General features: G+C 37.6%; 68 protein-coding genes and 3 pseudogenes (1 of these 71 cut by a window edge). 46 read left to right on the top strand and 25 right to left on the bottom strand.

What is annotated here, in order from left to right:
* Positions 1–296: 296 nt before the first annotated feature.
* Positions 297–830 carry a hypothetical protein gene (locus tag SOI82_RS08825; RefSeq protein WP_320667053.1) on the bottom strand — a complete coding sequence of 178 codons (534 nt, stop codon included), beginning with the start codon at positions 828–830 and terminating at the stop codon, positions 297–299.
* 434 nt (positions 831–1,264) lie between these two features.
* On the opposite strand from SOI82_RS08825, the gene SOI82_RS08820 reads away from it, so the two are divergent.
* The 3 genes from SOI82_RS08820 to SOI82_RS08810 all read left to right on the top strand — a co-directional run bounded on the left by SOI82_RS08820 (position 1,265) and on the right by SOI82_RS08810 (position 3,170).
* Complete coding sequence (locus tag SOI82_RS08820; protein WP_320667052.1) at positions 1,265–1,882, top strand: hypothetical protein; 618 nt, start codon at positions 1,265–1,267, stop codon at positions 1,880–1,882.
* Between the two features lie 567 nt (positions 1,883–2,449).
* Complete coding sequence (locus SOI82_RS08815; RefSeq protein ID WP_320667051.1) at positions 2,450–2,602, top strand: hypothetical protein; 153 nt, start codon at positions 2,450–2,452, stop codon at positions 2,600–2,602.
* 154 nt (positions 2,603–2,756) lie between these two features.
* Entirely contained in the window at positions 2,757–3,170 is a 414-nt protein-coding gene (locus SOI82_RS08810) for a hypothetical protein (protein WP_320667050.1), read from the top strand.
* 66 nt (positions 3,171–3,236) lie between these two features.
* Here SOI82_RS08810 and SOI82_RS08805 read toward each other — a convergent pair whose 3' ends face one another.
* Positions 3,237–3,758 carry a hypothetical protein gene (locus SOI82_RS08805; RefSeq protein ID WP_320667049.1) on the bottom strand — a complete coding sequence of 174 codons (522 nt, stop codon included), beginning with the start codon at positions 3,756–3,758 and terminating at the stop codon, positions 3,237–3,239.
* A 226-nt stretch (positions 3,759–3,984) separates the two neighbouring features.
* Positions 3,985–4,218, bottom strand: a complete 234-nt coding sequence (locus SOI82_RS08800) for a DUF1651 domain-containing protein (RefSeq protein ID WP_320667048.1) — start codon at positions 4,216–4,218, stop codon at positions 3,985–3,987.
* 452 nt (positions 4,219–4,670) lie between these two features.
* Between SOI82_RS08800 and SOI82_RS08795 the strand changes: the two genes are divergently transcribed.
* Complete coding sequence (locus tag SOI82_RS08795) at positions 4,671–5,273, top strand: hypothetical protein (protein WP_320667047.1); 603 nt, start codon at positions 4,671–4,673, stop codon at positions 5,271–5,273.
* A gap of 122 nt (positions 5,274–5,395) precedes the next feature.
* Here SOI82_RS08795 and SOI82_RS08790 read toward each other — a convergent pair.
* The 3 genes and pseudogenes from SOI82_RS08790 to SOI82_RS08780 form a co-directional block, all read right to left on the bottom strand.
* Positions 5,396–6,139, bottom strand: a pseudogene (locus SOI82_RS08790) (potassium channel family protein); the annotation flags it as partial.
* Between the two features lie 197 nt (positions 6,140–6,336).
* Positions 6,337–6,675 (bottom strand): hypothetical protein, encoded by a 339-nt coding sequence (locus SOI82_RS08785; protein WP_320667046.1) that lies wholly within the window; start codon positions 6,673–6,675, stop codon positions 6,337–6,339.
* 292 nt (positions 6,676–6,967) lie between these two features.
* Positions 6,968–7,336, bottom strand: coding sequence for a hypothetical protein (locus SOI82_RS08780; RefSeq protein WP_320667045.1), 369 nt, complete (start codon positions 7,334–7,336; stop codon positions 6,968–6,970).
* Positions 7,337–8,082: 746 nt separating this feature from the next.
* On the opposite strand from SOI82_RS08780, the gene SOI82_RS08775 reads away from it, so the two are divergent.
* The 5 genes from SOI82_RS08775 (at position 8,083) to SOI82_RS08755 (ending at position 9,996) form a co-directional block, all read left to right on the top strand.
* Entirely contained in the window at positions 8,083–8,379 is a 297-nt protein-coding gene (locus SOI82_RS08775) for a hypothetical protein (RefSeq protein ID WP_320667044.1), read from the top strand.
* A 108-nt stretch (positions 8,380–8,487) separates the two neighbouring features.
* Entirely contained in the window at positions 8,488–8,634 is a 147-nt protein-coding gene (locus SOI82_RS08770; protein ID WP_320667043.1) for a hypothetical protein, read from the top strand.
* Between the two features lie 359 nt (positions 8,635–8,993).
* A complete protein-coding gene (locus SOI82_RS08765) occupies positions 8,994–9,230 on the top strand; it encodes a hypothetical protein (protein ID WP_320667042.1) in 237 nt (78 codons plus the stop codon).
* 129 nt (positions 9,231–9,359) lie between these two features.
* Positions 9,360–9,575: an SOS response-associated peptidase family protein gene (locus SOI82_RS08760; RefSeq protein WP_320667041.1), complete on the top strand. Its 216-nt coding sequence runs from the start codon at positions 9,360–9,362 to the stop codon at positions 9,573–9,575.
* Between the two features lie 31 nt (positions 9,576–9,606).
* Positions 9,607–9,996 carry an SOS response-associated peptidase gene (locus tag SOI82_RS08755; protein ID WP_320667040.1) on the top strand — a complete coding sequence of 130 codons (390 nt, stop codon included), beginning with the start codon at positions 9,607–9,609 and terminating at the stop codon, positions 9,994–9,996.
* A 17-nt stretch (positions 9,997–10,013) separates the two neighbouring features.
* Here SOI82_RS08755 and SOI82_RS08750 read toward each other — a convergent pair whose 3' ends face one another.
* Positions 10,014–10,679: an SDR family oxidoreductase gene (locus tag SOI82_RS08750; protein ID WP_320667039.1), complete on the bottom strand. Its 666-nt coding sequence runs from the start codon at positions 10,677–10,679 to the stop codon at positions 10,014–10,016.
* A 767-nt stretch (positions 10,680–11,446) separates the two neighbouring features.
* On the opposite strand from SOI82_RS08750, the gene SOI82_RS08745 reads away from it, so the two are divergent.
* From SOI82_RS08745 to SOI82_RS08730, 4 genes are all read left to right on the top strand, one after another.
* On the top strand, positions 11,447–11,632 hold the full coding sequence (locus SOI82_RS08745; protein ID WP_320667038.1) for a Signal peptidase I: 186 nt from the start codon (positions 11,447–11,449) through the stop codon (positions 11,630–11,632).
* A 926-nt stretch (positions 11,633–12,558) separates the two neighbouring features.
* Entirely contained in the window at positions 12,559–13,212 is a 654-nt protein-coding gene (locus SOI82_RS08740) for a hypothetical protein (protein WP_320667037.1), read from the top strand.
* A 12-nt stretch (positions 13,213–13,224) separates the two neighbouring features.
* Positions 13,225–13,563 (top strand): hypothetical protein, encoded by a 339-nt coding sequence (locus SOI82_RS08735; protein ID WP_320667036.1) that lies wholly within the window; start codon positions 13,225–13,227, stop codon positions 13,561–13,563.
* 252 nt (positions 13,564–13,815) lie between these two features.
* Positions 13,816–14,022: a hypothetical protein gene (locus tag SOI82_RS08730; RefSeq protein WP_320667035.1), complete on the top strand. Its 207-nt coding sequence runs from the start codon at positions 13,816–13,818 to the stop codon at positions 14,020–14,022.
* A 246-nt stretch (positions 14,023–14,268) separates the two neighbouring features.
* Here the strand turns inward: SOI82_RS08730 and SOI82_RS08725 are convergent, their stop codons facing one another.
* Positions 14,269–14,562 (bottom strand): hypothetical protein, encoded by a 294-nt coding sequence (locus tag SOI82_RS08725; RefSeq protein WP_320667034.1) that lies wholly within the window; start codon positions 14,560–14,562, stop codon positions 14,269–14,271.
* A gap of 471 nt (positions 14,563–15,033) precedes the next feature.
* On the bottom strand, positions 15,034–15,330 hold the full coding sequence (locus tag SOI82_RS08720; protein WP_320667033.1) for a hypothetical protein: 297 nt from the start codon (positions 15,328–15,330) through the stop codon (positions 15,034–15,036).
* Positions 15,331–15,605: 275 nt separating this feature from the next.
* On the opposite strand from SOI82_RS08720, the gene SOI82_RS08715 reads away from it, so the two are divergent.
* The gene (locus SOI82_RS08715; protein WP_320667032.1) at positions 15,606–15,839 is read left to right on the top strand and encodes a hypothetical protein; all 234 of its coding nucleotides are present in this window, start codon (positions 15,606–15,608) and stop codon (positions 15,837–15,839) included.
* A gap of 1,021 nt (positions 15,840–16,860) precedes the next feature.
* Entirely contained in the window at positions 16,861–17,553 is a 693-nt protein-coding gene (locus tag SOI82_RS08710; protein ID WP_320667031.1) for an outer membrane protein, read from the top strand.
* A gap of 550 nt (positions 17,554–18,103) precedes the next feature.
* On the opposite strand, the gene SOI82_RS08705 is transcribed toward SOI82_RS08710, so the two are convergent.
* The 4 genes from SOI82_RS08705 to SOI82_RS10545 form a co-directional block, all read right to left on the bottom strand.
* Complete coding sequence (locus tag SOI82_RS08705) at positions 18,104–18,469, bottom strand: hypothetical protein (protein ID WP_320667030.1); 366 nt, start codon at positions 18,467–18,469, stop codon at positions 18,104–18,106.
* 130 nt (positions 18,470–18,599) lie between these two features.
* Positions 18,600–19,082 carry a hypothetical protein gene (locus SOI82_RS08700; RefSeq protein WP_320667029.1) on the bottom strand — a complete coding sequence of 161 codons (483 nt, stop codon included), beginning with the start codon at positions 19,080–19,082 and terminating at the stop codon, positions 18,600–18,602.
* Between the two features lie 184 nt (positions 19,083–19,266).
* Positions 19,267–19,761: a peroxiredoxin gene (locus SOI82_RS08695; RefSeq protein ID WP_320667028.1), complete on the bottom strand. Its 495-nt coding sequence runs from the start codon at positions 19,759–19,761 to the stop codon at positions 19,267–19,269.
* Positions 19,762–20,252: 491 nt separating this feature from the next.
* Positions 20,253–20,354: a DUF4278 domain-containing protein gene (locus SOI82_RS10545; protein WP_414153509.1), complete on the bottom strand. Its 102-nt coding sequence runs from the start codon at positions 20,352–20,354 to the stop codon at positions 20,253–20,255.
* Positions 20,355–20,700: 346 nt separating this feature from the next.
* Here SOI82_RS10545 and SOI82_RS08690 point away from each other — a divergent pair, with 346 nt between their 5' ends.
* The 3 genes from SOI82_RS08690 to SOI82_RS08680 all read left to right on the top strand — a co-directional run bounded on the left by SOI82_RS08690 (position 20,701) and on the right by SOI82_RS08680 (position 23,597).
* A complete protein-coding gene (locus SOI82_RS08690) occupies positions 20,701–22,458 on the top strand; it encodes an FAD-dependent oxidoreductase (RefSeq protein ID WP_320667027.1) in 1,758 nt (585 codons plus the stop codon).
* A gap of 363 nt (positions 22,459–22,821) precedes the next feature.
* Positions 22,822–23,031, top strand: coding sequence for a hypothetical protein (locus tag SOI82_RS08685; protein ID WP_320667026.1), 210 nt, complete (start codon positions 22,822–22,824; stop codon positions 23,029–23,031).
* Positions 23,032–23,189: 158 nt separating this feature from the next.
* Positions 23,190–23,597 (top strand): pyrimidine dimer DNA glycosylase/endonuclease V, encoded by a 408-nt coding sequence (locus SOI82_RS08680; RefSeq protein WP_320667025.1) that lies wholly within the window; start codon positions 23,190–23,192, stop codon positions 23,595–23,597.
* Between the two features lie 134 nt (positions 23,598–23,731).
* Here the strand turns inward: SOI82_RS08680 and SOI82_RS08675 are convergent, their stop codons facing one another.
* From SOI82_RS08675 to SOI82_RS08665, 3 genes are all read right to left on the bottom strand, one after another.
* Positions 23,732–24,745 carry an aldehyde reductase gene (locus SOI82_RS08675; RefSeq protein WP_320667024.1) on the bottom strand — a complete coding sequence of 338 codons (1,014 nt, stop codon included), beginning with the start codon at positions 24,743–24,745 and terminating at the stop codon, positions 23,732–23,734.
* 689 nt (positions 24,746–25,434) lie between these two features.
* Complete coding sequence (locus SOI82_RS08670; RefSeq protein ID WP_320667023.1) at positions 25,435–25,707, bottom strand: DUF3303 domain-containing protein; 273 nt, start codon at positions 25,705–25,707, stop codon at positions 25,435–25,437.
* Between the two features lie 99 nt (positions 25,708–25,806).
* Positions 25,807–25,956 carry a hypothetical protein gene (locus tag SOI82_RS08665; protein WP_320667022.1) on the bottom strand — a complete coding sequence of 50 codons (150 nt, stop codon included), beginning with the start codon at positions 25,954–25,956 and terminating at the stop codon, positions 25,807–25,809.
* A 168-nt stretch (positions 25,957–26,124) separates the two neighbouring features.
* Between SOI82_RS08665 and SOI82_RS08660 the strand changes: the two genes are divergently transcribed.
* Positions 26,125–26,562, top strand: coding sequence for a hypothetical protein (locus SOI82_RS08660; RefSeq protein ID WP_320667021.1), 438 nt, complete (start codon positions 26,125–26,127; stop codon positions 26,560–26,562).
* 173 nt (positions 26,563–26,735) lie between these two features.
* On the opposite strand, the gene SOI82_RS08655 is transcribed toward SOI82_RS08660, so the two are convergent.
* The 3 genes from SOI82_RS08655 to pstS all read right to left on the bottom strand — a co-directional run bounded on the left by SOI82_RS08655 (position 26,736) and on the right by pstS (position 29,394).
* Positions 26,736–27,572: a hypothetical protein gene (locus SOI82_RS08655; protein WP_320667020.1), complete on the bottom strand. Its 837-nt coding sequence runs from the start codon at positions 27,570–27,572 to the stop codon at positions 26,736–26,738.
* A gap of 484 nt (positions 27,573–28,056) precedes the next feature.
* A complete protein-coding gene (locus SOI82_RS08650; protein ID WP_320667019.1) occupies positions 28,057–28,386 on the bottom strand; it encodes a metalloregulator ArsR/SmtB family transcription factor in 330 nt (109 codons plus the stop codon).
* Positions 28,387–28,404: 18 nt separating this feature from the next.
* A complete protein-coding gene (gene pstS, locus SOI82_RS08645; RefSeq protein WP_320667018.1) occupies positions 28,405–29,394 on the bottom strand; it encodes a phosphate ABC transporter substrate-binding protein PstS in 990 nt (329 codons plus the stop codon).
* 1,096 nt (positions 29,395–30,490) lie between these two features.
* On the opposite strand from pstS, the gene SOI82_RS08640 reads away from it, so the two are divergent.
* From SOI82_RS08640 to SOI82_RS08625, 4 genes and pseudogenes are all read left to right on the top strand, one after another.
* On the top strand, positions 30,491–30,625 hold the full coding sequence (locus SOI82_RS08640; RefSeq protein WP_320667017.1) for a hypothetical protein: 135 nt from the start codon (positions 30,491–30,493) through the stop codon (positions 30,623–30,625).
* Positions 30,622–30,948: a hypothetical protein gene (locus tag SOI82_RS08635; RefSeq protein WP_320668466.1), complete on the top strand. Its 327-nt coding sequence runs from the start codon at positions 30,622–30,624 to the stop codon at positions 30,946–30,948. Before SOI82_RS08640 ends, SOI82_RS08635 begins: the two co-directional genes overlap by 4 nt.
* 59 nt (positions 30,949–31,007) lie before the next feature.
* Positions 31,008–31,868: pseudogene (locus SOI82_RS08630) on the top strand (LOG family protein).
* Between the two features lie 532 nt (positions 31,869–32,400).
* Positions 32,401–32,952, top strand: coding sequence for a hypothetical protein (locus tag SOI82_RS08625; RefSeq protein WP_320667016.1), 552 nt, complete (start codon positions 32,401–32,403; stop codon positions 32,950–32,952).
* Positions 32,953–33,250: 298 nt separating this feature from the next.
* Here SOI82_RS08625 and SOI82_RS08620 read toward each other — a convergent pair whose 3' ends face one another.
* Positions 33,251–33,943: an outer membrane protein gene (locus tag SOI82_RS08620; protein ID WP_320667015.1), complete on the bottom strand. Its 693-nt coding sequence runs from the start codon at positions 33,941–33,943 to the stop codon at positions 33,251–33,253.
* Between the two features lie 268 nt (positions 33,944–34,211).
* On the opposite strand from SOI82_RS08620, the pseudogene SOI82_RS10540 reads away from it, so the two are divergent.
* The 4 genes and pseudogenes from SOI82_RS10540 to SOI82_RS08600 form a co-directional block, all read left to right on the top strand.
* A pseudogene (locus tag SOI82_RS10540) lies at positions 34,212–34,271 on the top strand (hypothetical protein); the annotation flags it as partial.
* 287 nt (positions 34,272–34,558) lie between these two features.
* Entirely contained in the window at positions 34,559–34,699 is a 141-nt protein-coding gene (locus SOI82_RS08610) for a hypothetical protein (RefSeq protein ID WP_320667014.1), read from the top strand.
* A 43-nt stretch (positions 34,700–34,742) separates the two neighbouring features.
* Positions 34,743–35,417, top strand: coding sequence for a hypothetical protein (locus SOI82_RS08605; protein WP_320667013.1), 675 nt, complete (start codon positions 34,743–34,745; stop codon positions 35,415–35,417).
* 234 nt (positions 35,418–35,651) lie between these two features.
* On the top strand, positions 35,652–35,825 hold the full coding sequence (locus SOI82_RS08600) for a hypothetical protein (protein WP_320667012.1): 174 nt from the start codon (positions 35,652–35,654) through the stop codon (positions 35,823–35,825).
* Between the two features lie 1,397 nt (positions 35,826–37,222).
* On the opposite strand, the gene SOI82_RS08595 is transcribed toward SOI82_RS08600, so the two are convergent.
* Entirely contained in the window at positions 37,223–37,330 is a 108-nt protein-coding gene (locus SOI82_RS08595; protein ID WP_320668406.1) for a high light inducible protein, read from the bottom strand.
* 327 nt (positions 37,331–37,657) lie between these two features.
* On the opposite strand from SOI82_RS08595, the gene SOI82_RS08590 reads away from it, so the two are divergent.
* The 10 genes from SOI82_RS08590 to SOI82_RS08545 all read left to right on the top strand — a co-directional run bounded on the left by SOI82_RS08590 (position 37,658) and on the right by SOI82_RS08545 (position 44,467).
* Complete coding sequence (locus SOI82_RS08590) at positions 37,658–37,831, top strand: hypothetical protein (RefSeq protein WP_320667011.1); 174 nt, start codon at positions 37,658–37,660, stop codon at positions 37,829–37,831.
* A 176-nt stretch (positions 37,832–38,007) separates the two neighbouring features.
* On the top strand, positions 38,008–38,415 hold the full coding sequence (locus SOI82_RS08585) for a DUF4278 domain-containing protein (protein WP_320667010.1): 408 nt from the start codon (positions 38,008–38,010) through the stop codon (positions 38,413–38,415).
* Positions 38,416–38,611: 196 nt separating this feature from the next.
* Positions 38,612–38,794 carry a hypothetical protein gene (locus tag SOI82_RS08580; RefSeq protein WP_320667009.1) on the top strand — a complete coding sequence of 61 codons (183 nt, stop codon included), beginning with the start codon at positions 38,612–38,614 and terminating at the stop codon, positions 38,792–38,794.
* A gap of 378 nt (positions 38,795–39,172) precedes the next feature.
* The gene (locus SOI82_RS08575) at positions 39,173–40,777 is read left to right on the top strand and encodes a ferredoxin--nitrite reductase (protein ID WP_320667008.1); all 1,605 of its coding nucleotides are present in this window, start codon (positions 39,173–39,175) and stop codon (positions 40,775–40,777) included.
* Positions 40,778–41,025: 248 nt separating this feature from the next.
* A complete protein-coding gene (locus SOI82_RS08570) occupies positions 41,026–41,916 on the top strand; it encodes a formate/nitrite transporter family protein (RefSeq protein WP_320668405.1) in 891 nt (296 codons plus the stop codon).
* The gene (locus tag SOI82_RS08565) at positions 41,906–42,646 is read left to right on the top strand and encodes a HEAT repeat domain-containing protein (RefSeq protein ID WP_320667007.1); all 741 of its coding nucleotides are present in this window, start codon (positions 41,906–41,908) and stop codon (positions 42,644–42,646) included. Before SOI82_RS08570 ends, SOI82_RS08565 begins: the two co-directional genes overlap by 11 nt.
* Before the next feature lie 74 nt (positions 42,647–42,720).
* Positions 42,721–42,927 (top strand): hypothetical protein, encoded by a 207-nt coding sequence (locus SOI82_RS08560; RefSeq protein WP_320667006.1) that lies wholly within the window; start codon positions 42,721–42,723, stop codon positions 42,925–42,927.
* 49 nt (positions 42,928–42,976) lie between these two features.
* Positions 42,977–43,138, top strand: coding sequence for a hypothetical protein (locus SOI82_RS08555; RefSeq protein WP_320667005.1), 162 nt, complete (start codon positions 42,977–42,979; stop codon positions 43,136–43,138).
* A gap of 1 nt (position 43,139) precedes the next feature.
* Positions 43,140–43,664, top strand: coding sequence for a hypothetical protein (locus SOI82_RS08550; protein WP_320667004.1), 525 nt, complete (start codon positions 43,140–43,142; stop codon positions 43,662–43,664).
* Entirely contained in the window at positions 43,661–44,467 is an 807-nt protein-coding gene (locus SOI82_RS08545; protein ID WP_320667003.1) for an HTTM domain-containing protein, read from the top strand. Before SOI82_RS08550 ends, SOI82_RS08545 begins: the two co-directional genes overlap by 4 nt.
* 395 nt (positions 44,468–44,862) lie before the next feature.
* On the opposite strand, the gene SOI82_RS08540 is transcribed toward SOI82_RS08545, so the two are convergent.
* Positions 44,863–45,273: a hypothetical protein gene (locus SOI82_RS08540; protein WP_320667002.1), complete on the bottom strand. Its 411-nt coding sequence runs from the start codon at positions 45,271–45,273 to the stop codon at positions 44,863–44,865.
* Positions 45,274–45,384: 111 nt separating this feature from the next.
* Entirely contained in the window at positions 45,385–45,549 is a 165-nt protein-coding gene (locus tag SOI82_RS08535) for a hypothetical protein (RefSeq protein WP_320667001.1), read from the bottom strand.
* A 376-nt stretch (positions 45,550–45,925) separates the two neighbouring features.
* Between SOI82_RS08535 and SOI82_RS08530 the strand changes: the two genes are divergently transcribed.
* The 4 genes from SOI82_RS08530 to SOI82_RS08515 all read left to right on the top strand — a co-directional run bounded on the left by SOI82_RS08530 (position 45,926) and on the right by SOI82_RS08515 (position 48,918).
* Positions 45,926–46,297, top strand: a complete 372-nt coding sequence (locus SOI82_RS08530; protein ID WP_320667000.1) for a hypothetical protein — start codon at positions 45,926–45,928, stop codon at positions 46,295–46,297.
* A gap of 487 nt (positions 46,298–46,784) precedes the next feature.
* Positions 46,785–46,970: a hypothetical protein gene (locus tag SOI82_RS08525; RefSeq protein ID WP_320666999.1), complete on the top strand. Its 186-nt coding sequence runs from the start codon at positions 46,785–46,787 to the stop codon at positions 46,968–46,970.
* 52 nt (positions 46,971–47,022) lie between these two features.
* Positions 47,023–47,424 carry a hypothetical protein gene (locus SOI82_RS08520; protein WP_320666998.1) on the top strand — a complete coding sequence of 134 codons (402 nt, stop codon included), beginning with the start codon at positions 47,023–47,025 and terminating at the stop codon, positions 47,422–47,424.
* Between the two features lie 429 nt (positions 47,425–47,853).
* On the top strand, positions 47,854–48,918 hold the full coding sequence (locus SOI82_RS08515; RefSeq protein WP_320666997.1) for a chlorophyll a/b binding light-harvesting protein: 1,065 nt from the start codon (positions 47,854–47,856) through the stop codon (positions 48,916–48,918).
* Between the two features lie 284 nt (positions 48,919–49,202).
* Here the strand turns inward: SOI82_RS08515 and SOI82_RS08510 are convergent, their stop codons facing one another.
* Positions 49,203–49,712 carry a hypothetical protein gene (locus SOI82_RS08510; RefSeq protein WP_320666996.1) on the bottom strand — a complete coding sequence of 170 codons (510 nt, stop codon included), beginning with the start codon at positions 49,710–49,712 and terminating at the stop codon, positions 49,203–49,205.
* 251 nt (positions 49,713–49,963) lie between these two features.
* On the opposite strand from SOI82_RS08510, the gene SOI82_RS08505 reads away from it, so the two are divergent.
* Positions 49,964–50,113 carry a hypothetical protein gene (locus SOI82_RS08505; RefSeq protein ID WP_320666995.1) on the top strand — a complete coding sequence of 50 codons (150 nt, stop codon included), beginning with the start codon at positions 49,964–49,966 and terminating at the stop codon, positions 50,111–50,113.
* 249 nt (positions 50,114–50,362) lie between these two features.
* Positions 50,363–50,638: a cupin domain-containing protein gene (locus SOI82_RS08500; RefSeq protein ID WP_320666994.1), complete on the top strand. Its 276-nt coding sequence runs from the start codon at positions 50,363–50,365 to the stop codon at positions 50,636–50,638.
* A gap of 207 nt (positions 50,639–50,845) precedes the next feature.
* Here the strand turns inward: SOI82_RS08500 and SOI82_RS08495 are convergent, their stop codons facing one another.
* On the bottom strand, positions 50,846–51,886 hold the full coding sequence (locus SOI82_RS08495) for a YadA-like family protein (protein ID WP_320666993.1): 1,041 nt from the start codon (positions 51,884–51,886) through the stop codon (positions 50,846–50,848).
* Between the two features lie 381 nt (positions 51,887–52,267).
* Here SOI82_RS08495 and SOI82_RS08490 point away from each other — a divergent pair, with 381 nt between their 5' ends.
* From SOI82_RS08490 to SOI82_RS08480, 3 genes are all read left to right on the top strand, one after another.
* Positions 52,268–52,441, top strand: coding sequence for a hypothetical protein (locus tag SOI82_RS08490; protein ID WP_320666992.1), 174 nt, complete (start codon positions 52,268–52,270; stop codon positions 52,439–52,441).
* Positions 52,442–52,793: 352 nt separating this feature from the next.
* Entirely contained in the window at positions 52,794–53,171 is a 378-nt protein-coding gene (locus SOI82_RS08485; RefSeq protein ID WP_320666991.1) for an MGMT family protein, read from the top strand.
* 62 nt (positions 53,172–53,233) lie between these two features.
* Positions 53,234–54,289, top strand: partial view of a YadA-like family protein gene (locus SOI82_RS08480; RefSeq protein WP_320666990.1) — the beginning only. The gene runs 1,278 nt beyond the window's last position; the window shows 1,056 of its 2,334 coding nt (coding positions 1–1,056); it begins with the start codon at positions 53,234–53,236; its stop codon lies beyond the right edge, outside the window.

The following is a 54,289-nucleotide window of genomic DNA, read 5'->3' as shown; positions in this document are numbered from 1 at the left end:
GAAAAATTCATTGAATTTCTATTATGTATCTTTTGTTAGGTAAGCGTCAAGACTTTTTTTTGAATTACTGGTATAGATCTAATCTAGACTAGATAGCTCCAGATCCTTGATGAACTATCTCTAAAGAAAGGGTGCAAAGCTATATCCTTTGAGGTAGTTAATTCTTTAAATTATCAGTTTAAAAACACGAACTATATTTACAGCTGTAATTATAAAACTCAATTGCAGCATTCGAATATATTGATATAGCTAAAATTTTAATTATGGAATAGTCAAACTCTCAAGAGAACTAAAAGTTATGCCGCTTCTATATTATCTGGGTGATGATCATCCATCCAATCTATTAAATCACTTAGTAAGTTCTGAGTAGCATCGTATAGATCATCTTCAGTTGCACTTTTTCCTGCCTTCTTAAGTCTTCTTTCTAAAAGAAGCATTACATCATCTTCAGCTTCAGAAGGGCTGATTCCCTCATCTTCGAGCTTTTCAAAAAGTTTTTCTACTGAAATTAGAGATGTAATTTGTGCGACATCCAAGGTGCACTCAACATCTTCATATGCAACACCTTCTAAAATGCAATAGTCAAAAGCATAGGCCTTAAAATCATTAGGAAAGGATTCCCAAGAGTTATCTTGAAATTCCTCTGTCTCTTCTTTATCTAATCCTTTCTCAGAACAAAAGGAATGCTTACAATTCTCAAAGTCTTCTCCTTCCTGTGAATCTAAAAGAAACGCTTGTTCATTCTCATTAAAAAAAGCAACTTTTGCATTAAATGTCTTTGGTAATTGAGCAAGTTTCCAATAATGCAAGAGTTGCTCTGTCTTAGTCATTTTCTCTGATTAAAGATCTAAAGTTTTTTTTAGAGCCTTTTCAAGTTTTAAGCCACTATTTAGTTTGATTTTAGAACTAGCAAGTCAAAATCTTAAAGAGACTAAGGTAGGCATTTTGATATAAAGTAAATACTTGTTTCGTAAAAAAAGAAAATCATAGGAAGGTATATAGATATAAATACTGTCTATTTAGGAGATGCTCAAATTCTATAAAGAATTTTTCATGAGAAGTTCAATTTTAGTTGAGTTGATATAAAAAAATAAGCTTTTATGCTGATTTTACTCTGAAAATCATCCGTGCAAGTCAGGCACATATATAAATCAAGACCTACCAGACCAACAAGCCAACTCCTTGGAACCGAGGTAATTGATACATTTGTACTTGGTGACGGCCTCGACAGCAAGGGCTACCTTTGGGTGTCGTACCTTATGCAATGGCTTCAACCTCTATTTCGCCCGAGGTACTGGAAGCGGGAGGCATATATCTCGGCGAAGAAGTGGAGAAAGGGTTGGTGCCAGCCCAAGTGGCATTCATCAAGGAGTCAACCCTGGAGGTCAATGAAGAGCTGCTTACAGCGGGGCAATGTATTAGGGCAGTAGCAGCGCACTTATTTGAAATCAAGCAAAATGTTAGGCCAGGCAACTGGAAGGCTTATCTCCGCTCTGGGGCACTCAACTGTTCAGAAAGGTATGCGGTCGATCTAGTCAATGCTCATGAGAAATGGCTAGGCAACTCTGATGTGGATGATCATTTGCTGGCCGGCTTTTCCGCAAGGTCACTTAACGCGATGGGAGGAAAAGGGATTACAGATAGAGAAAGAGCAAAGGTGTTTGATTTGGCGGCCAAAGGAGAGGTCCTATCAGACGCAAAGGTTCGCAATACCCTACGTGGCAGGCCATCTGCAAAAAGCAAGGTGCCTAAAACAGTAGATGCAAGGGTTGAAGAATTAAATAATCGTCTAAAAGTAGCTATTAAGAAGAATAAGGAATTAATTGCTGAAAATAAAAAACTTAGAGATCTTGTGGCGCAAGGTGGGGCTTCCAAAATATGACAAAACCTCTAATGGTTATGAAGTGGATATAAATAAAAGCATATTAATTTAATAGTAAATTTATTAACAATAATAAAAGTTATTTGGGAAAAAGTATATTTTTTAAATTCAAAGATATCTTATTTAGTTGAAATCCTAATCCAAGGAAGAATTATCTTTGCTACTTGTTTTTTATCACTTATAGAGGTGGCTTGCCAATTTGAAAGCGAATCCAATATAAATATTAAAAGATTACTTTCTAGATAAAAATTAATTGAGAGGTTCTTTTGATTTAATATGTAACGACTCTAAATTAGTATCTTTATTAAACAGTGTAAATCTAAAACAACTTTCAAACTATCTACATTGAAAAGACAGTTCCGATAAGTTACAAATGAAGGAATCAAACATTTATTAGAGCTCTTGTTGCTTCTCAAATGAAAGAACTTATTAGTAGAAAAACGTTTAAAAACTTTTATCCAAGGAAACGTTTTTTTGATAAAGATTTGAACAAGAAGTTACTATTAAACAAACATCAGGTATTTTCTGAGTTTAATTTCAGTAGTCAAGAGAATGTATTTTAGTGATATGAAAAACAAGAATATAGTTTATTTGTATGAAGTTGAGGAGTTATTAGGAGGCGAAGGTCTATCTCCCTATGACTTAGCTACAATTACTTCCAATGAAGTGAAATGGTCTAAGCAGATTGACGAAAATGATTCAGCTAAAGAAGCTGCCTAGATATAGTTATCTTCAGTAGTTAATCTCACTCAGTTTAATATAAAGAATAATAGCCTCAATAGTTTTTCTTATAATTAAAATGAATCAAGTTCAACGAGTACTATATACTTTAAAATAACTAAATTTATTACTTAAATAATAGTTAGTTAAATCTATGTATAAAGCAAAGTCGGTTGAGGCAAGGCCCATTACTCCAATAAAAGATTTTGAAAGGTCATTGCTTAAAGCAGAGCTTTCCAAAAGTGAAGAAGAGTTAATTGATTATATTAGATTTATAGGAGTTTTTAATCAGATTACATTAAAAAAAGAACTAAATTTAAGTTCAAAGCCACCTATATTATCAATTATTTGTGATTTATCAAGAAAAATTGGTAATTATATGCCAAGTCACTTTTTTAGTGTTCGCAAATGGTCTGAAGCAGTTAGCAAAGATGGAGTTAGATGGGATGGGAATCTGATTTGTAGTATAGTTTGGAACATTGATGGTGAAATGCTGACTCCTGAGGAAGGAACTGCCCAATACCATACTTTTGCCGTGCATAAAGAACTTTTTAAAGGGTTTGAATAATATTTTTTACGTAAATTACATATAATAATTGATTATTATTAAATTTATTTATTTAGAGTTAGAATGCTATTTCTTCTTTTGGTTTCTCTTAGTCCATTCCTTAATGTCAACACTACTGATAGTGGCAGAGTCAATTTTCTGTTCTTCAAGATCTAATTCATCTTCAGGAGGCTCGATCTCTTCCATAGAGTCTTGAAACGGCTTAGTAGCACCAGACTCTGCAGAAACTTTAGCCTCGACTTCTATGACTTCCTCTTCCATAGAGTCTTGAAACGGCTTAGTAGCACCAGACTCTGCAGAAACTTTAGCCTCGACTTCTATGACTTCCTCTTCCATAGAGTCTTGAAACAGCTTAGTAGCACCAGACTCTGCAGAAACTTTAGCCTCGACTTCTATGACTTCCTCTTCCATAGAGTCTTGAAACGGCTTAGTTTCTTTTGGACTGATTAGCGATGCAATTGAACTCAAGAAATCAATAAGGCTAGGTGGTTGATCATTATCACTATTCGCGTTGTTATTTTCTGTTGACCTGCTCAACAATTCCGTGAGCAAATAAAGAAATGCAATTAGCGCAATTAGTTTCATCATACCCTTATTTTATCTCCTGTTATCTTGGAGGACAAGTAAAGTTTATGGCGAATAGAAAATAGACATTGGCACTAAAAATAAAATTTAAGTGTCAACTAATATATTGTTTAGAATCTAAGTTCTAAAATTAAATAGTACAAAACAATTATTTAATATTAGTTTCTTTCTTAAGACTAAAACATCTCTACTAATTAGTTACTTTGCATTTAAATCAATTATCAATCGGTCACAAAGATTTTTCAGCGTCAGCGCCCCATTGAGGCTGAACACTAATCCAGCCTTCCGCTCTCAGACTTTCCCAAACCTTAACTGCTTCTTGCCTGTGCAAATAATCTCTCCGCCTTAATAAGGCCGGTTCATTTGGTATGGGCCTTCCTGAATCTATGAAAACAAAAGGATTTTTATGCCAGCTTTTTTCATCTCTATAAAATCTTTTTGTATCATTTGTACGGCTATTCATTAGCCAGCCTTCTCTTTTCATGAAAGATTAGTCAGATAATTACTAATATCTTGACTTATTTTAAGCATGAATCAAATCTTATCCAATAATTCATTTGCAGATTTTCTATGAGCAATAAAAATAATGCTAAAAATTTACAAGCCACAAAACAGAAGAGTCTAGTCCTACAGTACAATTGAACTAGTCAGTGGGGTGCCGGATGGTTTAATCTGAATCCTCCTGATTGTATTTTTTTTTACGCGACTCTGGAAGTGCTGAAGCATCAAGCAGCTAAACCTGTTCTTAAGTTTGCCAACCTCTGGTATTGCCTATAAAGAAAAGATCTTCGATGCTGCATTAAACAGACCGCCAACTATACGATTTTTAAACACATTAATCTAGATCATCTAGTCTTTTAACTTGCTCTCTCTAATTGGAGTATTGTATAAAAAGCTTTAAAATATCTTTGAAACTTGGAGGAACGTTCACAGCTCAATGTGGTTCTCAGTAAAGAGCTAATTAGAGCAGTCAAAGCTCAAGCCAGAAGACAGGGAATGTCCTTATCTCAATTCGTAAATAGTTGTCTCTTAGAAGCAATTGAGGGAAAATCCGAAGTAAATATAGACCAAAGAATAGTTACATTAGAAGAAGAATTGAATAGCCTAAAAAATGCCTTAATTTCTTCTAAGATTTTATCAGAGAACTTTTATGGTAAAAAGACTAAAGTAGCCAAGTCAAAAATTTCCTACTCAAATGAGGGAGCAAAGTTATATAGCCAAGCCTTGAAAGAAGCATTCAATCAAATTGGACAAGATCTTATGCTAAGCCTAGATTCGACCTGGAATGAATTAAAAAAGCAACCAGCGATTAAAAATGCAGCAAGTATTGACCCTAATTATCTATCCTTTTGTCACGAAGTCTTAAAAGGAAGCCATATTTTAAAAGGGTCAGAAATAGAAGATTCTTTAAACAATTTTCAAAGTTGCCCTTGTAAAGAAGGTTTAAGTCAATTATCAGGAAAGAGTCTTCCAGAACTGGATTTTGCCTTGAATGATGCAGAGGTATATCCAGACTAAAGAGCTATTAATAAATTTTTAGTATTAGCCAATAACGACTATTTTGGATTTAACTCTATATATCTTATATTTCATTCGTGTATCGAAAAAAGAAATCTGACTAAGGTCTATATAAATATTCAGATAGATGCAGCAGCCATTGTTTTTCCAGCTGCAACATAAGGACTAACAACTACATTTGCACCCGCTAATTTTAACTTGTTAGAAGCCTCTTCACTTTCTGCCCTTGCTATCAGGCGACATTCTGGGTGTATACCTTTTGCACTAAGTACAACATACAAATTAGCTGCATCACTTGGTAGTGTTACTACAAGGCTCCGACACTCTTTTATACCACTTAGTATTAATGTTTCGTCAAGGGTTGCATCTGCTTGCAGTACTTTTAAGCCTCTTTCTTCGGCTTGACTCTTAACAATAGTGTCTAACTCCACAATAAGAATAGGCAAATTTTGTGATTGAAGTTGGGTAGCAATTTCTCTACCAATACGGCCATAGCCGCAAATAATTATGTGATTGTGCATTCTTCTTAATACCCTTCTAAACCTTAGCTCCCTCATCTGGCGAAAGTAGCCAGAGTCAGAAAGACCTAATAAGCGTTGCAAGGTTAATTGAACCACAACTACTCCTCCACCTATGATCAAAACTGTGACTGCTCTCCCTGCCTCACTTAACGGCTCTACCTCACCAAAGCCAATAGTAGTAATTGTGATAAGAACCATCCAAAGGCAATCACCCCAATCCCAACCCTCCGTTATGCGATATCCCAGGGCTCCTAATATGAATAATATTGTCAGGCAAATTATTGGGCTTAACCATGGCTTAACAAGCTCTCTAAGCATCAATTTATAAGAGGTCATTCTTCTCATAATTAACGGAATTGAATTAGTCTTCAAATATTTAATCTTTTTATGATTACCACAGCATTAAACCAACTCACAAGGGTGGGAAATAAAAGTGAATGTTTTTTGCATTAACTCTAATCCAAGCAAAACTTTTCCGTATTAACTATTTTCTGCTTAAGAAGATTAAAGTTGTAAGGCGAAGTAAAACAAACATATACAAGTTACATGATAGATAAAGATGCATCCGTAACCCATTCATAATTAATAAAGAGATCTTCAAGAAAGTCTTGAAGATCCATTTTAAATATATCCCTATCTGGACAACTATGAATAATAACTAGGTTCCCATCATCATCTATTTTATATTCTCCCTCAAATGGCTTATGCCAATCTTCCTCCTCACGTTGTAGTTTATAACCTAATTTTTCAATATTATTTTTAAATTGTGCGCTGATAGTGATATGCAACATATGGCGTTCGTCAAACTTACCATCATAGCTTTCATAAAAGTCATCCCACGAATTCAAACAATAATCTCCATTCCTATCTTTGTATTCCATTATCTTATTATGAATCACCAAAGTTCATTAATTTCTTCTGTTGCTAGTGAATGATTCTCAGGTTCTATTTTAATAAGGTCCTTAAAAAGAAGAAGGCGGGATATTGGGATAACTTCTAGAGTTGAACTTCTTTGAAATAATTTCTTGAGTAGAGGTGCCATGAGTATTTAAATTTTATATACACAACTATTACAAGTAAAAACAAAGAAAACAAGTCCCTGGTAGTTTTATTGAATATGAAGTATTTAAAAGATACGCAAACTTCTAAGTAGGAAGTCCAACTAGAGTTGATCTAATTGCGAAAGCCTGGCTCAAGAACGTAATACTTCGGATTTAACTCTTTTAGTGAGATCCATTCACGGAGCTTAACCACCTCTTCTTCTGGTCCATGTATTTCCAATCGAAAAATTTCCGCAATGCTTGTAATGCGTTCTAGAAGATCTGCAACGTTGTCGAGATGTGCAACCAATGACTCAGCATCCTTATATCCCTCTCGACAAAAAGCTTCGCCTTCACCATATGAAAACCCATAGTAAAGGCATCCCATTTCGCCTCTTGTAGTTTCTACAAGATCTTGAGCAAGCTTTTTGAAGCTTGCAAGATTTTCATTGGAGACTTTGTAATAAGGATGAATAGTTACAGCATTGTCACGGAGGTCCATTACTTCTGATGTCTAAAGAGCAAGCAATATCTTAAAGAGGTTAAATCAGCCAAAGAGAAGCCCACACCTGTAAGAGGGTGCAAAAGTCATATTCCCTTTAAGGATATTTGCCATTTTAAACAGATTTGGAAGAGAAAGAAAAAGACCCAAGCATGAAAACCTGTATTAAAAACTGTTAAAATGAAGTAATACACATATCTAAAGAAAAAGAAATATCTTAACTTCGATTTCTCTGGCTAAAGCTCTTTTAGAACTATAAAGCTTAAGGCAAGTGTATCTTAATATTTTAAGCTTGACTCCTCAATTAGAACAGGGGTTAACCCAAAAAATGAAATCATGATGTCACTCCCTTAATATCAACTAAAGGTCTATTATCTAATTTATTAATCTCTTTATGTTGCCTTAAAAGTATAATTAGCTTTTGCCTTAGTGGGAATGTTTATATGATTATTCGTTTGTTATTTTAGCCTGAATGTATAGGAAGCAAAGTGTCCTTCGTTTTTTGATTTGTTTAAAGGTAGTCAATAAATGCTTCATGCTAACTTTGCTTTAAAGTAATTTTTGTACCTTATAGCTCCTTCAAAATTAACCCTCTTAGATCATTGGAGTTTTTTTACTAGAAGTTGGGATTTCTTCTTTCAATAGCCCAGTAAAAGTAAAGTATGCCACCGCCTTTCTTCAAATCAGGCAAGCATTAACGAATTCCTTTAGGTAGGTTTAACCTAATAAGCAGACAGCTAGCCGCAGTGACCACGAAGCAGCTTGAAATTATGGAGTTGTTCCTAAAGGGAAAAGAGTCAATGAGGCTATCGCCAAGGGAAGTAGATGAAAGTCTTGAGGTTGGTATAAATGAAGTGATAGATCTCTTTTTAGATCTTGAAGTATATGGACTACTAAAATGGAGCTCGTTGAAGCTGACAGAACTAGAGCTTGAAAGAAGCACAACAGATATATACCAAGAAATCTACAACTCCTCTGCTCAACTCACAAAACAAGGTAAACTATTTATTAAGGGCCATAGATCACCTAAGGAGGCCGCTTAAGCAGAAGAAATCGAGGGAGAAGCTAAAGATACTATATATAAACCTTTTTTCTTGCTAAGAACTAAACAGAAGAAAGCACTTCTTTGCTAAACCTGGAAACCAAGTCGCATGAATACTGAGTGGATGAGCTATGCAGATTTACTTGACCGTGGCAAAAAAGCACGAATTAGAGGTAATGAGGAATTAGCCAAAGCACTCTTTGAGCGCGCAAAGGAGGAGAAAAACAATATCAACAAAACAAAGGCTGACAAGTAAACCAGAAGGCCTAGCGATCTAAAAACTTTCAGAATTGATCCTAGAAGTTCAATGCCAATAGGAATCTACTGATCAATATGCAATAAGCATGTAATTAAAAGGTTAAGCCTAGCAAAGGAAATGAATCAATTTCATAGCATCCAATCAGAGTATGAGGAATCAATCATTTCAGAGCTAAAGTCGTCTGCTCAAAATAAAAAAATCATCATGATGATTATTATTGTGAATCATTATCTAAAATAAGGTTATACACAATGTTTTCAATCTCATTGATAAAAACAAATAATGTATCGCTATATAAAACCTATAAAGAAGGTTCTCAGGTTTAAGCTAGTCAGATTACTATTTGCTAATGAGTCATGGCTGACTTTTATTGTCCTTATTGCAACCCTAATTATTTCTTCAAAAAGCAACGTCCAGATGGTGTTTTGATATGTGGTCTATGTGGAGACAAGTTAGTCAAAAAAAAGACTTTTAAACCAATTAGACTATTAGGCTTAGCAGCGTGTTTTGCTTTCATTGCTCCAATGATATTAATGCTAAATTCAACTTTTAATCAACAAAAAGTAGATTCACCAATAGAACCTATTTCGTAACATCCAATCAGAGCCTATGTATCTTTATTTAAGGTGAGTGAATTTACTTCAACAAACTAAAGTTAATATAATAAAAGTTTTATTAGGTAAATTGTTTAATCCGATTTTCACTCTTAAAGACTTATAACAATGTGTGGTCGATATGAACTAACAACAGATCTAGAACAACTCCCTAGACCAGGTGAAGCAAAGATTATTGATGGAATTAAAAATCACTATGAGAAACAACCATTAATTAAACCAAATGATCCAGTTCTAGTTCTAAAGCAAGAACATGCAAGAGCTGAATTTTCAATAATGTTATGGGGTTTATTAGCAGATTGGGAGCAAGAGTCCAATCAATAGCCCCAGGCCTCTTAATGCCAGAGCTGAAACCTTGGCAACAAAGACAAGTTTTCGGTCAGCCTGGAGATATAGAAGGTGTCTTCTCCCTGCTAATGGTTTTTTTGAGAAAGGAATGCATATAAAAAGAATGGATCATAAACCTTTTTGGTTGGCAGGCCTTTGGAATAGATGGCTTGGCCCTGATGGAAGTGAAATAGAAAGTTGCACCGTAATAACTACTAAGGCAAACCAGCTGATCAAACCTTTTCATAACAGAATGCCAGTAATTATTTCCACTGAATTGGGAAATGATTGGGTTCAACAAAAAGATGGTCTGGGATTAAGAGACTTAGAACCACTCCTATGTGAATGGAGCCCAGATAATTGGGTAGCAGAAAGGATAGTCAAGGAGAATTCAAATACACAAATGAGCATATTTTGACTTGCTAAGAAAAAATATTACCATGGGAGAATCTCGCCATTAGCATGCCAAAAAGTACCTGAATTGTTAATAGTTAATGAGTCTATCCTCTCAAGAAGTCCATTTACCGAATATTCAACTTGGATCCCTTTAGAAGTAAAGCCAGTCATTCGTGTACTAACTAAGCCAGGGTGTAAAATAGCCACAGCAATTCCATAAGGCTGCAAATCAATAGATAGGGACTTTCCAGCCATACAAAGAGCAACTTTGGACATTCTGTATCCATAGGAGCCTCCAGAAGTATTGTCATCAATAGATCCCATTCTGCTAGTCATAAGAGCAACTTTGCCCCCTTTTCCCATGTGGCTCAGAAAAGCATGAGTAAAGCATAATGGGCTTAATGCATTGACTTGAAACTGGCGAATAACACTTTCAGGATCAAGATTGGATAAAGAGTTAAATTCCGCTATTCCAGCATTTTGAATTAATACATCTATTTGGATTCCAATTAATTTCTCTTTAAGCCTTAAAACTGAGGAACCTGATGTAACATCAACACCAGTTTCAACTCTTACAGCCAGAGCATCTAACTCAGGTGAAGATGTTCTACATGTTGCAATGACCTCATGACCTCTATCTTTAAGTTGTCTGCAATACTCGAGACCTATCCCTCGATTGGAGCCCGTTACTAAGTAGGTAGTCAAAACAGCTTAAATATCTTTCTTGCAATATTTTACATGAAAGGTAAAGAGCCTAATTAATTCTCTCTATCTTGAAATTATTCATACTATAAAACTCAGACTTAACTCGAAGAAACTTTCTCATGAATCAAATTAAGTTTATAAGCAAGGCTTCACAAGCGAATATGAGATAACAACTGAAAAACAATTATATAATTACAGATATTCTGACTTAATTGCACATCACTAAGAGTCAGCGAAAATAATTAACTGTTATAAGCATCCACTAGATAATCATCTCTCAATATATCGAGAAAGCTTTTCAAGAGGCAATGATTCTTCTTCAATAGTCGATTGTGCAAAAGCACTTCTGAGTAAAGAAATAGTAATGAACGAATACAAATCAAAGCATTTAAATCAGATCTATGATTTAAACTGCGATAAACTTTTCCTAAGCCCTAACAAAGAAATTATATGTCTTATTGACTGATTTTCCTGGTACTGGAACGAATCATATTTATCCCCTCATTAAAGTCCTCTTAGTGTGAAAACAGCTAGCAATGTTCAAATCAGATCCCTCTTAACTCCAAGTCTATTGTTGACTGGAAGTACTATCCTAAGCTTTTAGGGCGCGATAGATTAATTTGATAATGCTGAAAGGCAAAAATATTTGATCAATGATTAATTAAATCCATAAAGCTTTTACATTAGTAAATAAGTTGTAGCTAAACAACACTAGACAAAGTAAAAAGCGTTAGAAAGTAAGGTGATGTTTAGGAGTATTTAATCAAATGACTAAAGAAGTGAAGGAAAACAAACTGCTCAAGAAAAGTGGAAAATGGGGTGCAATTCTTGGTATTACTTGGATTGGCCTGAATATTGTTATACCATTAGTCCTGTTGCGTATTCCTGCTGTTCAAAAAATTCTAGTAGTGCTAGAAACAAAACTACCTTTTGATATCCCAGGTGTCGGGTGATTGACGACTAAAATTATTTATTTACTGTCGTGACCAATAAAAGCAACCTATTGCTTTAGAGCTTTCTTGCCTGGATGGCAAAGAAGGTAAAACCAAATAAGTCCCAAAACCAAAATAGAAAAAGTTCTAATTGAATCAAGGCTAGTATCAATCATTTCTATACATTCTTCACCGAATTAACAAGATGATCTTCCAACCCCTCAGGGACTTTTAAATTATAAGTAGCCAATAAGTCTCTCAAAAGTATTTTGCTCTGTATCTTATTTCTTTGTGGGTAGAAAAATTTAAACAATGAAAGCATTGGGAATGCACAAGATAATTAATAGGATTGCGCACCTCTAAACAGAACTCAATAAGCGATTCTTACTAAGTCTCCCGGAACTTAATCCACTTTTTTACTTCTTCGCCAAGGAACTTCATCGCTCACACCTCACTTAGTTGACTCAAAACTTCCTTTCAAGAGTGTATAAAACCAAAATACCCTCACAAGTCCAAAAGCGCCTAAAAATTGTCAATAATTTGAAATTTTGCGAGTTAATTCATTCAAAATCATCCAAACACACAAGAGTCCAAGGTTCGAGTTGCAGGCTGGTCGAACCTTGGACTCCAAGAATTACTAACAAGCTCTTCAGAATCAGCAATATTCAGCCATTTATGTATTCTTTATCACAATAGTTTGTGCAACATCTTACTTGCAGGGGAGAATCAAGAAAGGCAAAGCGGTTGACTCTACTCGCGCTAAAATCTTCTAATACAGGCAAAAAGAGCGGAAATGCCCCTAGTTAAAACGAAATCATAAATGTATGTTATTGCGAGCAGGGCGACAAGGTGCAGCTCTCGGCAAGACTCTCGTACATGTCTACTTGCTGGGCGAATCGTCCAGCAAGTAGACATGTACTCTTCGTTGAGCTAGAAGTTAATTACACGTGATCGCCGAAATGGCACTCTCTGACCTCGTCCCAGTCGTTAAGGGTCCAGCCCTTGAAATAGAGATAGATCCTGGTATCACTGAAGGCCTTGAAGCTCCTCAAGTGGCGAAGATGCAAGATACGATATATAAGATCAAGTCAGGGAATGCTCGATTCATTGTCGAGAGTGCATTCCTTTTGCACGAACTAAGAAATGCAATAAAAGGAAGTAAAAAAAACGATCCTCGACAGTGGTCGAAGTTTAAAAGCAGCAACTTGGTTCCATTTAACAAGAGAGAGATTACTGATCTTGTTGCAGGGTGGGAAGGTTGGCTTAGTCATAGTCAGCTTCCCCCTGAAAAGTTCAATCTTGTTGGCATCAGAACCATCCAAAAAATTGGGGCCGCTTCAGCTGGTATTCAAAAAGAAGTTGAAGCTCAGTTGATGAAGAATGCGCGAGTAACCGAAAAGTATGTCAGGGAGTTAACTGGTGAGAAGGCGAAATCAACAAGAGCTCGCAGAACCTCTGCAAGTCAATCGATGACCATTGCTAAAGCAAAAAGAAGAATAATCGAGCTAGAAAACGAGAATAAGCAATTACGTAACTTGCTAGACAAGTACAAAATTGAATATTCACTAACTTCTGCCCTTAAGAAAAAAGCAAAGGTCTGAATATCAATGATAATGAACAAAAGAAAGCCATATTTCAACCCAGCTGCTGGGGAGATTGTCAACTTGAACATCGAATTTCAGATCTTAGAAAGAGAATTCAAGAAACAGCTGATAAGGACCCATGGAAAGGACAGGAAGAAATCAAAGCAGATCCAAACAGGCTTTCGACACCGTCAAAGTCCTCAGGTGAATACGAAAAAAACTATAGAGATCTTTATTCTTGGAATCTTGTTTTTATTCGCTGCTCTTGAAGAGGCTGAATGGCTTATCTGCTCAGCCAAAAGCAAAGATAAAGAAGCGATAGAAGATTTATCTTCCTGGAATGTCAACACATTATTTACACGTATTTAATCTGTAATAAGTCATAACCTTAAGGGGAACTTAAAGACTCAGAACAAAGGAATTCAGAGTCGCCAATTACCCTAAGAGAAGCTTTATAAATCAAATTAAAGGTCTATGTTATCTCTAGATTCTTCTAACTTCTCATCTAATATTTAAAAAGAGATAAGCTAAATAAATATCCTTCGGCTTTATTAAGCTTTGAAAATATTAAAGGTTTTTAATGTGAAGGAAAGAACAATGAAGGTATAGCAGATAATCCCAATGAAAGAAAGAAATGAGTTAACAACGAAGCTTGCTAAAAAAGCCATTGAACTATCTGGCTCTAGTAGCAGTGAATTAGAGCGAAGCTGCTGGATAGTTGTACATGAACATCGTCATGGAACACGGCCAGTTGAATATGACATTAGAGAGATAGACGAGAATCTTTATTTAGATGTCCTTAACTACGCTAAAAGTTACTTCAAATAAATTTCAAATAAACTTCAAAGAGCAAGCTTAAGCCCATTGTGATGATAGATAGTGCAACTGAGCCACTTGTAAGATAGAGCCACATCAGGCTTTAACGAAAATTACTGAACTGGAGTTTTATGCCTAGTAACACCACTTAGGGGAAGAGGCTAGGTTCTGCCAGGTAGTAATAATTTATGAGGTTTGGAGATCGGTTAATAGCAACAAGTTTATAAAGAGCACATTTTTGACTCAATGTTTAACAAGTTAACGAGGTTTACTGTATTCAGTTTCAGTTTTCTTGACACCTTTCCCAAATTCTTTTCTTTGTTTAACTGCAAAGCCTTTTCTCATCACTATAGTATCTTCTTGAACCTCTATGCCTTTAACAATAGAGATAGAGCCTTCCAACCCCCATGTAGCTAAGTCCTCACTCATTTGCTTGATGACTTGTGCTTCAACGATGCTCTTATCTATAGTCTCAAAGGGAGTTTTTCCAAATAACTTGTGAGTTTTAGATGCAACCATTTCGGTTGAATTCGTAATTTCAACAAGAAGCATTGGGTTAATCCTTTAAAGGTGAGCCTAACGGTTAAGGCAAGAAAACAAAGCAGGGACGTTAGAAGAATCTGAACGAGCTGTATCAAGCTACTTACAAGCCAAGCTGAATATATAAATCATGAGTTTTTTTACAATTGCATGATTCCAAGAATCTTCAGCATAAGAATCAAAAGAACATTCACAACACTTGAGCAACGCTGTGACTGTTCTTTTGACTCAAAATTAAATAGAAATGTAAGGGTTTTAACTTAGCCTGCTTTAATAGCGGGGCTTGTGCTGGACTTTATCAATCTATTAATTAGAAATCCCAATCGGACAAGAATGACAGTGATAGTTAACTGAAGCGCAACTTGCTGAATCATGTAGAGGAGTTTTTTGATTCTATACTGTTGTAACTACTACTAAGCAGCAGAGCAAGTCAGCACCAATAGGTTGCCATTAAATCGTGAGTAGCATGAACCCATTGATCATTTACTCTCTTGTTCCATTAAGATGGATATGCTGCTGGTATTTATGATCTCGACTACCTTCTAGCCAATAGCCTTTATCTAATAATTTTTGATAAGTCAGTCGAGCTTGAAATGATAGAAATGACTTTTTTTCCTCTGAATTCTTTTCTATATAGAAATAGTTAGGGTCCAGCTTGCTTTTAGAGAATGTAACCATATCTTCTCCATTGGTCATTCTCCAATAGTCATCATTAGACCTGGTTTGATCTGGCCCTGCATCCCATGGACACTTCTCAGGATATTTTTCCTTTCTTGGCATAACTCTAATGTTTCTCTAAATCTATCTGCAATTAGAGCTGAGTCAACAATCCAGACGGCAACTGAAGGCAAGCAATTTTCATTTGAAGAGTTAAATCCAACGAAAGGCGAATATCATTGCTATAGGTGATTAGTCTATTTAGCAAGAGACTATAAGCTCGTTGGGATAAATCGACTATTCGAATAAGAAGCAATCTTCAACCAATTAGAATCCAACTCTTTTCTTATCTCATATAATGAGTTATACCTTCTGTAGTCCTTTTTAAATTAAAGAAATTGAGTCAATCCAGAAGGGAAGAAGCAGCAAGCCATTTAAGGTTCCTAAGGCTAGAACTAAGGGAGATGGCTTTAATGTTAAAAGATGAAGACCTACTTCCTGAAGCTGGTGAAATTAGAGCTTTATATAGCCAGCTAGAAGCTCTTTTAAATGTAGTAAGCGGAGTAAAGAAGAAAAAGCATCCAGGTTTTAAAGATGATCCAAACACAGTAATGACGCAAAAGGTTGCTTAACCTTTTGTTCTGGATAGTCCAAGAAATTATCTATAAAAGCCTTCAAAGCCAAGCCGTATCTATGTATTGATTGCATTAATGGTTAGCAAATAGTTCATCAGATTGAGTCAGGTTAATGCAATATTGACTGGGCCCTTTCTAAGGGAAAATATTAAAATTAAATCTTTTCTTATTTTTATCGACCCTATTTGAAACTTTCTTTATATCTTTTGATGCTCTTGAGTCTCCAAAATACGAAGTTTATATTCCTGCAAGGTCTTAGATGCGAGCAAACAGCAATATACCTAGACTGGCTCATCTGGTTTCCCGACTTTTAGCCACTAGATTCAAGAATAATACAAAGATTTACACAGCTTTGACTATCAGCCAGGATAAACTGACGACACAAAATTTAGCCCAACAACCCCTGGAACGTATGTACTATAGGGATAGGTCGGCAGGTGATTGCCAATCCAGCACAGGATTTAAAGCCCTTCCAGTGCTTCCAATTCAAATAGTATGCGCGGGGGCCAAGAAAATGAATACCGCTCTTAGCTGGCTTTCCTTCCTAACCTGATTCAAGAGTTTTTAGCTAGGAACATACAAAAGAATTTAATCGGGTAGCACAAAACAATAAGAGGTGAATAAATCACTAACTAAATATTATGAGTTGAATTCGGCCAGCCAGAGAAGATTTTTTAACTATGAGCAACACCTAATCCCGCCAAAATAATTTTCTGGCAAGTTTCCAGTAAATCATTAGTCAACACAATCCAACTCCCTACAAAAAAATGGCCACTTCATAAAACTCGAAGTCTCTATACATAAAGTCTATTTAAAAGGTTTAATCATTACGACATTAATCATAAAAGTAGTCGGCATAAGTGTTTTCACGCCACCAGGATAATTCAACTCCCTCTCTTTATGAGTAAAAAGTTACCATCTCAACTATCAAACAATACAAGAACTGGTCTAGTGCGCCTAGATTTTCTAGTCAGCCTCAAGTAAATAATAAAAATCCTAATTTGTGTGAGGATTTTCAATGTCTTTAAAAAAGGGCTTGCTTAGCGCCAGCCTTGCGTTGTCTGCTTTTGCCGCACCAGCGGTGACAGGAATCTACTCCCCAGCTCAAGCAGAAGAAAAAACCGGCTATTACGGAGTGCTTTCCATAGGAAGTGACTCACTAGGTGATCCAAAGTGGGACACATCAGTTGGTGGAACAGCCTATGGGGGAAAGGCACAATTAAGTTCCGAAGGAGCTGCTTACGAACTAGGTGTTGGTTATGACTGGGGCAAATGGCGCACAGATGTCACTTATACCCAATCAGATCATGATTTAGACAGTTGCTCAGAGACTAAACAGAACGCTGCTTGTACAACTGGCAGTCAAGGTACTGGCGAATTAAAAACTTATATGTTGACTGGTTATTACGATTTTCCTACTAATTCAAAATTCACTCCTTATTTAGGAGCAGGAATTGGGAGTACAAGAATTTCTCCCAATAGCATCAATGTAGCCGGCACTAACTATGATTTAGATTCTGAAGACACTCTGACCTATCAATTAAAAGCAGGCGTAAGTTATGAGGTCGGTAAAAAAACAGACCTTTTGGCAGAAGCAAGTTATAGAAAGTACGACGACATAAATTCTGATACGCCTGTAGCTGGTGTCAAATTTGGCATTAACGATATTGATTCATGGGGCGTCCGCTTTGGGCTGCGCCAGAGGTTTTAATTAATATTCAAAGCTAAAACACATCAAAAAAGGCGATATTTTTGTATCGCCTTTTTTGATGTGTTTTAGCTTTGAAGTTAACATGCTAATAAAGACTAAAGATAAAATCTTGCATTTTCTATTCCTAGAGGTTCGACCAAAGAAAGTACTCAGTATGGAATTGTTCTAGTAGGCTTAAATCTTTCTTCATTCCTATCAAAAGCCATTAAAATGATAGTGGTCGCTATATCTCTTCACTAAAATATTACTCCGCTGAGAATTCTTTCATGCAATTAATAAGTCTAAGTATGCATTAGGCAGGCAAGCCAGCAAGGGCCATGATTTACATCAATGCTTTGCAAAAGAGGAAAGATTTATATCCAAACTGAAAAGCTAAAAAAGCAATCCGTCTTAATCATCTTAGGGTGTTTTTTTGTTCCTAAAAAGCAAATCAAGTCGTCATACTCAAAAGCTTGTAGCGCCAGTTTTAATGTACCTTGCAATGAGCTGGGCTGTCAGCAAAGTATCTTTGGATATCCAATCATGGCTCGCATAATGGGTGAAGTAACGTTTATGTCCTTCCTCCATTCCCAAGACCTGGTTCAAAAGGAAAGATTTGTTCGCTCCCAAAAATATCTTCCATACTCATTTCCTCCTTTGTTCCTGATAGGTCTTCGCTCTCATCGGATGGTTCAATAACAATTCCAAGAGAATTTTCTCCGTTATCACCTGTCCCACTCCTGTATATAGGTTGCTCCTTACTCATATAAGGAAGCATCTCATCGAAACCCAATGGCTTACCTGCTAAAGGATTCGAGAGAGCCTCAACACTCTTCCACCCTCCAAATAGGCAAGAAAAGATTAAACCAACCGATAAAGCGGCAAAAACCACGGCTTTTAAAAAGGCCGTTTCAAAGATGCGCATCTCTAACTCCATAAACTTCTTTTATGCTGCCACGACAGGCAACGATTAGAAAGCAATCTATGCTGTTAGCTAATCAATAGTTGTTCTTAATTTTAAGAAGAAGAATTAAAATCAATCGAAGAAGCGGATTAACTAACTCTTTTTAAAGAAACGAAGGGTCTAGAAGTGATGGTCTATAAGAAAGAAGAAAGGGGCTTTTATCACTCTTAATAGCGGTAATCACATCTTCTCCAGTATGCCAAATCCATTGTTGTTGAGGGTATCCTCCATCAACATCAAGGCTAGTACCTACTGGTGGGCCAAAACGCTTTCTTAAACCTGCCAAGACTTCAGTCATATTTTTATATTCCATTTCATAAGCAAGTTGTTGTAAACCATTTTTATCTTCGACACGAACACGAAGGCTTTTTACAGGTAGTCCGCTCATTTTGAAATCTCTAACTTCAAACAAATCATTATTTATCCCTCCTTGAATAGGTACTAAAGGCTGACCAATATGTCTCTCTACACTCAAAAGGTCCATTCCCCACGACAAACCCTCAACACATGCCATTGCAGGGCTAGGACTTAGTTGAAGTAAGAAGCAAAACAGCAATGCTGCAATATATCCGCAAATTTTGGTCATATAGCTGCTGATAATCCATAAATATCCAATAGTCTACTTAGTCACTTGTGAGAAAAATCTCTTGTGTTAGCGTCAGCCATCGAAATTTAAATAGTTGTTTTATTGATACTAATTTATTAAAGAAGCTATTGAGGCCTCTTAGGCCTTCTTAATTGCTACAGCTCTCTATTAGGAATAAAAGAAGTCAACAAATCTTTGTTGCAATTCTCTTATATGATTTTAACTCTAGTTTCATTTTTTCCAGAACTATCAAAGCTTCTATGACATGTTGGGGGCCATCTAGAAGGTCTTTAAAAACATGGCGAATGATCCCTTTTGAATCAATTATATAAGTCACTCTTCCATCAAGAAGTCCTAATATCTTTGGAACTCCAAATTGTTTTCTTAATAAATTCTCCTCATCGCATAATAATGGAAATGGAAGTTGATTTTTTTCTGCAAACTTACGATGACTCTCTTGATTATCGTTATTAACACCCCAAACCAAAGCTCCAAGGAGTTTAAATAGGTCATATTTATCACGAAACCCACAAGCTTGAGCTATGCATCCTGGGGTGTCATTCTTAGGATAAAAAAATAGTACCAATAATTTACCTATGCATTCCTTATTACTTCTATAGTTTCCTTCCTGATCAAACAACAAAAAATCAGGAATTGAATCACCGATCTGTAAAGTCATGGATAGATTGAAAAAAAATCTAGTGGTAATAGCTTTAAAAGTCTTAAACAACAGGAAGTATTTTCCCTCACTTATGGATCATCATAATCACGTACTTTGACAAAAGTTAAGAGCAGCCAGAGCTTCTGATTGGCCAAAGAAGTAAAGAATAGTTTCCCTGCCTGTGCAAATGCCTATAGTTGATTGAACTCCTCCCATGTTTTGTACTAAAGAGGTAGATACTAGCCAGCCAAGAGCGAAAGTGTGAATGATGCAAGATAGCAAGATTCCTCACCTACTAAAAGCAAGAAAATATAAGCATCAAATAATGCTTATATTTTGAAGAGTATTTATATTCTTATCGCTAATTATCCGAGAATAAGCAATATTTGATTAGCATGGTTTATATTGTTACCGAAACCAAAAGGCAATAAAAACCAGTCATATCAAATTAATCAAAAAAAAAAGGCCCTACTTTGAAGGCCCTTTTTCTTTCCCAGATTTTGACTAATTTAACGTAGATACTGCTTTCCACGATAAGTAAGGAGAACATGCTCCTTAACAGCGACTTCTTTCTGCTGGTTGTACTTTTTCCCTCTGTAAATAAGAGACATTGATCTTTCTCCGTTTTAGCTCAAGTCCCCGTTCCATGGCTTGAGTCGAGCTGCGGCTCTCGAAAGAGAGTCGAACGTTTTAGTAGCATTTGCTACTAAACCAGCATAACAAGAAAAGTTAATTAACTGTTAGTGGGTAGAGCAAAAAAAAAATTGGCTAGCTTTTTATTTCATTATTCTCCTTTTCGCTAGTAGATCATTGACATGTCATAAACACATCCTGTGCTAATGGAATACAGAAGTTAAATAATCTTATCTACGGAGGTGTTATTAAAATTAATACTTTATGTTGGCTCCAAGAAGTTTCCAAACCTGCTTAAACCCTCTATCAATTTGCAATCGTGCGATGTATATCAACAATCACTTAACTCAAATATCCAATGTCTTAGTAATTGGTTGTGGAGGAGCTGGGCTAAGAGCAGCTATAGAAGTCAAGTTGGCTGGGCTTGAAGTTTTAGTTTTGGGGAAGAGGGTGAAAACAGATTCACATACTGTTTTAGCTGCAGGTGGAATTAATGCTGCATTTGGGAATATAGATCCCGAAGATTCTTGGGAACACCATTTTGCAGATACCTATTTGGAAGGTTATGGAATTGGAGATCCACTACAAATTGAACTAATGGCAAAAGAGTCTCCGACTCTTGTAAAAGAAATAGATAGGTGGGGCGCAAATTTTGCGAAGTTAGAAAATGGAAGCCTAGATCAAAGATATTTTGGGGCACATACCTATAGACGAACATGTTACTCAGGTGATTACACTGGTCTATCAATATTAAAAGCACTCCTGAAGAAAGCCGATGCTCTAAATATTCCAATTGATGACAATCAATATGTTACTGACTTACTTATTAGAGATAAAGTTTGCTTTGGAGCTATGTCCTTCAATACCAGAACAAATGAAAGGACAGTCCACATAGCTAATGCTGTTATTCTTTGTACGGGTGGACATACGAAAATATGGAAAAGAAGTTCTTCAAGAAAAAATGAAAATACAGGGGATGGATATTACCTAAGCCTAAAAGCAGGTTGTGAGTTAACTGATATGGAAATGGTTCAATTTCATCCCTCAGGAATTCTTTTACCAGAAGAAATCGCAGGAACATTAGTCACAGAGGCAGTAAGAGGAGAAGGTGGAAAGCTTATAAATAGCAAAGGAGAGAGGTTCATGGCTAATTATGATAAGAAAAGAATGGAATTATCAACCAGAGATAGAGTTGCGATCGCGAATTATACAGAAATAGTGGAAGGGCGTGGAACACCTAACGGAGGTGTTTACCTGGACATTAGTCATAAAAGCAAAGAGTTCATAATGAAAAAATTGCCAAGTATTTATAAGCAGTTTTTAGACACACAAATGCTTGACATTTCAAAGCACCCAATGGAGGTAGCTCCAACTGCTCACTATTCCATGGGAGGAGTATTCATAAGCCCTGAAGATCATTGCACGTCAATAAGAGGTTTATATGCTGCTGGGGAAGTAGCAGGAGGCCTTCATGGGGCTAATCGCCTAGGAGGGAATTCACTTGCTGAAATCTTAATTTTCGGCAAAAGAGCTGGGTTAGCTAGTATTAGTTACTCTAAGCAAATAAATTCACACATCAAATCAGATAAGTCGATTAAAAAAGCCCATGAAAATATTAATAGGTTTCTAAGAAAAGGCACAGAGGCAGTAACACCATTACAACTTCATTTAAGTAATACTATGTGGAAATATTGTGGTGTTATAAAAGATAAAGAGTTGCTAGAAACAGGCTTAAAGAAAGTTCTAGAAATTAAAGATATGATTGAAAGCGTTAATATTCGAAGCAGTGATAGCAGTTATAAAGATCTTATTCAAATTTTTAATTTAGAGGCATCTGTAACTTCCGCGCAAGCAACAATACTCTCTGCTCTTCAAAGAAAAGAAAGCCGAGGAGCGCATCAAAGGAGTGATTATCCCAAATTAAATCCTTCTGAAAGATGCAATTATCATATAAAGCTTAATAAGCGTACTCTTGACCTAGATATATGCGTAAATCACATTGCTCCTTTACAAAAGAATCATCAAGACATTATTAGCAGTAGCGACCAAATAGTTAACTTCGAAGGCAAATTAATTGAATAAGCTTTAACCTAATAAAAGATCAATTACAGGAACAGAACCTGATCTAATTTTTAAAAGGATTAAAACGATCTATTTAAGATCTTGATCCCATATAAGATCAAAGGCTTTAAATCAAGCCTATTGGAGTTCAACCTATCATAGAAAATATCATCTTCCAGGCGAGATCTTTTTTCTGGCAATAATCTTTTCTTCGAAGCTTGCAGACTAATAGCACCTTAAAGCCAACCTCCTAGAGAATGTTGCCTAGGATTCAAGTCCAAGCAAACATTCATTGAAAACTCATTCGCAGTGTTGCTTAATAACCTCAAAGGGCTTCGGTAATCACAAGGAGGCACATTACTTTTAGAAGTGATCTACGGAGATATGCGCGACTTTGATGCTGACTGTAAAAGGCCGCCTTACTATGAAATCGTTGACACGATATTGATGCACCTACAAGCAAGCTACTTCCAGCTCTTTGCCATAGGTCTACTTGTTGCATCAACCTTGGCTGTTGCGCAAAAGGTATTCGAGCTATACAGCGAATCTCAGGAGCAAAGAACTAAAGAAAAAGATCAAAATGGAAATAGTTAACTTGACTCCTTCAGAACAAGAACGAGCTGTAATGGCTTCTCTTTAGGTGCAAGGCAAAGGGGCTTACGAGAAATGTAGTTGATAAGCCTAGCCCAAAATACTTTCTTAGGGAGATGTACTATTGCTCATTAAGAAAATGAGTAAAAAATCATCTTCATATGACAAGAATAAATCTAGTCAGCCCAAGTGAACTCTCTGATCAACATTTAGTGGCAGAGTATAGAGAGATTTTTATGGTTGGATCTGCGCTACAGCGGTCATTAAAATCTCCAAGCTGGAATCAAATAAAAGAACGATTACCTAAGGATTTTACATTAAATACTGGACACGTTAAATTCTTTTATAATAAAGGGAAATACCTTCATAAAAGATATTTAAAGCTTATAGCAGAAATGAAGAGGCGTGGAATGAGTCCTAATCCAGCTCGCAAATTTAAAAAAGAACAATGGCCTTATGAACTTTATCAAGATTGGGAACCAAAAGCGAAAGATATTGAACTTATAAGGATAAGAATCAATGAAAAGCTAACTCAAAAGCCAAAATGGTATCGCTGGACAAATAAATAATCAAAAAGAACCTTCTATCTAATCTCTCAATTTTAATTCTGATAATTGCTTTGAAATAGATTATTAGGTATCCTTATATTGCAATCCTTTAGTTCTAAATTTCAACTTTTACATCTCAATGTAAGCTATCGTTATTAACTCATTGTCTTTAAAGATTTAGTCATATCCTTTAAGGTTTTTTTGAAGGGGATAGGGTCCCAATCATAAAGTGAAATAGTTTCTGATGTATCTACACTATAGCAACCTCTTTTAATCATAGAAGCAGTATTTTTCATCCCTATATTGAATATCGCTAAAGAATTTATCAGTTGAGTTGGAATTCTATTTTGAGGAGATTTATTAAATCCAAGCTCTCTTAATATTTTTGAAATTTCTAAGAATGAAATAGCTTGTTGAGATGTAGCAATTATCCTTTTATGATCACTTTGTTTATTCGTTATGGATTCTACATGCAATTTTGCTATATCTCTTACATCAACAACAGTAAAGTAGATGTCTGGTAAGGCTAAAAATTTACCGCTAATCATTTTTGTAATTAGGCCTGCAGACATACCTTCTATAGCATTGCTAAGCAATGGTCCAAAGACCATTCCAGGATGAATCGTCGTCATTGTAAATGACGTATCAGATTGATTAGTCATAAAATCCCAGGCTGCTTTTTCAGCTATGGTTTTACTTTTTATATAAGCTCCAACATCTTTTGAGGTATCAGTCCAATCAGTAGGGTCACAGGTGCTTTTACTGTGGCCATAAGCTATTGCACCAATGGAAGAAGTTAACACTACTTTTTTTACATTAGATTTTTGAGCAGCCTTTAATGCACTCAATGTTCCTTTTAATGCAGGCTTAATCAGTTGCTTCTCATTTGTTGGCTCCTCGATAGAGCATGGAGAAGCAATATGAAGAAGATAATCACAATCAGAAGCAGCAGCTTCCCAGCCTTGATTATCTAGAAGATTCAGTTTGCAAAATTCAAGTTTTTCATATTCAGCTTCTAAAGCTAAAGATTTTCTCACTTCATCCTGTCGATTCAAATCTCTGAGAGATCCCTTTACCCTGTACCCTTTTTTTAATAACTCTGCAATGCAATGCAGAGCTATATATCCGGATGCACCAGTGACTAAAACTTTTTCTTGATTTATTTTCATATCATTATCATATATCTAAACAAGAAATGAACTATTGAAAATGTACTAGTTGATTTGATTGCTCTAATGGAATTTGAACGAATTGCAGAATTAATTTCACACATTTTTTATCCCCCATCAAAATCTAGTTTAAAACTTTTAATTTAAAAAAGATCACTCAATTATGTTCTCAAACCAATCGAAGATATTAGGGCGCCTAAAAGGTATTTAGTCAATTATCTCCACACTAAAAACAAATTCAGAAAGAAAACCCGCCAAAGGCGGGCTCTTGGAGATCATGAGCAAGTGTTGCCTTGTTTCCACTGCTCGGAGAATCTCATCTCCTCACTTCAGGTATTTTTACCTAATTAGTTAATTTTGGCAAGCCCTCTAGCTCATAAAAAAAGGCCCTTGCGAAACGCGCCGGACCTGGGTGATGGGGAACCTGTTTTCTAAGAGAGATTGAGCTCAAAATCAACCCCCACAAGTAGTGTTTTTTCTGATCGGTTGTATAAGTCACACTATAAATAGCGTGTATCTACCGATGACAAATCGCTTGACAGTGACTAGTGTCATCCAAGTGGCCGGGTGATGGGGATCAAACGGTCTTATGAAGCCTCTTCTGATCAAGAGGCTTTTTTAGTACTTATCAAATCTCTATGAGAGAAGGAGAGCTGCCAAAAAACTTCTCAATCAAGTCAATTAGCTGTTTAGCTGTAGACCTTTGCGCAAATAGGACCAGCCTCTTCGTCAGTTAGCACTGGAGTTGTGTCCCAATCCAGAAACTCAGCCCATTCAGCGGCATGCTCATAAAGAGCTTTTGGATCATCTGAGTCAACAACAATCCAACCTTCTAATGAACCTGGTGAATGATAACGAGAAAATGATTTAACGCCTGGATAAGGAGCGCCAGTCGCTAAAAACTTTTCTGCACTTTTCTGGTGATAACCAGCTTTGATCTTCCAGTGCTGAATGTAGAGCATGACTTTTTTAAAAACTAGTCATTCATAGCAGAAAGAAAACTCACTCGTATGTCCAACGGGATACTGATTCAGTGCTCTAAGTATGTTTAGAAAAGGATTTTAATTAAAAAGAGAAGAGTGAATATGTAAGCAAATATGTTCTTTCTTTCCGTCATGTCTTGGTTTACTGCCTCTGGCCAATCGAGCAACCGAAAGCAAAACAGTCACTGACACCTCGCCGAGCTTAACGTTTCGATGTAGTTCATTCATTTTAGAAAATTTTGTTGGTGCTGGTGGCGAGCAAACAAACTCAACGCTTTCGACCTACTTAATATTTTTGGGTATTCCTTACGAGGGCACCTGATTGGTAAAACCGGTTAAATGCCAGACAGGTAGTGAGATACCTGATACGGTCTGAGTCTGCACAGGCCGTTTTTTATGCGTCGTTTACTTTTACTACTTGCCTGTCTTTTCGCAACAGCATTTTTTCTTACTCCGATTAGATCATTTGGATCAGCTACAGATTTGTCACCAGCTGTTTCAGATATAAGTCAGAAGTTTGCAGAGAAATTTTGCAAGTCTATTGCCAAAGGGATGACGTCTGAGGAATCCGGAGCAAGTGCTGCTGCTCAACTGTCACCTCAACTTGCACAAGGCTTTTTCTTGACCCCTGTTATGAATGAACTAATGTCTTCTCCAAGAGAAGATTTATCTGCTTCCTTATCCAATAATATTTTTGATAAATGTGGAAAAAACTTTACAGGTACTAAAGAAGAGCTTGATAATTATCTAACTCAATTAGCAAGTAAAATTCCAAGCAAATCTAAGGGTTTGAATCTACCCCAGATTCGACAGAAAGAGTCTCTAAGGCAATAATAATAAGCCTCTTGCTAATTCCATTCCTTAATGCTTACTAAGAAGGCATTGTTACAGAAGACTTCCAAGAAAAACGCTTAGTTAATGATTTTGCTTGTCTAGAATAGTAATAAATGATGAAAGACGTACCACTTTCCTTTCCCTCTATTCAATAAAAAATATAGTCTAGTAATTTAGACATTGTCAGTCTTACATCTCTCAAATATAAATGTTTGATAAAAAAAATCTTCTGGCCTAATCGAATCATGCTTGTAATTATGTCTTCTGCGATTTTCAAGAATTAAGTCATAACCAATTTTATTCATGTTTTGTATAAGGTCTTTCCTTGAATGCCATTTATTTGGAAAGACAGAAGGCGGCTCATTCTGTTGCAGAACATATATATCATGATCCTTTTCAGTAAAAGTGCTATCGCAAATGATTACATATTGGCAGCCTTTCTGAGAAAGGCTGCCAATATTCGAAATTAAGTCACTTATATACTGAACAGTAGATCCAAAATATACTATATCTATATTTAGCTTAGCAGCTTCAAATTCATTTAAATCTAAGAACTTTAAATTAGCTGGCAATTTAGAGAACCTAGAATCTTGCCTAATTAGTTGTATGAGATCTTTTCTGTCTATTATAATTGTATTTGTTATATCTTGTATTTCTCTTGAAAGGTAGGCATATTGAGGGTAATTTCCACCACCATAATCAAGGATGGTAGCCTTTCGATGGGGATATCTTAGTTTTAAAATCATTTCCAGCAATAACCCTTTACGTTGATCACTCCTTCCGTAGAGATTCAATTTGGAAAGCACTGAGTATGTTTCATCAACAGCTGCTTTATCAAAATCTTTATTTAGATAGGGTGAATCCTGTCCAGATGCATTCTTAGCCTCTTCAAAGGTATTAAAAATGCCTTTATATGTATATCTACTTTTCCCTGAGGCGAGGAATTGATACAGCTTAAACACTCCTGGAGGGATAAGATTCGAAGCAACCTTTTTGAAGAACTTATGCATATTGAATACTCTTATTTTAGAAATTAATTATAATAGGCATCAAATTACTCTATAAGCTTCTTAATCATTGAATATAAAAGCTCTCTTAGGTCTATAAACCAATGATGTAAATCATAAGAACATCTGAAAAGTTCTTATCCCAAAGCCACCGAGTTAATTTGAGAGAATGCATTTCAACTACAATTAACCTGCAAGGATAATTCTTCTTATGAATCTATTAAGTAGACAGATTGCGGAATTTTAGCTATGACAACCTGGATCTCGTTATAGATATGCATCTCCGTAAATCATTCGAGATTTTGAAGAACGTATCCTGCACATAGCTTTAGATCTAAATATCCTTAGCTATTAAGTCTTAAGTGCTTTTCAGACAATATTTGTCATCACCAAAGAGCTTGCCATGGACAGTGGTGGTGGAATGGATAGAACCTATGAATAATTAGAAAGTCGCTAATTACTTTAAAAGGTGGAAAAGTATTGATATTCAAGGACTAGTATTTGCTGCACTATGGCAAGTGTGTTTCAGATCTGCTATCCAATCTTCTAGCAATTGGAACGCTTCAAGATCCAATTTGTAGTAAACCCAACGGCCACTTTGTCGATCTGTAATTAATCCAGAATCTTTAAGAACCTTAAGATGAAATGACAAGCGTGATTGCGCAAGACTTGTCTTTTTCATCAGATCACAAACACAACACTCTCCTTCTGACAAAGACTCAATGACTTTCATGCGAAGTGGATCGGCTAAAGCCTTGAGAAGCCCACTTGCTTGACTTGTTGCAAGCACATCTTTTTTAGCAAATACTAATCCCATTAATCTAAAAACTTTTTACTATTCGCTGATTCTCTCCACAGCAAAACGAGCTTTATTAAGGATGTTCCCTTTAAGTGGAACAAATCCCAAACTAGGAGCTTTATTTTGAACATCATCGCTCAATAAGTAATTCAAAGCATCTTTAATAGCTTTTGTTTTAGAGCCATTACCAGTTTCATACCCCAATATCCAAGTCAAAGTTGCAATCGGATAAGCACCACGAGCTGTTGGATTTGGATTTTTTCCAGCGAGGTTTTGATCCAGTCTGATTCCATTGAGAGCAATTGCACCTGCTTTAGTGCTTGGCTTTAAAAATTCTCCAGAAAGGTTTTGCAATGCTGCCGCTTTAATGTTGCCTCTGATATAAGACTGATTGAGATAACCAATAGCACCTGGAGTCTGCTGGATCACTCCAGCAACACCGGCGTTACCTTTCCCTCCAACTCCTTCGGGCCAGGCCACCGATTTACCTGTTCCTAATGTCCATTCACTAGAGAACGCCTGCATTGAGTTCGTGAAGACCTTAGTTGTGCCTGAGCCATCTGAACGATGAACCCAGAGGAGTTTGCCTGCAGGGCAATTCAATTCACTCCAATTAGTAACTTTGCCCATAGCAACTCTTACAGCTTGCTTTTGGCTCAGCTTGAGATCGCAATCTGGATTGTTATAGCCAAAAGCAATAGTGCCCCCAACCATAGGAATTTGAACCAAGCCACGAGTGACTTTGGCAATATCCATGGCTTTCATGGGATCATCAGAAGCACCAAAATCCACAGATTGATCGATAAAAGCTTTACGCCCAGATCCAGATCCCACTGCTTGGTAGTTCACTTTGGGACCACCGGTCTTTGCTAAATCGGAAAACCAACGGGTATAAATCTTCGCTGGGAACGTTGCACCCGCCCCGTTGATTTTTGAAGATATACCCGATGAGACACAGGCAGTGGTTATACCTGTACCAAGAGCAAGGGTGGAAGAGAGCAGAAGACCCTTCTTTATGAAGGTCATGAGAGCCACAACAGCATTGGCACATATTAATCTAATCAAATTATCTTGATGTAATCAAGCAATATTGATGGAGATTTCGTCTCTTCTTCCTGTCAGTTTCAGAGCAAATATTCGTCTAAGAATATTAAAGGTGTTGGACGAAAGCGCCAGAGAGATAAATACCATTACAAAAATTCGCCACAAAAAGTTTTATCAAGTATTTGGAATATGCAAATAAAGCAAGGCCTTGTCTTAATTAATAAAGGCAATGTTATGCCCCTTTTTAAACACAATATTTGTCTTATAAGCAATGATGACACCAAAGTCTGCTCAAAATCAATACCACAAAATGCGCCCAAATCTATTGACACGACTATATATACCTCCTTTCAATAGAAATTAAACAGCCATTAATACCTAAAGGCCTTAGCGATTTTTAAATATCTATTCCAGTAAAATTCTGGCAACAAAATTGAACAAAGATATTCAATTTCAGGATCACAACTTAGAAGTAGCCATGGTGAATGCCTCTTCAAGGAAAAAACTGTTTTCATTCCACGATTAACAATAAAAGGCCAAACCTTATCGCCAAAAGAAGTCAGAAGAAATAAGCATTAAGGCGCATTGTCTTTTTGTAGCGGTTGCTACAGAATTACCCCAATGTCAGCCGGAGGGGTTCATGATCGATACTCCGCCTGAGTATTAAATAGAAGCGAATTGACTTCTGGTCCCTGCTCCAACAGTCTCATTTTACAAGTGGGCTGGTCATAGATGGCCTCTAAAGCATTAATGACACTCCTCTGCATCGTTTAGGTGCCCTCAATGGAGCCTTTATCAGCCTTACACCTAGATCCTTGGCCCCAGGCGATCAATAGCAAATAGCTTCTCTAAAAGACGAGTAATAAAAACTGGCCTTTCTTTCTTTGGGGACAAAGAAGGGTCAGTTTTTATTACTTAAGAAGGACTCTATATTATTTTTTATAATCTTCTTTTCCACTTGCAAGAGAAAATAGGTACTTTATCTTTCGTATAATAATGACCCCAAATATAGATTCAATGCTAGTTTCGTAAGCCAATCAAAGAGGTGCAACTTATGATTACCAAAAGCGTCCATTTAATGGATGAAGTTAACATCGAACACGATGCTATTGACGAGTATTTTGAATGCATTACTGCCTGCTCTCTAAGTGATGATGGTATCCATTGCTTAACTCAATGTATTGATATTCACCTAAAAAAGGAGGAAAAGTGATCACAAAAAATCCTTTATTCATAAGTTCTCAAGGTGGATCAATTACTTGTTTTAAAGGGGATTCTGGTCGAATCTTTCGATCTTGCTCAAGAAGTCGTTGTATTTACTCAGGTGACTTACATTCTGCGAAGGCGTATTTAGAAGACTTAGAGAGAAAAAATAATCTACTGACAGCAACAAAAGAACAAATCCCTGCTCAGCGAAAAACGACACTGAAGTGGTCTAGCGATGGAGAACTCTCAGCAGTGGACATGGCAAGAATTCTTGATCGACTTGCGACTCCAGAACTCACCAAGTGTGATCTTGTTTCGCAAGATCTATGACAAATAAGAACTATATCTACTATCCTTTCTAAGAGGCGAAGTGCTATTAGAGGACAACGGTGAAACACTACGAACGCAGTGATGATAATGAAATTGCAAAACAGAATCTGAAATTAATACTCAGTTCCAATTCTTATCATTTAGCTCATCAGGATTTAGAGTTATTGAATAGCGATGAGATGCGAGGAGTTCGCATGTTGCTTGAGATTAGCAAGCCAGAACAAATACTCGAGAATGAAAAGATATTATCAACTATTATTGTATTCGGAGGAGCAAACATCTTAGACAGATTGTCTGCAAAACGAAAACTAGAAGAAGCATGTAGAATGTTAGAAGAAAATACGGATTCAAGTCAACTACAAAGGGAAAAAGATAGGTTAGAAAAAGCATATTTAATGTCTCATTACTATTAATCTGCAAGAGAGTTTTCTAGAATTGTGTCTAGAGAAAATCAAATAAAGGAGTGCCGTTCTCATGTAATTGTTACTGGTGGTGGTCCTGGCATTATGGAAGCTGCTAATAGAGGTGCTTTTGATGCAGACTGCAAATCAATAGGCTTAAACATCAGTATCCCTAATGAACAAAATCCAAATCCATTTATCACACCTGGACTTTGTTTTAAATTTAATTATTTTGCGTTGCGCAAAATTCACTTTGTAATGCGTTCAATTGCAGCCGTATTTTTTCCTGGTGGCTTTGGAACATTTGATGAACTATTTGAGCTTTTAACACTTCGTCAGACTGGAATGAAGAACAATATCCCTATAATTCTTTTTGGGCGAGAATATTGGTCTAAAGCTATTGATTTTCAACTACTTGCAGATTCTGGGCTGATTGCCGATGATCACCTAAAGCTCTTTCAATATGCAGATACAGCCTTAGAAGCCTGGGAAATAATCAAGCAAGATGCCTCAACCTGAACTGATGTCTCCACAGACGGCCTTTCCCTCATTCATTAAGGAATCAATCAAGGCAATAGGTTAAAGCTACCCCTAATACTCCCTAAACACTGGAAATACTAAAAGCACAAAGAAGATAATTTAGTCAAAATAATAGAAAGGAAAGCTTGCTCTAATTCCAACAAGGTTCTAACTCCCAAAAGCTCTCTAAACCTTTTATTCCAATAGCTAAACAAGAATCTCATATTCGCTCATGAAGTCATAGCCAGGTAAAAACTATTTATTTCAAAGCACTTATTCTCTTTCTTATAAGAAACAAATTTAATCCCTACACCTTTCTTCCAAAAGTCTTACCACTAACTAATCTAGATCTATCGATAACCTTTCCAGCAAACAAGATCATCCATACTGGCTGCCAGGGCTGACATGTCTCAACAATAGCCAGTTCAAGCAAAGAAATTCAAAGGGAGAGAGGAATTAATTTACAAGAGTTTGAGTGAAGCTGCAATTATCCTCTTAAAAAGATATAGTTAACTTATAGTCAACCACGAAAATGGCGAAAGGTCGAACGCAGCTAAATATAAATATTGAACCTGAGCTCTTGTTAAAGCTAAAAAAACAAGCGATACAGGAAGGAAAAACCTTGACGCAATATGTCACTGAGAAACTAGACAACAATCACAAATTAGATAATGATGCTCTACTTGAAGAGAGGCTCATAAAGATAGAGGAAAGCCTTGGTTTAAAGAAGAGTGCAGCTACATTAAAACAAAACATCGGAGTTATCTTTACTGATCATGGAGCAAAGAAATATGGCGAAGTTGCTAAGGAAGAATTTGAATATCACTGCAAAGAAAAGGGACTGACTATCGAGAAGGCCTTGCAAGAATTATCATTGGTGCTCAAGAAGCTCCCTCATGCCTCTCCCGAACTAGTCTTCACAATATTATTAGGTACACATTCTTTAACAGCTCAAGAAATGACACAGGCTTATAGGCATGGATCTTGCGCAATGAGGACTGCTCTAGTGTTGTGGTCTAATGATCCTTTAGAAAAGTTGAATCATGCTTTCCTAAACGCAGTTATTACGAAAAGTCTTAAATAACTTTTTCGACATAACTTGATCTTCTTCCAATGGATCAAGATTTACGAAAGGCAGATAGCAAAGAATTGCTCAAAAAGCTAGAGATTTAATGTTTGTGATCCATAGTCGCTGCTTACTCTAAGTGGACACATCTTCCTGGTGTATCAGATTTATATGCTGCTCTGATATCGGCTACTATGAGACCCTAGCTATGACAACATTGCGCCAAGGCAATAAATAGAAAGTAAAATCTAAAAATAAAAAAGGACGATATAAAAATATCGCCTTTTTACAATTTAAAAATTAAATTTGGCTAAGTTTAGAACATATAGCGTAGTCCTAATTTAGCTACCCACTCTGTACTGTCTTTCACCTTAAATTTCACTCCTGCAACGTTAGTAGAAGTTTCTATATCATCATAAATTTTATAAGCTGCTTCTCCAAATAGATCCATCTTGTCACTAACAGGATGAGTTACTCCTGCTTTTAATTGATACGTAGTACTATCATCATCACCAAGTTTATATTTTGTGCCACCAACCGTAAAGTTTTCCACATCAAAATTAGTGGTGCCAATTCCTGCTCCGACGTAAGGCTCCCATTTAGAATTAGTATCTATATCGTAGTAGGCATTAATCATAAAGCTGTTAGTTTCGACCTCTCCACTAGTTGATGAGCAATTAGTTCCTGTAACTTTAGTTTCTGTACAATCACCTAAATCACCACCTCCATTCTCATAAGTCAAATCAGTACGCCACGCACCAAAGTCATATCCAATGCCTACTTCCCCTGAGAAGCCTGCATCAACAGGTGCCTTACCACCATATTTTGTCCCGCCAATAGTTGATTCCCACTTGGTTCCATCGATATCACCAATACCTACAGAAAGTACCCCGTAAAAGCCTTTATCATCTTCTACTGATTGGCCTGCAGAATACACATCAGCGAAAACTGGAGTAGCTACACAAGAGCAAACAATGCTTGCCGTAAGCAAGCTCTTTCTTAATGACACTTGATTTCTCACACAAAAAATACAACAAAATAATACTCAAGTTTATCTAGATGGACTAGTCAAAATAGGCGGAACGATGTTTGGCTTTTACTGAAATCAACTAATTAAATTACTAAAAATAGGTAGAAAGAGCTTGAGCTCTAAGCGCAGAAGTTGTCAATCTAAATCACCTCCTCCTGCCAAATGCATAATCAACTAGCTAAGGATCTAGCAATGGCATATATAGACTTGTGATCCAACTACATTCACTTGGACATATAACTCTCAGGAAGCTTGCTTACTAATCAAAGGAGATGTGATCGTTACTCCTGATGGAGTCAGCCTCTGAGATTTGGAGTCGGTGATCTAGTTGTTTTTCCTGCTGGAATGTCTTGCAAGTGAGAAGTGCATAAAACAGTTCGTAAGCACTATCGTTTTGGTAACTAGTCAATCAATGCAGACACTGAAATCGAGGGTTTATTCAAACTTTATTCAAACCAACACTTTTCTCTGAGATCCGATGGCTCAACAGGCGGTTAACTGCTAGCTAATGAACCAGTGCATTTGACTCAATGAAAACAGTTTCAAGGAAGTCACAAAATCCGTTCACACTCTGTACACACTTTTAAGGCTCAAATGACTAAAGAAAAGAGACCAAGTCCTATGAAGGAATTTCTAGACAAGTTCTTTGAGTTATGCAAGGAATATCAGCAAGAAATACCGCCACACAAAATAGCAGAGGTTTTAAGAGACTATGCAGAAAGATTGGATAGCTAATGAAAGACCTACTACTACTCCTGTCTAGTATTCAATAAAAATAATGCCTGATAAGCCTTCAAAATGGATCACCTCCCTGCGCGAAGAAATTCGACAGGCATGTGGCGAAGGATGGATGGTCCGAGGCATAGGGAAAGGTCTTATTCAAAAGGTTCAGCTGACAGTTCGTTTTGAAGATGGCAACAGAACCAGCATTGTTCTTGGGCCAAAGGCCAAGAACAATCCAGATTTTGTTCCATGGGTAGGCACAAGTGCAGGATGGATATTGAAAATCTCCACAGACATTTCGCTAATAATGAAGTCTCAAGGAAAGGGCCTAGCAGAAGCATATGAGCTAGTGAAACAAAATAACGAGTCTGGATTAAATGGTGCACTCGACTGGGAACAACTAGCTAGAAAATTCAAATCGCATAAAACAAGTAATGGGAAGAAAGGATCACGAGTTTGGAACCGAAACTACCGAACTCCTATTGACCGCACATTGCTTATCCTCACTGGCGAAACTTCTGTATCAAGTGGCTACTCGGTTTTAAAAACCCTTGTTGAACGTCATGGGGGAGAGCCTGGCTCAGCAAGCCGACGACTCCGGATCCAATACGCAGCGGAATTCCTACGCTTTGCCTTTAAGAATGGGGCTAATAGAAGTTGGCTGCCACCAGAGGATCTGAATACATTCATTGGAGAGAAGGCAACTATGGGTCAAATTCAGAGAGTCTGACAACAGCTAGAACGGAATTACACAGAAAGGCCGAAATTTAGTGCTTGGTGATCCATATTCGGTTCTGGTCCTAATGGGACTGCTCTTCCTTGGGTTACAGCTTTATGAGCTGCTATCACCATCAAAAACAGCAAAGGCGAAAGTCTTTCTTTGACAAAACTTAGATGTATGCAATTCAACTACGTATAGAGAAGCTCTTCGGACAGATCCACACGGGGAAAGATTAAAGCTGGAATGAGATACCTGATCAATTCAGACGCCGGAGAAGAGGATCCCATTACCTCTCAGGGCTTCGACAACTACGACGATGCCTATGAATTACTAAAGGAGATCTACGGAGATATGTACTGCTCAGATGCTGACTACGTAGCTCCTCTTTACTACGAGATCATTGAGCTAAAAGATTGAACGATTTGGGTGATCATCAATACATGCAGAATACCTGTCCAACCAGCTTGATACTTTTTATTTAGAACTGTAGTTACTCTGATTTCACTCTAATCCTTTAAACACTAGTTATACCAAGCAAATAAGCGAAATTAACTAATGGCTAATGAACAGTTAAAAGCCATTAATAACAATGAATCTGCACAATCTCTAGGAATCTATGCTGGGAAATTCTAACGAGAAGATAAGGAAGCCCTTAGCTTCTATGAGCTTATTACCCATGATCTTTTATCTCTACTCTTTCTCGCCAGCATGCAATCTTTAAGCCATGAAGACCTAGACATATTCAAACCCTTTTATCAGTAACTTTGCTGCCAACTGCCTAAGGGCCCATATCGCAGAAATCGATGCAGGGTGGCAGCCATGTCGATGGAGGCATAGCCTAGAAGCATATTTAAGAAGTTGATCCTTGGGCGTCAAAAGCCAATAATGCTGCTGCTTTCGACAGCGCTAATTTAGAAGATTTGAAAATAAGGCCAAATACTTGGGTAACCAGAACGAAAGCTCTAGTTAGAACCTAGTTTGTTCTGAATTAAGTGAATTCAATATTTCTGCAGGGTGGTTGCACCTGCATTAGGAAAAGTCATCACACAATAAAAAAGCCTCTTGATCAGAAGAGGCTTCATAAGACCGTTTGATCCCCATCACCCGGCCACTTGGATGACACTAGTCACTGTCAAGCGATTTGTCATCGGTAGATACACGCTATTTATAGTGTGACTTATACAACCGATCAGAAAAAACACTACTTGTGGGGGTTGATTTTGAGCTCAATCTCTCTTAGAAAACAGGTTCCCCATCACCCAGGTCCGGCGCGTTTCGCAAGGGCCTTTTTTTATGAGCTAGAGGGCTTGCCAAAATTAACTAATTAGGTAAAAATACCTGAAGTGAGGAGATGAGATTCTCCGAGCAGTGGAAACAAGGCAACACTTGCTCATGATCTCCAAGAGCCCGCCTTTGGCGGGTTTTCTTGTGCCTAAAGTTACATCCGATGATAGATATGTCCGAAATATGCGTGAACTCTGAATAAGAAGAAATAGAAAGTCTCAGCGTAACTGCCAAAGGATGCTCAAGGGAAAAGAGCATTAATGGTCACCAAAACGAACGCAAGAAATGGTGCAAAGCATCACTTCTTAAACTAGCAAACAGGCTAAGAATAGATGTCGAGAATCCTCCCTCTCAAAGCTATTCATGCCAACAGAATTCGCACCCTAGAGTTAGCACTTAGCTTTCATTGAACACAAAAAAAAGACCCTTGACCAGACCGTCAAGGATCAATTTTGATACCTACTTCAGCTTTATCTAGTAAGAAATTTTTTAATACTTTGCAGATAAGGCTTGAATGGATTGAATTCCATTTAAAAAATACCTGGAATCATCTGTCCAGTTGTTGCATAAGAACCAAGTGCTGCTACAAAGCCGATCATTGCAGCCCAGCCATTAAATTTTTCTGCTTCAGGAGTCATGAGAGTAGTTAAAAATAACCCTTTAAATATAAAGGAAACATGAAGGAACTGTGGGTATAAACCCCTACGGCATTGATTGATCTTTTTTCTTTTATTCATTAGCTTGGCTTATCCTGCTTGATTTCTTTATTGGGGCAGAACGGAATTGGAATATGTGGCCTAGCGGCCTCAGCACATTGAAATGGTTTTACAGCTTTATGAGCTGCTATCACCATCAAAAACAGCAAAGGCGAAAGTCTTTCTTTGACAAAACTTAGATGTATGCAATTCAACTACGTATAGAGAAGCTCTTCGGACAGATCCACACGGGGAAAGATTAAAGCTGGAATGAGATACCTGATCAATTCAGACGCCGGAGAAGAGGATCCCATTACCTCTCAGGGCTTCGACAACTACGACGATGCCTATGAATTACTAAAGGAGATCTACGGAGATATGTACTGCTCAGATGCTGACTACGTAGATCGTCCCTACTATGAAAGCATTGATGTCGAACAATAATGCTTCAGGGAGAAAAGACAAAAAGCTATTTTTTGTGCCCTTATGAACTACATCTCTAGTCCTTAGTAGCTATCAATAAAGAGGACATATGGCCAAAGCGCATTCAGGCTCGTTTCTCAAAGACCCTGTTAATCAACAGAAAGAAATTTTCTTTGGCCAACTTCAATCTCTAAACAATGGAAAAGCTTCTTTATCGTGGTAACAAATATACCCAAAACAAAGAAATTGTGTCTAAAAAGTCTGTCCAATTAAAGTACAGGCGGAGCATTTACATTCAAAAAAGACAATTAATATCTAAGGTTCAAAATGATTTAATCTATCGTGGCAACAAATACTTGTCTAAAGGGTCTACTAACAAGCCTTATAGACCTGATGCTAACAAAAAAATCTTCTCGTTAGCAAGGGATCTTATTAATGCACAATTTAATCTCGCCAATGATGAGCTTAGTCGCAAACTATGGGATGAGGTTGCAGCTTTTAAAATTGATCCAAAACGTATTATCAACCTTATGTATAGATGCTGTTCAAACCAAGATAATCAGAGCATGTTAGATGCTGATTTAGATTATTTCTCCAAAGAATAATTATAGTGGATCCCTCCAAATAAAATAATTGCAACCACAAATCAATCATCTAAATCTAACTTTTTAATTAAGAGGTTATCTTATTCAAGAAAGGGATGCTTGGTTTGAATATTATTTTTGTAGCAACTGCAACATATGAATAGTATAGATCTCTGTTGTAATGGTTATGAATTTATTTTCAAGTAAAGGGCTTTAAATGGTTAACCGCCTCTATAGACCAAAATTAACAACAAGACCTTCTACGCAAATAAATGATTTAAGGCGCTCCGGTAATTGTAATAATGGACTAGATAGGGACATTGCTGCAATGAAGAAAGTTTGGAAAATGCTATTAGAAGGTTCAACACGCTGGCTTGGGGAAGTAGGTCGTCAATATTAGTCTTCCGGTTTAGATCCTCAAGAGAGATAAAAGAACTAAATGACGTTTTTTTGTATCTAAATATACATAGAATAATCTTCTAACCTACTCTGGACATAGCAGATTAGCAATAATTTTAGATGGGTCAATCTATCTAGCTTCATCTTGGCTGTAATAATTCTGTATCTAAATTTACTAAATTTTAAATTCAATAAATTTCCATTTTTGTTTAATCTGATACAGAGAGAGTGATCTCCTAAATGTATTAATAGGAGATGTATTTCAATACTTTGCTATGAATATAACTCTGGTCTCACGAAACTTATAAAGCCGAAGCATCCCCAAATTCATTATTCTCTTTTTTTCACCTATAAATCAACAGCATTAAACATCTAAACCATGAAACCGTATTTAGAAGGGAAGAAATTAAATAAAATAGAAAAGAATAAAGCTATAAAGGATGGGCTTTTATTAGGTAGTCAAATAGAAGAATTTGCCAAGATTGGTTGGGAGAAAATGGACAAAACCGACTTAGAGCTTCGCTTGAAATGGTATGGAATGTTCTGGCGGCCTAAAACACCAGGAAAATTTATGCTCCGTTTACGAGTAACTAATGGAATACTAAATGCACATCAATTAAATGTAATTGCATCTATTGTTGCTCGTTATGCAGAAGATGGAAGTTGCGATATCACTACAAGGCAAAACCTCCAACTCCGTGGAATTCTTATTAGTGACCTACCTGAAATTCTTAGACGTCTAAAAGATGCTGATATAGAAACCATCCAATCAGGATTTGATAACCCAAGAAATGTCACAGGTAATCCATTAGCAGGAATCGATCCAAAAGAAATTATAGATACCAGGCCATATACATTGAAGTTGGAAAATTACTTAACTAAGAATGGAGAAGGAAATTCTGAATTCTCTAATTTGCCAAGGAAATGGAACACTGCAGTAGCAGGTTCACATGACAACTTTCTTTTGCATAATGACATTATTTTCCACCCAGTTTTAAAAGAAGGAGAACTTGGTTTTAGTGTTTGGGTTGGAGGGATTCTGTCTTCTCAATTAAATGACTACGCTATTCCTCTTAATGTATGGGTTAAACCACATGAAATCTGTGATTTCACAGGAGTAGTTATATCTAGTTGGCGCGATGGTGGAGAACGTTATAAACGACCTCAAGGACGATTTAGATTCTATTTAAATAAAGTGGGAGTAGAAAATTTTAGGAATCATGTTCAAGAAAAATTTGGAAGACTTATTCCAGACCCTGGTTCTATTTTTTCACAAAAACCACGTTCTTTCTTTGGGATTCACCCTCAAAAGCAGTTAGGACTTCACTATGCAGGCATACATATTCCAGTAGGTAGGCTTTCAGCAGAAGAAATTCAAGATTTAGCCTGTATAAGTGCAACATATGGGAGCAGTGAAGTTCGTCTTACTGAAGATCAAAACGTAATCATAATTAATATCCCAGACAAGCAAATTGATAGTTTTAAAGCTGATCGTCTATTAAAGAAATTTCCTCTCAGCCCAAAAACAATAGCGGCAGGGACTGTCTCATGTACAGGTAATACCTACTGCAGTTTTGCTTTGACAAATACTAAAGATCAGGCTCTAAAGATATCTAAAGAGCTTGACTCAGAAATTGATTTACCTGAAGAGCTAAAGATTCACTGGACAGGCTGTCCAAATAGTTGTGGTCAAGCCTATATGGGAGCAATAGGCCTAACCGGAACAAAAGCTAGAAATGCTGATGGGAAGATGATTGAGGCTTATGACATATCAATTGGAGGAGAGCAAGGTCCAAATCAAAAGATAGGAGAGTTAAAACATAAATCAGTGCCTACTGCTGAATTAAAGAATCTATTAAAAAAATTATTGATTGAAAATTACTCTGCAATTCCAAAGACAAAGAATTCCTCTGAGAAATTTATTGTTTTAAAGCAGATTATTGATTGGATTCGTCAGTTAGGTAAAAGCAGTCATTCTCCATAAGCTGCTTTTACCAACACCACTATCTTTGTTAACTTCTCCATGCAATTTAAATCCAATTCAACTGATTTCTTTAGTCGCATTGTCAATTGGCTAAGTGAATTTGGCAATGACCGTCCACTCATTAATCGTCAAGGCGGAAGTAAAGATCCTTTTTCAAGGCTAATGAATCGCATTAGCAGATAAATCAAGCAATTAAAAACATCTCCAACACAATCATTTTCCCAAACATGGATGCAAACACCTCACAAATGGATTATGTCCTTCCTAATGAATTAGTCGATGGAATGATTGCAGCGGGTGGAAAAAAATCTACTGTAAGTACAAAAAACTTACTAGTAAGAGGTTTTTACTCTGGGGCAATACTTGGCTTAGCTACATGTCTGGCAATAACTGTAGGTATTCAATCTGGGATGCCTTTCCTCGGCTCAGTTATTTTCCCGTTTGGCTTTGCAAGCATCGTGCTTTTTGGTATGGAGCTAGTTACTGGAAATTTTGCTCTATTACCTATGGCAACTTGGGCGGGTAAGTCCTCCTGGAAAGCCACATTTAGAAATTGGGGTTGGGTCTGGATAGGTAATTTCTTAGGCACATTTCTTGTAGCAATTTTACTTTCAATTAGTTTGACAAGCGCAGGAACTATTGATCCTTTATCTGCAGCTGAAGGAGGTAAAGGATGGGCCGTTGTTGCATCAAAACTGATATCTATAAATCAATCAAATGTTCTTACTAAGTATGAATCTCTAGGAAGTACTGGACTTTTCCTAGCCTTTATACGAGGTGTTATTGCTAACTGGCTCGTATGTCTTGGAGTCACAATGGCTCTAGTAAGTAAAAGTGTTCCAGGAAAACTTCTTGCTTGTTGGCTACCAATTACTGCATTCCAAACAATGGGCATGGAGCACATTGTTGTAAACATGTTTTTGCATACAGCAGGACCTCTGCTTGGCTCTGGAGTGCCCTTCATTAAGGTTATTTTTTGGAATTTCCTGCCAGTTACTGTTGGCAACATTATTGGCGGAATGGTTTTTATAGGCATGCTTTTCTACAGCACACATCGCACCAAGATGTCTAATGTCCTGCCAACAGTTCATGATGAAAAGCTGGAACGAGAACTAGCAGCAGAACTTGGTGCACGCTAAGGCCAAAGGACTATCTATGGCGTTCCATGAAGACTCAATCTGGGAAAAACTCAACCAATCCCGCAGGGTTCCCCTCGAGCCTTGCTGGTTGGGTAAGGTTTATTCACTCAATCTTCAGGCAGACCTTCGCTTTGCGATCACTGAGCAACTCGGATTACTAAGCAATAAAGGTTGGCCAGTTTTAGAGTTGCTAATCAAAAAAGCAGGGGCTCAGCCAGAGTTAATTAGTGCAGCAGGACTTTGTCATCAAACTGAGGCAAAAACTTGGTTGCTAAAGCTACTCAAAGAAGAGAAGCAACTCAAGCTGCCAGTTCTGCAAGCACTTACCTGCTGGGGAGGTGAGCTTCCAATCATGCTCCTTAGAAATGTCTTAAGCGAAAAATCCCAACCCCTTCTCTTGGCAGGCTTGGAATTACTCAAATTCAAAGTTCATCAACTCAGTGATGATCTTCTTCTTGATCTTATTCAGAAACCATTAAAAGATTTTCGCGATCCAGTTGTGTTATCAACCATTAGGGTTTTACAACGACGCAATAGTACCGCCGTCAACTCACAAATTGCAGAAATTGCTAAGAACGGATCAGAAGCAACAGCTCGTGCAGCAATCCTTGCCCTCAGTTGTATAGCCACTTCCCATAGCCTTGCAACCCTGTCAAATCTTCTCAATGAGCTCCCCCAAGGGCCCCTAAAAGAGATGGCCCAAAAGCAACTGCAACTGCAACTGCAATAAAAATAGGCCAAGATAGAAAAAACAGAAGTCCCCTGCGATCGAGGGTATATCCAAACTCTATTCAAACCGCAGATATGCCATCAGACTGGAATCCATCAGAGCATCAAAAAGAAGGCCCAATAAGTCGTTCTTATGAATTAGTTCATGAGGAGATAGAACGATTACAAAATGAACTGAATTGCCCTGATGAGTTTATTTATGATTTCCTAGAAGCGATACGGGATCATTATTCACCAACTAGTTCCTTCGCACGAATCAGGCACAAAAAAAAAAGCATCTGAAAACCTTAGGCAAAGGTTTATTCAAACCACCCATTTTCGCTGGGATCCCATGGCAAACAGGAGTCCAACAGGAATGTCTTGTACGTGGACTGACTGGGTCCAAATAGATTTATTAAAAGAGGAGGGTATTTTTATAGATCAGGACGTCAAGATTCACTTACGCAAGTATTTATGGAAATCAGATCTATATAAAGACTGGAATAGACGGTGATATGGCAACTAAAAAGAGCAATGAACAAAGGAAAGAACGCTTCAAGGCGATGTCTAGCGATAACAAATCTGAAAGCATTTTTACACGCGTAAATTGGCGATTCCTCATCTTTTTGTTTGCCATAACTTTCATGGTCACTGGACCGTTTTACAGACAAGTCATAGGCAACTCAAACCCCTACCTCAGACCATGGATTATGTTTCATGGATGGGGTCATCAAATCTGCGACGTTCAATTCTCGGTGTCTACCGAAGATGGCAATCGAACCGCAATCGACCCATATTCATACCTTGATTCGCACAGCTGGTGGAAAGCGCCCAAACGCCTCAAGAACCTTAATAAGCCAAGCGAAGTCAAGGCACAGGCGAACAAAATCTGCGAGAGACTTCCCAAGGGAAACGTCCTATATGGAAAAGTACGCTGTGGACAACGTGGGGCCGGTTGGAAAGTACACATCGATAGTGCCAAACCTTTCTGCAATGGCAAAAAAATAACCAGAAGGAGCAAGGCTGAAGAAAGTCAATGAACCACCTGACCCTCCATTCCATGATGCGAAGCTTTGAGCGCAAAGCCTCCACCCGATCATCGGCCATTTTGCGGCTAGGTCTAGTGGCCCTGGTCTGGTCATGCTTTGCCAAAGAGATGATCATCTACAGAACCTTCCAACAGCTCGACTGGTTCTTGATAGGCACTGCCTATTTCATTTTCTCAGGGATGCTCTTTGTCGGCTGGCGAACAAAACTCGCAAACATCGGCCTGGCACTGATCCTCAACACCATGGTGCTCTACCTGGGTGTCTACCACAATCACGCACCATTTCGTTCCCACCACGCAAACCTACTGGCAATGGTCATTACGTGGCTCTGCTTTCTACCCAGCGGTCGCTCCTACTCTCTGGATCGACTGCTGTCATTGCGGCATGCGAAACGTGAAGGGAAATCGCCACCGAAAGAGCTTGGACCTGTCTGGGGGCTGAAGCTCCTAATGGCCCAGGTAACCATCCTCTACTTCTTTACAGCATTGGATAAAAGCTATCTGGCTTATGGAGAGCGACTGGAACAAGTCTTTCAAACCGCATATTTCGGCTCACATCTTCCATGGGAAGGTCTTCGTATAGTAATCCTGATCATGGCCTGGACTACGGTCTTGCTGGAATATCTTCTGGTCATAGGGCTCTATATACGGAGATGGCATTGGTGGCTCATGCCAATGGGAGTCAGCCTCCACATCCTGATGTATTTGTTATTACCAGTGGGCACCTTCAGCCTGACCATGATCTTTCTCTACCTCGCGTTTTTCGATCCAGACAGCGTGCATCACTACCTATAAATAAAAGGTCGCCTATCAGAATTCGATGAAGGTGACGATGGTATCGACTGGGAGGTCTAAGCACCATCCAAGTAATGAACAAGAGCCCTGTCAGGCTCACAACTACATAAATCCAATCAGCGTAGGGCGTCCAAAACATTTTGAGTTCTGGTGATAATCGATCAGTTTTTGGATGTGCTCTTTATTTAGACAGTTAATGCGCGAAGTTGTAGGTATTTCACAAAGTGCGCAAACAGCCAAGAACTCATCTTTGACGTCCTTGGGTTGCCGTGACTCAATTTCTCAAAAGAGAATTTTTATTAGGAATAGAGAAGTTTTTTCTTTCAGTTGCGATCTGTTCGTTATTAGTAATAGAACCTTGATTGAAATAGAATAGAAATAAGAGGCTGAGAATGTTAAGCCATCCACACACCATCCACACATTTGCAAAGGAAAGAAGGGTCTAAACGGGATGGTCGATAAGAAAGTAAGAAAGGTCTTTGTTCACTCTTGACTGCAGTAATTACATCTTCTCCTGTATGCCAAATCCATTGCTGTTGAGGCGATCTTCCGTCAACATCAACGCTTGTTCCAACCGGAGGACCAAAACGATGTCGTAAGCCTGCCAATACTTCCATCATGTTTTCATAGTCCATTTCATAAGCAAGCTGTTTCAAGCCATCCTTGTCTTCAACTCGAACACGAAGACTATTCACAGGTAAACCGCTCATCTGAAAATCTCTAACTTCAAAAAGACCCCTATTCACATCTTTCTGAACAGGAGTTAAGGAAACACCAAGATGTCTCTCTACACTGGAGAGATCCATTCCTCACGACAAACCTTCAACGCAAGCTATCGGAGGTTTAGGGCTGAATTGAATAAAAAAAGGGGGGCTAATTGCCCCCTAGCGATCGACTGTCAACAATTCAATTGTGAATTAAGAATCCATTGCTGCGACTTCTTCACGAGCTTGCTTTTGCCTTTCTTGAAAAACAGAAGGCCTATAAGAAATAAAGTTTCCATTTTTTGTAGCAGCAAGTTGAGCTTGGTGAAGCCTTTCTGCTTTTTTGATGTGCGAGCGAATTAATGGGAGAGTGTTCATGACGTTCCTCCGAAGTGACAGCCCCGTTCCCTGCTGCCAAAACATGCATCCCAGCCAAGGGACGAACGTACAGAAATGGTAGCAACGGATACCAAATATTGGCTATGAAAAAATTATCTAGTCAAAATGATCTAACTAGTCATTCAATCCCGCCAGGATCATTCTGCGAGACAATAAAAACATCGGCCATGTTTCATTCACACAGTATTCACACACTGCAATTCCCTGAGATCCCTTGATATGACTGAAATTAACTACTGACTAATGAACAAGTGCATTTAAGTGATAGCAAGCGTTCTCAGCGAATCAGGAATTTCTATTCAAACTTTATTCAAACTAGAGAAATGATGAAATTCGACAAAAGAAAGCAATAGATATGGCAACTAAAGAGAGCAATGAAGAAAGGAAAGAACGATTCAAGGCAATGTCTAGTACTGAGAGGAAAGCATTAATAAGAGCAAAAATGAAAGCCAAAGGGTTACAAGAAGGGAGTGGGGTACCAGGGAAAAACTTGTCTTCATATAACCGAGATGAGATCTGGGATCTCATCCAAGTGACTGGCTCTTTCCTTGAGATGCAAACCAAACCAAGGGCAATGAAACCAAAGACTCCTAGCAAAAAGAAATCTTTGATTGCTTGGATACTGATTGCTATAACTCTGACCGGTGGAATGGTCTTGTATTACCGGCAATACCCATCGCCAGAGACAAGAAGAGAGCTGTCAGTAGATGGAATGTTTACTGATTAAATGACCAAGACTCGTGACTTAGTTGTCATCTTGATAAAAGGAACGGACAAAAACCTTTAGAAGACGAATTTTGCAATGACATATCAAATCACTAGGAAGGGCTTGGAATAGGTAAATATCAGCTCTAAATTCATGACCAGCAACTTTCATTCTTCATGGGGTTTAGGACATGTTCGTTCCTTGGCCATCGCTATCTCGTCGACCACCGATAAAGAAAGCAAGATAGCAAGCTGATCCAATAATTCCACAAATAACAGCAAATAAATTCATTGATTTTTGTCTGAATAATAGGTTTTATTAATACAGCAAGTAGCCAAAATCTCACGTAATTATTGAGACAACTGCAACTATTATTTTTTACATTATGAACAAGGCGATCAAATTGAGCTGACAAATGCATTGGATATTACTTGAAAGCAGATATTTTATTACTCTTAAACTTCTTATGTGTTAGATAATAATCATTAGAGCATTTAAAACTAATGTAATGTCAGCCGAAGAAATTCAGTTGTTTAACCATTCCATCGCTTATCATCAACCAGTCGCTATTGGCTCATTTTTGATATTTGCTTTAATTTATAGGAGCAAGTTTTATAGCTTTAAAAAGCTTTCTGCTCCTAATAAAGAAAGCACAAACCACAAGGTTGAACCAATTACCGTTGAAGAGAATTGAAGTAGAGTTTTTATTCTAATCAACAATTCCTTATCACTTTCAAATAATAAAAATGGAACTCTTTAAAGATCTTCTTTTTGGCATCAGTGGACTAAGCATAATCTTCTGGGTTTCTGTAATTGCCATGTGGCATGCGGATATGTTTCCAAGAATATTTAGGGCCAATGGTGAGAATAGATTAGCTACTAGTACCGCCCAAAAGCTGATAAACAGTTCCCCGCGTTCTTCATTTGAGGAAGGGGCTTTAAGGCCATCAAATATGGAAAGCAGTTTATTCGACAGGTCCAAATACAAAAGAAAATCAATCTTAATTGCAGATTTTAGCCCAATAGAAGATGACTATAACGTACATAGACTTTATACTGGACTTCTAATAAGTATTGGGATTACTTCATTTATCCTATTAACTTATGGACTGCAAAGTGGCTTTAATTTCGTCAGGGTATTGTCTTGAGGGCTTGGGCACAATCCAAAAGTTAGTTAAATTTATCTAGAATTAAAAATCTACTAGCCAAAACAAGAAGTCTAGACCTGTGATTTATCATTTAGGTTAATTGATAATACCAAAAAGCGGCACAAATCACATTAGATATTGAGAAAAGAGTATAGTTTTTCTGAGAGTCAAGTATCAAAACTTTCTATTTCCCTTCAAATAGGGTGCTTTTTCTTTCTCATAAGGATAGGAGTATTCTCTTAGCAACTCCAACCTATTTCGAATAGGTACACTTACAAAGAATACGATTGTATAACTTGGATGTGTATATAAGTCTCAAATGATATAAAAACATCGAATAAATACTACTTCAGGGATAAATCATGTTAAGTGCATAATTAATATTTTACAACCATAAATATATTAAATAAGTAATTTGATTATTATCACGTGCAGACCTACGGGAACCCAAATGTCACGTATGACTGGTATGCGGGCAACTCAAGGTTGCCAAGCCAATCAGGAAAATTCATCGCTGCTCATGTCTCTCATGCTGGCTTGATGTGTTTCTGGGCTGGGGCATTAACCCTTTTTGAGCTTGCTCGCTACGATGCTTCCCTGCCAATGGGAACACAGAATCTAATTCTTTTGCCACATTTGGCTGGCCTTGGCATTGGAGGAATTGAAAGTGGCGCAGTAATTACTGAGTCCTATTCAATAACAGTAGTTGCCGTTCTCCACCTCATTGTCTCAGCTGTGTACGGAGCCGCTGGCCTCCTCCACTCATTGAGATACAAAGGAGATTTAGGAGATTATCCAGAAGGCAGTAGGCCTAGAAAATTTGACTTTCAATGGGATGACCCCGATAGGCTTACTTTCATCCTTGGCCATCATCTACTTTTTTTAGCTCTCGGATGTGTTTCATTTGTTGAATGGGCCAAATACCATGGGATTTGGGACTCGGCTGCAGGTGTTACCCGTACGATTCGCTACAACCTTGATCTAGGGATGATCTGGAATCAACAGGTTGATTTCCTTGCTATTGACAACTTGGAAGATGTAATGGGAGGACATGCATTCTTAGCATTTTTCTTAAGTGCTGGGGCTATTTTTCACATCTTTACTAAGCAATTTGGTAATTACACAGAATTTAAAGGCAAAGGGCTGCTTTCTGCAGAAGCGAATCTTGCGTGGGCTTGTGCAGGTGTTGGCTATATGGCTTTAGTCGCTTCATTCTGGTGTTCAACAAATAGCACAATCTATCCAGTTGAACTATATGGTGATCTGCTCAAGCTTAATTTCGATTTCGCCCCTTACTTTGTCGACACTGACACTTCTCTCGCAGAAGGAACTTTTACAGCTAGAGCATGGCTATCAAATGCCCATTTCTATCTTGGATTCTTTTTCATTCAAGGTCATCTTTGGCATGCCTTAAGAGCCATGGGATTTGATTTCCGTCGCATTGGGCAAGCCTTCGACAGTATGGACAACGCAAACCCAACTACAAGTAGTTAATTTAAATCCCTACTAAAATTAGCCATCCGTTAAAAGCTCTGCTGTTAGCAGGGCTTTTTTATACGTTGCCGTAATAAATATGCACTTTTAGCAATAGTTGAGCTGATTAATCTAATATTTTAAATCACAAGTACTGACTGTTAATGACAAAAGCAAAGCTCCATTCAAACTATTTTTATAATCTCAGATTAGTCTTAATAGTCAATGTTGCATCACTGTGTAAGAACTGCTTGTCGTATATTTTTATAGCAAAGACAAGTAACAGCCCAAATGACTTCTAGTCATCAACTAAAGGGATTAATATTCCTCAAGGGACTCACAAATAGAAATTCCATTATTGTTCCAGTAATAGCCATTGGCAGTACCCAGATTGCCATGAAGCGAGGGCCCATGAATCTCATCTGATCTGAGCCATCAAAAGTTTTTTTTGTAGATGTGTAAATAGTTTCTACTCCCTTAACTTTATATAGATTTCTACTATAAGGCTTGATAAAGTTATCAGACTTTATGAATTCAATTGTTTTCCTAGCAATAAAGATCGGGAATATCCAAGGTGCAAAAAGGCGAGGGCCGATCCATTTCCTTGGCATTGGGAACAACAATTCCTTATTATCATTATTCTTAGTAAAAGCATTCTCTATTTGATTATAAATGAATTCAAACTCGTCTTTATTTTCGTCGACCTGAATAAATGATTCAACTAAGTCTTTTTCATTTGATTCATTGTCAGAAGTTTCCTCTACTGGATTCTCTAGAGACTCAACCATGATCTCTTTATCATTCTGTGGGCCCATATGCTTATTTAATTGGTTTATATATTCTCTCATGATTCAAATAAGCTGCATATATCTTGCTTTACATCGAAGTGTATAAGATAAACACTTTTCAACTTCTCAATGATCTTTAATCATTCACTTTAGATTTGATTCTTAGCCATTTAAATTACCAAAGATTGAAACTCGTACAAATAAACCACTAAAGTGTAATTTATGAACTTGGCCTGGAGGTATTAATCAATTAAAAGGATATAAATGCAATTTCATTAATGGATCGTGCGCGTATGGCCTCTCTACCTATACCTAAGGGAGCCATTGAAATCAAAATCTCAGAAAGAGATTGGGGAATTGAACGGTCTTACAAAACAAATAAAGGGACTGAAATATACACACCCGCACCTTTTTATTCCTCTCGCTAGTAAAGCTTCTCAAAACCAACGTGTCCTCGTTGATCGTGGTTCAACAAAACAGTCTTAAAAAGAAAACCTTGAGCTAGTTATTATCTGGACAGATGTCGAAGAGCCTCCTAAAAAACATTGGCCCAGGGAATTAAACGGAAGTGACTATTAATAAAGCAGCTCACAAACTTGACTGCCTAAACAATCCAACCCAAACAAGGGCAATACTTCTGATATCAGCTAGAAAGTCAGTTAGCTTTAGAAAATTAGTTGTCAATCTCAGTCACCTCCCCCTGCCCGGAAAGCACAATCAACGAGCTAGGGATCAAGCAATGGCCAATTTGGACTTGTGATCCCAGTTCATTCCCTTGGACCTATAGCGACAAGGAAACTTGCTTACTGCTGGAAGGTGATGTGACCGTTACCCCTGATGGAGGTGAGCCTGTCCGATTTGGAGTTGGTGATCTAATTGTTTTTCCTGCAGGAATGTCTTGTAAATGGGAAGTGCATAAAGCAGTTCGTAAGCACTATCGTTTTGGTAACTAGCTAATCAATGAAGACCCTGAGATCGAGGGTTTATTCAAACTTTATTCAAACCGCCCATTTTCGCCCAAGCCCCTTGATATGACTGAAATTAACTACTGGCTAATGAAGTACTAGCCAAGCCAAGAAAGTAATCATACCAATCGATCTATCTCCTTTTTGGATTTATTCTCTTTAATTTCTCTGGAGCCTATTTATTAGTCAAGCAATTTATTTGGAAGATATTAGGAAGCTCTTCATACCAGAGAATAAGTTCGATAAGTTAAAGAATAAACCATACTTTTCCTTTTCATCACTGTCTACTAGTGCAATACGCTCTAACTTCTCAAGACGTTCGTTCTGCATCGCGACTAGATTTCTCAATTCAGCATTTGAAGCTTTCATTTCTTGGTTCTCAGATTGCAGATCTCCTACCTTCGCTTGTAGTTCTTTCTTCTCTTTAACGCTTAGCATCGCCGGCTTATTGATCTTGCCGATCTTGAAGACAAATCCCAGTCTTCCGGACCAAGCATCATTGGCAATTCCTTGGTATTCCTGATTCTTTGGAATGACTGATGCCGCTGCATTGAATGCAAGACGGTCATTAATACGTGATGCGCAACCTGCCGAAACTGCAAAGTTGGCGCTATGTGTTCCAGTGCCTACTCCACACGAAAGTGGTGAGTCTTGCGGCACATTAGGAAGACCAGTTAATGCAGCACTTAATGCTCCGACGTTATCTATTGCTTGTTCAACATCTCTTCCATTAATCAATAACTTGCTGCCATTTGTTATATCAATTGGTACAACGTTCCCACTACCCTCAGGTCCACTTGTCCCCCACAATCTCAATTTAGTACTTGTTTCTTCGAAGTTTAACGAATTCTGACCAATACTATATGTATTCCCATTCTTCCTAATTAGTTGACGTTGATACACCCCATCATAATCAGTAGGATTTGAACTTTGAATCGTCCAAGTTGATGTATCGAAGTTAAATGACCTTAATGTGCCGTCGTCAAAAAATACTGTTGGATCTCCTGTAATTTGGTTTATATAAGTATTTTCATTGTCATACGTCAAGTTAGAACCAGTTAGTGTATCCCTTAGTTCATTTATACCTGTCGAGCTATTAATTGTATAAATCTGGAGAGAATTTCCTCCATCACCTTGTATTAATCCCCACAAATCCCATTCTGCTTTGGCAGGTCCACTGCCTAATAGAAGAATTGCACTGGCAATTGCAGAAGAATATGTTTTTCGAATAAACATTCAATTGTAGTTATTGATATCAAACTATCGTCACTTAGATTGGCTCAGCATCTAGGCAATCTAGACACTATAAGTTTCGGCTATGTGAATAACTTTAAGCGTATTGTTCAATGGACCTGGAATCTTTCCAGAATTAATCTGCTCAAAACAGCTAGGAAGGAAGTGCACAGGAAATCAGAAATTCAGTGCTAGGTGACCCCTATTCGGTGCTGCTTCTAGTTGGACTCATCTTCATGGGTACACAGCTTTATGTGCTTCTCTCGATCGTCAAGAACAACAAAGGCGAAAGATTTTTCTTTGATCGAACTCAGATGTATGCGATTCAACTACGTATAGAGAGGCTCTTCGCAAAGATCCATACGAGGAAGGATTAAAGCTGGAATGAAATACCGCATCACTAGGCACGACGGAGAAGAGGACGAGATCACTACTCAAGAGTTTGAAAACTATGACGATGCTTATGAGTTATTGGAAGAAATCTATGGCGATATGTGCTGCTCAGATGCTGACTATGAGGACCGTCCTTACTACGAAATCATTGAGGTAAAAGATTGAGCCATTTGGGTAATAATGGACTTGGGCAAGATTCTTCCAAAATCCGCTTGATACTCTTTGTTTCAGGCTGAAGTTACTCTAATTTTACTCTAATCTTTCAAACTCTAGTTATACCAAGCAAATGAGCGAAATTAACTACTGGCTAATGAAAAGTTCCCTTTGAGTGATATCAAGCGATCTCAGCGAATCAGGAATTTCTATCCAAACTTTATCCAAACTAGAGAAATGGTAAAAATGGAAGAAGAAATGCCTCTTGCCAATCAAGAAGAGAACAAAGAAAAGGTTGAGAACTCTCTACTGAATTATGAATACGACGAAGATGACGATGGAGTCGACTGGGAGGTCTAATGAAATGACCGTGAAAAAATCTTTTGATTTGCGGGTATATGAAGCTGTTTCACAGATACCATTAGGTCAAGTCGCTACCTATGGGCAAATAGCTGAACTAATTGGTTCATATGGATGCGCTAGACAAGTGGGTTGGTCTTTAAAGAGATTGAGTTTGCCCTCGACGATTCCCTGGCATCGAGTAATCAACGCCAAAGGCAAAGTATCAATGAAAATTAGTAGAGAGGGAACTGATTGGATCCAAACAGATTTGTTGAAACACGAAGGCATTTTTGTGGATACTCAATCAAAGATTCCACTAAGCAGATATTTATGGAAACCTGTAGAAGCAGTTTATGAAGAACTTTCCATAGAAAAAGCGAGCTTCAAAGCCAATAACTAGAAGTCCTAGCTTTTCTAGATTTAAGGCTCATAATGCGCACATAATTAATTGAAAATTTGAGAATGAAGAGCAAATCAATATTTTTTGCAATTACCTTACTTGGCTCAAACTTTTTGCCACTTGCTCAAAACAAATCATTCGCAAACGACATCCCTCAAAGTTTTACCTCCGCAGGAAGAGCTGTTGGTGCTTTGACGGGGAATGACTCAATGGCAATTGGATATTTAGCTGATGTCGACAGTGATAACTCAATTTCAATTGGTAATTTAGCTGATGTCGACGGTCATGACTCAATTGCTATTGGTTATAACGCCACTGCATCAGCATTAAGAACTACTGCAGTGGGTGGTGATACCAATGCAGGTTATAGCTACTCTACAGCGATTGGATATGGAGCAACGACTGATAAAGTAAATCAAATTGTTCTTGGTCGAGCTGATGATAATGTAACCATTAAAGGAATGGCAGAATTCGATAGTGACTTAACGATAGGAGCTGATTTAAATGTTATTGTTGGTACCTCAACATTTTCTAGTGTTGATATAAATGGAGGTGCAATTGACGGTACTGCCATTGGTTCAAGCTCAGTATCAACTGGTGCTTTTACCACGCTAAGTGCAAGTGGCGCAACGACATTAACTGGAGCCTTAGATGCCAATGGTGGTGCCAGTATTGATAACGTTCAAATTGGTGTGACTGGTGATAATGAAATTGATACCGCTTCTGGAAACTTAACCATCGATTCGGCTGGTGGCACAACAACTATTGATGATGATTTAGCTGTTAGTGGGGCTGCTACTTTAAACAGTACATTAGATGTCTCCGGTGATGTAGATATTGATGACACCACTCAATCAACGAATTCAACCACTGGTGCTTTAAAAGTTGATGGTGGTGCTGGTATTGCTAAAAACTTAAACGTTGGGGGTACTTTAGAAGTCACCGGCAATACTTCCCTATCAGGAATCTTAGGAGTCACAGGCGCAACGACATTAACTGGAGCCTTAGATGCCAATGGTGGTGCCAGTATTGATAACGTTCAAATTGGTGTGACTGGTGATAATGAAATTGATACCGCTTCTGGAAACTTAACCATCGATTCGGCTGGTGGCACAACA

Origin of the sequence: Prochlorococcus sp. MIT 1307, assembly GCF_034092395.1 — a bacterium.
Lineage (GTDB): Bacteria > Cyanobacteriota > Cyanobacteriia > PCC-6307 > Cyanobiaceae > AG-363-K07.
This window is presented reverse-complemented; position numbering and strand designations above follow the sequence as displayed.

What these genes read in the sequence shown, in the direction of transcription:
- SOI82_RS08825 (WP_320667053.1), bottom strand. Translation starts at nt 830, where the DNA reads ATGACTAAGACAGAGCAACTCTTGCATTATTGGAAACTTGCTCAATTA.
- SOI82_RS08820 (WP_320667052.1), top strand. Translation starts at nt 1,265, where the DNA reads ATGGCTTCAACCTCTATTTCGCCCGAGGTACTGGAAGCGGGAGGCATA.
- SOI82_RS08815 (WP_320667051.1), top strand. Translation starts at nt 2,450, where the DNA reads ATGAAAAACAAGAATATAGTTTATTTGTATGAAGTTGAGGAGTTATTA.
- SOI82_RS08810 (WP_320667050.1), top strand. Translation starts at nt 2,757, where the DNA reads ATGTATAAAGCAAAGTCGGTTGAGGCAAGGCCCATTACTCCAATAAAA.
- SOI82_RS08805 (WP_320667049.1), bottom strand. Translation starts at nt 3,758, where the DNA reads ATGATGAAACTAATTGCGCTAATTGCATTTCTTTATTTGCTCACGGAA.
- SOI82_RS08800 (WP_320667048.1), bottom strand. Translation starts at nt 4,218, where the DNA reads ATGAATAGCCGTACAAATGATACAAAAAGATTTTATAGAGATGAAAAA.
- SOI82_RS08785 (WP_320667046.1), bottom strand. Translation starts at nt 6,675, where the DNA reads ATGGAATACAAAGATAGGAATGGAGATTATTGTTTGAATTCGTGGGAT.
- SOI82_RS08780 (WP_320667045.1), bottom strand. Translation starts at nt 7,336, where the DNA reads ATGGACCTCCGTGACAATGCTGTAACTATTCATCCTTATTACAAAGTC.
- SOI82_RS08770 (WP_320667043.1), top strand. Translation starts at nt 8,488, where the DNA reads ATGAATACTGAGTGGATGAGCTATGCAGATTTACTTGACCGTGGCAAA.
- SOI82_RS08765 (WP_320667042.1), top strand. Translation starts at nt 8,994, where the DNA reads ATGGCTGACTTTTATTGTCCTTATTGCAACCCTAATTATTTCTTCAAA.
- SOI82_RS08760 (WP_320667041.1), top strand. Translation starts at nt 9,360, where the DNA reads ATGTGTGGTCGATATGAACTAACAACAGATCTAGAACAACTCCCTAGA.
- SOI82_RS08745 (WP_320667038.1), top strand. Translation starts at nt 11,447, where the DNA reads ATGACTAAAGAAGTGAAGGAAAACAAACTGCTCAAGAAAAGTGGAAAA.
- SOI82_RS08735 (WP_320667036.1), top strand. Translation starts at nt 13,225, where the DNA reads ATGAACAAAAGAAAGCCATATTTCAACCCAGCTGCTGGGGAGATTGTC.
- SOI82_RS08730 (WP_320667035.1), top strand. Translation starts at nt 13,816, where the DNA reads ATGAAAGAAAGAAATGAGTTAACAACGAAGCTTGCTAAAAAAGCCATT.
- SOI82_RS08725 (WP_320667034.1), bottom strand. Translation starts at nt 14,562, where the DNA reads ATGCTTCTTGTTGAAATTACGAATTCAACCGAAATGGTTGCATCTAAA.
- SOI82_RS08720 (WP_320667033.1), bottom strand. Translation starts at nt 15,330, where the DNA reads ATGCCAAGAAAGGAAAAATATCCTGAGAAGTGTCCATGGGATGCAGGG.
- SOI82_RS08710 (WP_320667031.1), top strand. Translation starts at nt 16,861, where the DNA reads ATGTCTTTAAAAAAGGGCTTGCTTAGCGCCAGCCTTGCGTTGTCTGCT.
- SOI82_RS08705 (WP_320667030.1), bottom strand. Translation starts at nt 18,469, where the DNA reads ATGGAGTTAGAGATGCGCATCTTTGAAACGGCCTTTTTAAAAGCCGTG.
- SOI82_RS08700 (WP_320667029.1), bottom strand. Translation starts at nt 19,082, where the DNA reads ATGACCAAAATTTGCGGATATATTGCAGCATTGCTGTTTTGCTTCTTA.
- SOI82_RS08695 (WP_320667028.1), bottom strand. Translation starts at nt 19,761, where the DNA reads ATGACTTTACAGATCGGTGATTCAATTCCTGATTTTTTGTTGTTTGAT.
- SOI82_RS10545 (WP_414153509.1), bottom strand. Translation starts at nt 20,354, where the DNA reads ATGTCTCTTATTTACAGAGGGAAAAAGTACAACCAGCAGAAAGAAGTC.
- SOI82_RS08690 (WP_320667027.1), top strand. Translation starts at nt 20,701, where the DNA reads ATGTATATCAACAATCACTTAACTCAAATATCCAATGTCTTAGTAATT.
- SOI82_RS08685 (WP_320667026.1), top strand. Translation starts at nt 22,822, where the DNA reads ATGCGCGACTTTGATGCTGACTGTAAAAGGCCGCCTTACTATGAAATC.
- SOI82_RS08680 (WP_320667025.1), top strand. Translation starts at nt 23,190, where the DNA reads ATGACAAGAATAAATCTAGTCAGCCCAAGTGAACTCTCTGATCAACAT.
- SOI82_RS08675 (WP_320667024.1), bottom strand. Translation starts at nt 24,745, where the DNA reads ATGAAAATAAATCAAGAAAAAGTTTTAGTCACTGGTGCATCCGGATAT.
- SOI82_RS08670 (WP_320667023.1), bottom strand. Translation starts at nt 25,707, where the DNA reads ATGCTCTACATTCAGCACTGGAAGATCAAAGCTGGTTATCACCAGAAA.
- SOI82_RS08665 (WP_320667022.1), bottom strand. Translation starts at nt 25,956, where the DNA reads ATGAATGAACTACATCGAAACGTTAAGCTCGGCGAGGTGTCAGTGACT.
- SOI82_RS08660 (WP_320667021.1), top strand. Translation starts at nt 26,125, where the DNA reads ATGCGTCGTTTACTTTTACTACTTGCCTGTCTTTTCGCAACAGCATTT.
- SOI82_RS08655 (WP_320667020.1), bottom strand. Translation starts at nt 27,572, where the DNA reads ATGCATAAGTTCTTCAAAAAGGTTGCTTCGAATCTTATCCCTCCAGGA.
- SOI82_RS08650 (WP_320667019.1), bottom strand. Translation starts at nt 28,386, where the DNA reads ATGGGATTAGTATTTGCTAAAAAAGATGTGCTTGCAACAAGTCAAGCA.
- pstS (WP_320667018.1), bottom strand. Translation starts at nt 29,394, where the DNA reads ATGACCTTCATAAAGAAGGGTCTTCTGCTCTCTTCCACCCTTGCTCTT.
- SOI82_RS08640 (WP_320667017.1), top strand. Translation starts at nt 30,491, where the DNA reads ATGGATGAAGTTAACATCGAACACGATGCTATTGACGAGTATTTTGAA.
- SOI82_RS08625 (WP_320667016.1), top strand. Translation starts at nt 32,401, where the DNA reads ATGGCGAAAGGTCGAACGCAGCTAAATATAAATATTGAACCTGAGCTC.
- SOI82_RS08610 (WP_320667014.1), top strand. Translation starts at nt 34,559, where the DNA reads ATGACTAAAGAAAAGAGACCAAGTCCTATGAAGGAATTTCTAGACAAG.
- SOI82_RS08605 (WP_320667013.1), top strand. Translation starts at nt 34,743, where the DNA reads ATGCCTGATAAGCCTTCAAAATGGATCACCTCCCTGCGCGAAGAAATT.
- SOI82_RS08600 (WP_320667012.1), top strand. Translation starts at nt 35,652, where the DNA reads ATGAGATACCTGATCAATTCAGACGCCGGAGAAGAGGATCCCATTACC.
- SOI82_RS08595 (WP_320668406.1), bottom strand. Translation starts at nt 37,330, where the DNA reads ATGACTCCTGAAGCAGAAAAATTTAATGGCTGGGCTGCAATGATCGGC.
- SOI82_RS08590 (WP_320667011.1), top strand. Translation starts at nt 37,658, where the DNA reads ATGAGATACCTGATCAATTCAGACGCCGGAGAAGAGGATCCCATTACC.
- SOI82_RS08585 (WP_320667010.1), top strand. Translation starts at nt 38,008, where the DNA reads ATGGAAAAGCTTCTTTATCGTGGTAACAAATATACCCAAAACAAAGAA.
- SOI82_RS08580 (WP_320667009.1), top strand. Translation starts at nt 38,612, where the DNA reads ATGGTTAACCGCCTCTATAGACCAAAATTAACAACAAGACCTTCTACG.
- SOI82_RS08575 (WP_320667008.1), top strand. Translation starts at nt 39,173, where the DNA reads ATGAAACCGTATTTAGAAGGGAAGAAATTAAATAAAATAGAAAAGAAT.
- SOI82_RS08570 (WP_320668405.1), top strand. Translation starts at nt 41,026, where the DNA reads ATGGATTATGTCCTTCCTAATGAATTAGTCGATGGAATGATTGCAGCG.
- SOI82_RS08560 (WP_320667006.1), top strand. Translation starts at nt 42,721, where the DNA reads ATGCCATCAGACTGGAATCCATCAGAGCATCAAAAAGAAGGCCCAATA.
- SOI82_RS08555 (WP_320667005.1), top strand. Translation starts at nt 42,977, where the DNA reads ATGGCAAACAGGAGTCCAACAGGAATGTCTTGTACGTGGACTGACTGG.
- SOI82_RS08550 (WP_320667004.1), top strand. Translation starts at nt 43,140, where the DNA reads ATGGCAACTAAAAAGAGCAATGAACAAAGGAAAGAACGCTTCAAGGCG.
- SOI82_RS08545 (WP_320667003.1), top strand. Translation starts at nt 43,661, where the DNA reads ATGAACCACCTGACCCTCCATTCCATGATGCGAAGCTTTGAGCGCAAA.
- SOI82_RS08540 (WP_320667002.1), bottom strand. Translation starts at nt 45,273, where the DNA reads ATGGATCTCTCCAGTGTAGAGAGACATCTTGGTGTTTCCTTAACTCCT.
- SOI82_RS08535 (WP_320667001.1), bottom strand. Translation starts at nt 45,549, where the DNA reads ATGAACACTCTCCCATTAATTCGCTCGCACATCAAAAAAGCAGAAAGG.
- SOI82_RS08530 (WP_320667000.1), top strand. Translation starts at nt 45,926, where the DNA reads ATGGCAACTAAAGAGAGCAATGAAGAAAGGAAAGAACGATTCAAGGCA.
- SOI82_RS08525 (WP_320666999.1), top strand. Translation starts at nt 46,785, where the DNA reads ATGTCAGCCGAAGAAATTCAGTTGTTTAACCATTCCATCGCTTATCAT.
- SOI82_RS08520 (WP_320666998.1), top strand. Translation starts at nt 47,023, where the DNA reads ATGGAACTCTTTAAAGATCTTCTTTTTGGCATCAGTGGACTAAGCATA.
- SOI82_RS08510 (WP_320666996.1), bottom strand. Translation starts at nt 49,712, where the DNA reads ATGGGCCCACAGAATGATAAAGAGATCATGGTTGAGTCTCTAGAGAAT.
- SOI82_RS08505 (WP_320666995.1), top strand. Translation starts at nt 49,964, where the DNA reads ATGGATCGTGCGCGTATGGCCTCTCTACCTATACCTAAGGGAGCCATT.
- SOI82_RS08495 (WP_320666993.1), bottom strand. Translation starts at nt 51,886, where the DNA reads ATGTTTATTCGAAAAACATATTCTTCTGCAATTGCCAGTGCAATTCTT.
- SOI82_RS08490 (WP_320666992.1), top strand. Translation starts at nt 52,268, where the DNA reads ATGAAATACCGCATCACTAGGCACGACGGAGAAGAGGACGAGATCACT.
- SOI82_RS08485 (WP_320666991.1), top strand. Translation starts at nt 52,794, where the DNA reads ATGACCGTGAAAAAATCTTTTGATTTGCGGGTATATGAAGCTGTTTCA.